The organism is Anaerotignum lactatifermentans DSM 14214 (genome assembly GCF_900142265.1).
GTDB classification, from domain to species: domain Bacteria; phylum Bacillota; class Clostridia; order Lachnospirales; family Anaerotignaceae; genus Anaerotignum; species Anaerotignum lactatifermentans.
On record NZ_FRAH01000029.1, the window covers coordinates 1 to 41,210 of the forward strand.

The 41,210-nt window shown below is 43.1% G+C and carries 41 protein-coding genes and 1 pseudogene; 32 read left to right on the forward strand and 10 right to left on the reverse strand.

The annotated features are described in order from the left end of the window. On the reverse strand, positions 1-177 hold a 177-nt coding region (locus BUB35_RS09060; RefSeq protein WP_143158967.1), incomplete at its 3' end, for a helix-turn-helix domain-containing protein. Between the two features lie 245 nt (positions 178-422). Here BUB35_RS09060 and def point away from each other — a divergent pair. The 11 genes from def (at position 423) to BUB35_RS09115 (ending at position 11,844) form a co-directional block, all read left to right on the forward strand. Continuing rightward, on the forward strand, positions 423-878 hold the full coding sequence (def, locus tag BUB35_RS09065; RefSeq protein ID WP_022255619.1) for a peptide deformylase: 456 nt from the start codon (positions 423-425) through the stop codon (positions 876-878). Between the two features lie 12 nt (positions 879-890). Continuing rightward, on the forward strand, positions 891-1,820 hold the full coding sequence (gene fmt, locus BUB35_RS09070) for a methionyl-tRNA formyltransferase (protein WP_072851052.1): 930 nt from the start codon (positions 891-893) through the stop codon (positions 1,818-1,820). A 43-nt stretch (positions 1,821-1,863) separates the two neighbouring features. Beyond that, a complete protein-coding gene (locus BUB35_RS09075) occupies positions 1,864-2,568 on the forward strand; it encodes a zinc metallopeptidase (RefSeq protein ID WP_072851054.1) in 705 nt (234 codons plus the stop codon). A 182-nt stretch (positions 2,569-2,750) separates the two neighbouring features. Continuing rightward, positions 2,751-4,097 (forward strand): 16S rRNA (cytosine(967)-C(5))-methyltransferase RsmB, encoded by a 1,347-nt coding sequence (rsmB, locus tag BUB35_RS09080; protein ID WP_072851056.1) that lies wholly within the window; start codon positions 2,751-2,753, stop codon positions 4,095-4,097. 2 nt (positions 4,098-4,099) lie between these two features. Further along, the gene (gene rlmN / locus BUB35_RS09085) at positions 4,100-5,134 is read left to right on the forward strand and encodes a dual-specificity RNA methyltransferase RlmN (protein ID WP_072851059.1); all 1,035 of its coding nucleotides are present in this window, start codon (positions 4,100-4,102) and stop codon (positions 5,132-5,134) included. Positions 5,135-5,182: 48 nt separating this feature from the next. Then, the gene (locus BUB35_RS09090) at positions 5,183-5,905 is read left to right on the forward strand and encodes a Stp1/IreP family PP2C-type Ser/Thr phosphatase (RefSeq protein ID WP_072851061.1); all 723 of its coding nucleotides are present in this window, start codon (positions 5,183-5,185) and stop codon (positions 5,903-5,905) included. 13 nt (positions 5,906-5,918) lie between these two features. Then, the gene (locus tag BUB35_RS09095; RefSeq protein ID WP_072851063.1) at positions 5,919-8,339 is read left to right on the forward strand and encodes a protein kinase domain-containing protein; all 2,421 of its coding nucleotides are present in this window, start codon (positions 5,919-5,921) and stop codon (positions 8,337-8,339) included. Between the two features lie 16 nt (positions 8,340-8,355). Next, positions 8,356-9,231: a ribosome small subunit-dependent GTPase A gene (gene rsgA / locus BUB35_RS09100; protein WP_200777589.1), complete on the forward strand. Its 876-nt coding sequence runs from the start codon at positions 8,356-8,358 to the stop codon at positions 9,229-9,231. A 1-nt stretch (position 9,232) separates the two neighbouring features. Further along, entirely contained in the window at positions 9,233-9,904 is a 672-nt protein-coding gene (gene rpe, locus BUB35_RS09105; RefSeq protein WP_072851065.1) for a ribulose-phosphate 3-epimerase, read from the forward strand. After that, entirely contained in the window at positions 9,901-10,539 is a 639-nt protein-coding gene (locus tag BUB35_RS09110; protein WP_072851067.1) for a thiamine diphosphokinase, read from the forward strand. The genes rpe and BUB35_RS09110 overlap by 4 nt, the downstream gene beginning before the upstream one ends. Before the next feature lie 225 nt (positions 10,540-10,764). Then, positions 10,765-11,844, forward strand: coding sequence for a glycosyltransferase family 2 protein (locus tag BUB35_RS09115; protein ID WP_072851069.1), 1,080 nt, complete (start codon positions 10,765-10,767; stop codon positions 11,842-11,844). 54 nt (positions 11,845-11,898) lie between these two features. On the opposite strand, the gene asnA is transcribed toward BUB35_RS09115, so the two are convergent. Beyond that, positions 11,899-12,906 carry an aspartate--ammonia ligase gene (gene asnA / locus BUB35_RS09120; protein WP_072851071.1) on the reverse strand — a complete coding sequence of 336 codons (1,008 nt, stop codon included), beginning with the start codon at positions 12,904-12,906 and terminating at the stop codon, positions 11,899-11,901. A gap of 236 nt (positions 12,907-13,142) precedes the next feature. Between asnA and BUB35_RS09125 the strand changes: the two genes are divergently transcribed. From BUB35_RS09125 to BUB35_RS09150, 6 genes are all read left to right on the forward strand, one after another. After that, positions 13,143-13,517, forward strand: a complete 375-nt coding sequence (locus BUB35_RS09125) for a BlaI/MecI/CopY family transcriptional regulator (RefSeq protein ID WP_072851073.1) — start codon at positions 13,143-13,145, stop codon at positions 13,515-13,517. 2 nt (positions 13,518-13,519) lie between these two features. Further along, a complete protein-coding gene (locus tag BUB35_RS09130) occupies positions 13,520-16,048 on the forward strand; it encodes a M56 family metallopeptidase (RefSeq protein WP_072851075.1) in 2,529 nt (842 codons plus the stop codon). Between the two features lie 617 nt (positions 16,049-16,665). Continuing rightward, complete coding sequence (locus tag BUB35_RS09135; RefSeq protein ID WP_072851077.1) at positions 16,666-17,355, forward strand: hypothetical protein; 690 nt, start codon at positions 16,666-16,668, stop codon at positions 17,353-17,355. A gap of 220 nt (positions 17,356-17,575) precedes the next feature. Continuing rightward, positions 17,576-19,177 (forward strand): WG repeat-containing protein, encoded by a 1,602-nt coding sequence (locus tag BUB35_RS09140; protein WP_159432881.1) that lies wholly within the window; start codon positions 17,576-17,578, stop codon positions 19,175-19,177. A 20-nt stretch (positions 19,178-19,197) separates the two neighbouring features. Next, complete coding sequence (locus tag BUB35_RS09145) at positions 19,198-20,787, forward strand: WG repeat-containing protein (RefSeq protein WP_072851082.1); 1,590 nt, start codon at positions 19,198-19,200, stop codon at positions 20,785-20,787. A 249-nt stretch (positions 20,788-21,036) separates the two neighbouring features. Further along, positions 21,037-21,687 carry a GntR family transcriptional regulator gene (locus tag BUB35_RS09150; protein WP_072851084.1) on the forward strand — a complete coding sequence of 217 codons (651 nt, stop codon included), beginning with the start codon at positions 21,037-21,039 and terminating at the stop codon, positions 21,685-21,687. 68 nt (positions 21,688-21,755) lie between these two features. Here the strand turns inward: BUB35_RS09150 and BUB35_RS20105 are convergent. The 7 genes and pseudogenes from BUB35_RS20105 to garR all read right to left on the reverse strand — a co-directional run bounded on the left by BUB35_RS20105 (position 21,756) and on the right by garR (position 29,129). Next, positions 21,756-23,156: pseudogene (locus BUB35_RS20105) on the reverse strand (GntP family permease). A 30-nt stretch (positions 23,157-23,186) separates the two neighbouring features. Further along, positions 23,187-24,188: a 4-hydroxythreonine-4-phosphate dehydrogenase PdxA gene (gene pdxA / locus BUB35_RS09160; RefSeq protein WP_072851087.1), complete on the reverse strand. Its 1,002-nt coding sequence runs from the start codon at positions 24,186-24,188 to the stop codon at positions 23,187-23,189. Between the two features lie 31 nt (positions 24,189-24,219). Then, positions 24,220-25,524: a four-carbon acid sugar kinase family protein gene (locus BUB35_RS09165; RefSeq protein WP_072851089.1), complete on the reverse strand. Its 1,305-nt coding sequence runs from the start codon at positions 25,522-25,524 to the stop codon at positions 24,220-24,222. 51 nt (positions 25,525-25,575) lie between these two features. Continuing rightward, complete coding sequence (locus tag BUB35_RS09170; RefSeq protein WP_072851091.1) at positions 25,576-26,169, reverse strand: class II aldolase/adducin family protein; 594 nt, start codon at positions 26,167-26,169, stop codon at positions 25,576-25,578. 4 nt (positions 26,170-26,173) lie between these two features. Continuing rightward, positions 26,174-27,433, reverse strand: coding sequence for a 3-oxo-tetronate kinase (gene otnK, locus BUB35_RS09175; RefSeq protein WP_072851093.1), 1,260 nt, complete (start codon positions 27,431-27,433; stop codon positions 26,174-26,176). A gap of 1 nt (position 27,434) precedes the next feature. Beyond that, on the reverse strand, positions 27,435-28,226 hold the full coding sequence (locus BUB35_RS09180; RefSeq protein ID WP_072851095.1) for a sugar phosphate isomerase/epimerase family protein: 792 nt from the start codon (positions 28,224-28,226) through the stop codon (positions 27,435-27,437). A 12-nt stretch (positions 28,227-28,238) separates the two neighbouring features. Then, the gene (gene garR / locus BUB35_RS09185) at positions 28,239-29,129 is read right to left on the reverse strand and encodes a 2-hydroxy-3-oxopropionate reductase (protein ID WP_072851097.1); all 891 of its coding nucleotides are present in this window, start codon (positions 29,127-29,129) and stop codon (positions 28,239-28,241) included. 440 nt (positions 29,130-29,569) lie between these two features. On the opposite strand from garR, the gene BUB35_RS09190 reads away from it, so the two are divergent. From BUB35_RS09190 to BUB35_RS09240, 13 genes are all read left to right on the forward strand, one after another. Then, the gene (locus BUB35_RS09190) at positions 29,570-29,839 is read left to right on the forward strand and encodes an alpha/beta-type small acid-soluble spore protein (protein ID WP_072851099.1); all 270 of its coding nucleotides are present in this window, start codon (positions 29,570-29,572) and stop codon (positions 29,837-29,839) included. Between the two features lie 61 nt (positions 29,840-29,900). Continuing rightward, on the forward strand, positions 29,901-30,695 hold the full coding sequence (locus tag BUB35_RS09195; protein WP_072851101.1) for a ParA family protein: 795 nt from the start codon (positions 29,901-29,903) through the stop codon (positions 30,693-30,695). A 43-nt stretch (positions 30,696-30,738) separates the two neighbouring features. Then, entirely contained in the window at positions 30,739-31,587 is an 849-nt protein-coding gene (locus BUB35_RS09200) for a ParB/RepB/Spo0J family partition protein (protein ID WP_084730637.1), read from the forward strand. After that, the gene (locus BUB35_RS09205) at positions 31,565-32,527 is read left to right on the forward strand and encodes a replication initiator protein A (protein WP_072851105.1); all 963 of its coding nucleotides are present in this window, start codon (positions 31,565-31,567) and stop codon (positions 32,525-32,527) included. The genes BUB35_RS09200 and BUB35_RS09205 overlap by 23 nt, the downstream gene beginning before the upstream one ends. A gap of 159 nt (positions 32,528-32,686) precedes the next feature. Then, complete coding sequence (locus BUB35_RS09210; protein ID WP_072851107.1) at positions 32,687-33,205, forward strand: hypothetical protein; 519 nt, start codon at positions 32,687-32,689, stop codon at positions 33,203-33,205. A gap of 280 nt (positions 33,206-33,485) precedes the next feature. Next, on the forward strand, positions 33,486-33,677 hold the full coding sequence (locus BUB35_RS20270) for a hypothetical protein (protein ID WP_072851109.1): 192 nt from the start codon (positions 33,486-33,488) through the stop codon (positions 33,675-33,677). An 84-nt stretch (positions 33,678-33,761) separates the two neighbouring features. Next, positions 33,762-33,980, forward strand: a complete 219-nt coding sequence (locus tag BUB35_RS19600) for a hypothetical protein (RefSeq protein WP_072851111.1) — start codon at positions 33,762-33,764, stop codon at positions 33,978-33,980. Positions 33,981-34,025: 45 nt separating this feature from the next. Beyond that, positions 34,026-34,220: a hypothetical protein gene (locus BUB35_RS19605; protein ID WP_072851112.1), complete on the forward strand. Its 195-nt coding sequence runs from the start codon at positions 34,026-34,028 to the stop codon at positions 34,218-34,220. A gap of 198 nt (positions 34,221-34,418) precedes the next feature. Further along, entirely contained in the window at positions 34,419-35,474 is a 1,056-nt protein-coding gene (locus BUB35_RS19610; RefSeq protein ID WP_242949227.1) for a ScoMcrA-related endonuclease, read from the forward strand. A gap of 102 nt (positions 35,475-35,576) precedes the next feature. After that, positions 35,577-36,488 (forward strand): AAA family ATPase, encoded by a 912-nt coding sequence (locus BUB35_RS19615; RefSeq protein ID WP_242949228.1) that lies wholly within the window; start codon positions 35,577-35,579, stop codon positions 36,486-36,488. Next, a complete protein-coding gene (locus tag BUB35_RS19620; RefSeq protein ID WP_242949229.1) occupies positions 36,463-36,870 on the forward strand; it encodes a hypothetical protein in 408 nt (135 codons plus the stop codon). The genes BUB35_RS19615 and BUB35_RS19620 overlap by 26 nt, the downstream gene beginning before the upstream one ends. 8 nt (positions 36,871-36,878) lie before the next feature. Further along, positions 36,879-37,811: an McrC family protein gene (locus tag BUB35_RS09235; RefSeq protein WP_242949230.1), complete on the forward strand. Its 933-nt coding sequence runs from the start codon at positions 36,879-36,881 to the stop codon at positions 37,809-37,811. A 283-nt stretch (positions 37,812-38,094) separates the two neighbouring features. Next, on the forward strand, positions 38,095-38,382 hold the full coding sequence (locus tag BUB35_RS09240; protein WP_072851120.1) for a hypothetical protein: 288 nt from the start codon (positions 38,095-38,097) through the stop codon (positions 38,380-38,382). 132 nt (positions 38,383-38,514) lie between these two features. On the opposite strand, the gene BUB35_RS20110 is transcribed toward BUB35_RS09240, so the two are convergent. Further along, on the reverse strand, positions 38,515-38,760 hold the full coding sequence (locus tag BUB35_RS20110) for an integrase core domain-containing protein (RefSeq protein WP_084730638.1): 246 nt from the start codon (positions 38,758-38,760) through the stop codon (positions 38,515-38,517). A gap of 1,202 nt (positions 38,761-39,962) precedes the next feature. On the opposite strand from BUB35_RS20110, the gene BUB35_RS09255 reads away from it, so the two are divergent. Next, positions 39,963-40,622, forward strand: a complete 660-nt coding sequence (locus tag BUB35_RS09255; RefSeq protein WP_072851114.1) for a hypothetical protein — start codon at positions 39,963-39,965, stop codon at positions 40,620-40,622. A gap of 315 nt (positions 40,623-40,937) precedes the next feature. After that, a complete protein-coding gene (locus tag BUB35_RS09260) occupies positions 40,938-41,192 on the forward strand; it encodes a hypothetical protein (RefSeq protein ID WP_072851116.1) in 255 nt (84 codons plus the stop codon). The last annotated feature ends 18 nt before the right edge of the window (positions 41,193-41,210 follow it).

The following is a 41,210-nucleotide window of genomic DNA, read 5'->3' on the forward strand; positions in this document are numbered from 1 at the left end:
ATGGGGACGTCTGGAACGGTCACGCAGGGAATCCCAAGAGCCATCATAGCGGTTTTTCCAGCGATAAATATACTGGCGGTTGGTCTTATATTTTACGGCCGCTTTGGTAACTCCATATCGTTCAGCGTATTTAATAAGTGATAGACGGTATCTCATATCTTGTGTTATACTTGCCATGCGAGGATGCTCCTTTATGTATTTTTGTTTTGTGGTGATTCAAATATAACACAAAGTGAGCCTATCCTCGCTTTTTAAATATTCAGTTGTAACACATGTATTGTAATCCTACAGCTTTCATCTTGCTTTCCTTGCGTGAAATCTTGTAACTTGGTAGGAAATATGATAAAATACTCTAATGCGAATCATTTCGCAGACAACAATCGAACATCGGTGGCGCAAGGCGCCTTTTAGGAGGATAAAAAATGGCAAAAAGACAAATCAGAATCAGTACAGATGAGGTTTTGCGTAAAATCTGCAAACCTGTCAAAGAAATCACACCCAATACATTGACACTGCTGGACGATATGGCAGAAACCATGTACGACGCAAACGGCGTTGGTCTGGCTGCGCCTCAGGTAGGCGTTTTGAAACGCATTGTTGTGATCGACATCGGCGATGGTCTGGTAGAACTGATCAACCCTGTCATCGTAGAAGCAACAGGTTCTCAGATCGACTATGAAGGCTGCCTGAGCGTTCCCGGCGCAAGCGCACGTGTGGATCGTCCCGCTTATGTGAAAGTGGAAGCTCTGAACCGTGACGGTGAAAAAATCATCGTGGAAGGGGAAGAATTGATGGCAGTTGCACTGTGTCATGAATTGGATCACCTGGATGGGATATTATATATTGATAAGGCTCTGCCCGACGAAGACGAAGCATAAGGAGGAATTGCCATGCGCGTAATTTTTATGGGGACTCCCGATTTTGCGGTGCCTTCTCTGGAAGCGCTGCTGACAAAGCATGAAGTGGTGCTGGTGGTGACACAGCCTGATAAGCCCAAGGGCAGAGGGAAAAAGATGGTGCCTACACCAGTGAAAGCATGTGCTTTGGAACATGGTATTCCTGTTTTGCAGCCAGAAAAAGTGAAAGAACCGGAATTTGTGGAACAGCTCCGTTCTTATGAACCGGATCTGATCGCTGTAACAGCTTTTGGACAGATTCTGTCTGAACCCATTCTGGAAATGCCTAAATACGGCTGTATCAATGTTCATGGTTCTCTGCTGCCTAAGTACCGCGGTGCGGCACCGATGCAGTGGTCTATCATTGACGGGGAAAAGGTGACAGGTATCACCACCATGTATATGGCAAAAGGTCTGGACAGCGGTGATATGCTGCTGAAAGCGGAAGTGGAAATCACAGATGAAGACACTTTTGCTACCATCCATGACAAAATGGCAGTGACAGGCGCAAACTTGCTGCTGGATACACTGGATCAGCTGGAAGCCGGTACGCTGGAACGGATTCCGCAGGATCATGATGCGGCAACATACGCACCTATGATTACAAAAGAAACCGGTCATATTGACTGGAGCAAAAACAGACAGGACATCATCAATCTCATTCGGGGATTGAATCCAGTTCCGGCGGCATATACCATTTATGAGGAAGAGGTTTTGAAGATTTTCGGCGCAGTAATTTCTGATGTGCAGTCCGATGACGCAGCCAATGGGGAAATTGTGGCTGTGGTGAAAAAAGGCTTTGTTGTCAAATGCGGTGACGGTTGTCTGCTTATTACAGAAGTGCAGGCACGCGGCGGCAAACGCATGATGACAGACGCATATCTGAGAGGACACGCAATGAAAGAGGGCATCCTTTTGCAGTAAGACTTTATGATTCTAGGAACTGAAAAAGGAGGAATCGCACCATATGTTTTTTTATGGATATAACATGGATTATGTTTTTTTATTGATCATTGCCGTTGTCTTGGCTGGTATGGCACAGGCAAAAGTATCGTCTACCTATAACAAGTATTCCCGTGTGCCTAACAGACGCGGGCTGACAGGGGAACAGGTAGCGGCACAGATGCTCATACAGGCTGATATTCACGATGTACGTATTGAACGCGTGGCTGGTCATCTGACAGACCATTATGACCCCAGAACAAAGACGCTGCGCCTTTCTTCCGGCGTATATGATGGCAGAAGCGTAGCGGCACTTGGCATTGCTGCCCATGAAACCGGGCACGCTATCCAGCATGACACAGGCTATGTGTTCCTGGTGCTGCGCAGCACATTGGTACCTTTGTCCAATCTGGGCTCCACACTGGCTTGGCCTTTGATTGTCATTGGTTTGCTTTTTGGGGGCAGTTCATCCAATATGTTCATCACATTGGGCATTCTGTTTTATGCCCTGGCAGTATTGTTTACCATTGTGACACTGCCTGTGGAATTTAACGCATCTTCCAGAGCGCTGCATATGCTGGAAGACCAGTATTTCCTGGATGCGGATGAAATGGGCGGCGCAAGAAAAGTGCTTTCTGCGGCAGCCATGACTTATGTAGCAGCGGCGGCTGTAGCAATTTTGCAGCTGCTTCGTTTGATTGCCATTTTTGGCGGCAGACGGGACGACTAATCACGAATGAGAAAAACGGATAAAATCCAAATCATCAGGGTTTTATCCGTTTTGTATTTTTTACGGGTTTTTCGGCGCAAACCGTGAAAAATGGCGAAAAATATTGATGTATGGCGAAAAATCCCGTATAATAATAAGTTGATAAACCAACGGAAAAAAGACAGAAGGGAATTTGAAATGAAATGATCCAAATCAATCCCAGAGAAGTAGCGGCGGAAGCCATGGTACAAATTTTGGCGGAAGGCGCATATAATAATACGGCGCTGCGGCGTCTGCTGCGGCAAAACGGAGCCATGTCCCAGCAGGACAGGGCTTTTGTGACAGAAATCGTCAATGGCACACTGCGGAATATTTACTATGTGGACTATGTCATTGACCAGTTTTCCAATACGAAATTAAGTAAAATCAAGCCTTGGCTGCTGGCGGTGCTGCGTACAGCGGTGTATCAGATGCTTTTCATGGATGTGCCTGATAATGCAGCCTGCAATGAAGCGGTGAAACTGGCAACGGCGAGAGGGTATCAATCCCTCAGCGGTTTTGTCAACGGCGTTCTTCGTGCCATCGGCAGAGGAAAAGAAGAAATCAAACTGCCGGAAAAAGGAACAGCGGAATATCTCAGTGTTGTGTATTCCCATCCCCTGTGGCTGGTGAAAATGTGGGTGGCATATTATGGCTACGAAAAGACAGAAGCGCTTTGTCAGGCAGATAATGAAGCACCTGATGTGACCATTCGGGTCAATACTTTGAAAACAGATGCGGAAACACTGGCAAAACAGCTGGAGGAAAAAGGTATCACTGTGCGGCAGGGAAGTCTGTGGAAAGATGCACTGCATTTGAGCAGAACAGCGGATTTGGGACGGCTGGCAGAATTTCAGGAAGGTCTGTTCCATGTGCAGGATGAAAGCTCTCAGACAGCAGTGGCTGTATTAGCCCCCCAGAAAGGCGAAAAGATTTTAGATCTTTGTGCGGCGCCTGGAGGAAAAACATTCACCATGGCGGAACGCATGGAAAACAGCGGCGAAATCCACGCCGGCGATATTTACGAACATAAAGCGGAACTCATTGCGGACGGTGCACAGCGTCTGGGCATTTCCATTGTGAAAACATCCGTCAGAGATGCTTCTGTGGAAGACGCTTCTGCCATTGGAGCTTATGACCGTGTGCTGGCAGATGTGCCTTGTTCCGGGTTGGGGCTTCTGCGGAAGAAACCGGACATCCGTTTGAAAAAAGACGGCAGTGAAATTGACGCACTGGTGGGCATCCAGCGTCAGATTCTGGAACAGGCGGCGAAATACGTCAAAGACGGTGGTGTGTTGGTTTACAGCACTTGTACTTTGAGCCGCAAAGAAAATGAAAAAAATGTGGAATGGTTTTTGCAGAACCATGAATCCTATAGATTAGAAGATTTGGGACAATATTTGCCGGAATCTCTGGCAGCGGAAGGTGAAAAAGGCTATATCACCCTTTTCCCTCAGTCCCATCATACAGACGGGTTTTTCATTGCCCGCCTGCGGAAGAAAGGAATGTAAGTATGGCAAAAACAGATGTGAAATCCATGACGCTGGAAGAATTGCAGCTGTTCATGGGGGAATTGGGTGAACCGAAATTCCGTGCCAAACAGATTTTTGACTGGCTCCATCAAAAACAGGTGGATACTTTTGCCGAAATGACGAATCTTTCTCAGAAACTGCGGGAAAGATTAGAACAGGAAGCAAAAATCGGCGGCGTGGAAATGGTGGAACGGCTCCTTTCCAAAGAAGATGGCACCAGAAAATACCTGTTTGCCTTGGAAAATGGCTCCATCATCGAAAGTGTTTTGATGCAGTATGATTATGGGAATACGGTCTGTGTTTCTACACAGGCAGGGTGCCGTATGGGCTGCAAATTCTGCGCTTCTACATTGGACGGCGTAGAAAGAAGCCTGACACCGGCGGAAATGCTTTCTCAGGTTTACACCATTCAGAAGGATTTGGGACAGCGGATTTCCGGCGTGGTGCTCATGGGCAGCGGCGAACCGCTGGATAACTATGACAACGTGCTGCGGTTCATTCATTTGCTGAACGACCCGGCAGGGCAGAATATGGGACAGCGTCATATCACACTTTCCACTTGCGGACTCATTGAAAAGATGTATCGTCTGGCAGAGGAAAACTTACAGATTACCTTGGCAGTTTCCCTCCATGCGCCTAACGACGAAATCCGCAGAGAAATCATGCCTGTGGCAAAGGCAAATCCCATGGAAAAACTCCTTGGAGCATGTGTGGATTACGCAAACCACACAAAACGGCGCATCACATTTGAATATGCCATGATTCAGGGGGTCAACGACAGTGATGCCTGTGCCAGAGAATTGGCAGACAAACTGCGCCATACCCTTTGTCATGTAAACCTGATTCCCATGAATCCAGTAAAAGAAAGAAACTTTACCAAGAGTTCTACAGACCGCGTGCAGCGTTTTGCGCACCTGCTTCAGGAACACGGAGTGGAAACTACCATCCGCAGAAGACTGGGCAGCGATATTGACGCGGCTTGTGGACAGCTGAGAAGAAAATATATGCAGAAATAAAAAATCAGACGGCTTTAGACGGGGAAAAAGCCTTAGGAGGTGGAAAACGTGAAGGCAGTCGGAATCAGCGACATCGGAAGATGCCGCAAAAATAACGAAGATGCTTATTATTTGGCGGAAGAAGATGCACCGCTGCAGCATTTGTATATCGTCGCAGACGGTATGGGGGGATGCAATGCCGGCGAAGTAGCAAGCAATGGTGCCATTGAAGCCTTTGTGGATTATGTGGCGGAACATAAAGAAATACAGGAAATTCCGGATTTGCTCACAGGTGCTTTTCAGGCAGCCAACAAATCCGTATTCGATCAGTCCAATTCCGCATTGGAATTTGCAGAAATGGGAACCACTATGGTTGCAGCTGTAGTGGATAACGGAAAAGCCTATGTAGCCCATGTTGGTGACAGCCGCGCGTATTTGATGCAGAAAGAGATTTTGAATCCTTTGACTACTGACCATTCTTATGTGATGGAACTGGTGAAACTGGGCACCATCACCAAAGAAGAAGCAGCAGTGCATCCAAAACGCAATATCATTACAAGGGCTGTCGGTATCAAAGACACAGTAGAAACGGATATGACCATCGTACCAGTGGAGAAAGGAGACCTGCTCCTGCTCTGCACAGACGGTCTTTCGGGCATGCTTTCTGATGAGGAGATGGCTCAGATGCTGCGGCAGAAAGAATCCGTGAAAAGGAAAGCTGAAAAATTAGTGGAAACAGCAAATCTGCGAGGCGGTTATGACAATATATCCCTCATTTTGATAGAAATTTAGGAGGTAACGACTGATGTTATTGAATCCGGGTTCTGTCCTTGGGGACAGATACGAAATCATAGAGAAAATCGGTTCAGGGGGCATGGCGGTGGTTTACCGCGGCAAAGACAAGAAACTGGATCGTTATGTGACCATCAAAGTTTTGCGGGAAGAATTTATTGGCGATGAAGAATTTATTGAACGTTTCCGTTCGGAAGCATGTTCTGCCGCAAGACTTTCTCACCCGAACATTGTCCGTGTGTATGATGTAGGCGAAGATGGAGATATCAACTATATCGTTATGGAATACATTCATGGGGATACGCTGAAAACAGCCATTCGAAAGAAAGCACCTTTCGATTCCCGTTCCACCATTAATGTAGCCATCCAGATCGCATCTGCCCTTTCTCAGGCACACAAAGCACATATCGTACATAGGGACATCAAACCCAAGAACATTCTGGTGGGAACAGACGGCGTAGTAAAGGTAACAGACTTCGGCATTGCCCGTGCTGCCCGTGCCGCAACCATGACAACCACAGCCAATGCAGCAGGTTCTGTACATTATTTTTCTCCAGAACAGGCAAGAGGCGGCTATGTGGATGAAAAGAGCGATATCTATTCTCTGGGTATCACTATGTTTGAAATGATTACCGGCGTACTGCCTTTTCAGGGCAACAATTCTGTTTCCATTGCACTGAAACATATCAATGAGGAACTGCCGGATATCCGTCAGTATAATCCAAACTGTACACCTTCCTTGGAAGGCATCATCAAAAAGGCAACCATGAAAAAAGCCGATGAACGTTATGCAAATATCGACCTTTTGCTGGCGGACCTTATGCGTGCCAGAACAGAAGTTGCCATGAATGCAGAACAGGAACACCGTGCAGAAGCGAAAGAAAGAAGCCATGCAGTGGCAGCTGGCACAGCAGGCGCAGCGGCGGGAGCGGCAGCTGGTATCCGTATGAGCAGACGTGCAGAAGCGGCAAAAGAGCTGCGGGAAGCGCAGGAAAGAGCAGAAGCAGAACGCGCTAGAATCCGCAAAATGGAAGACGAAGCAGTGACAGCAGAAAGTCCTCTGGTACATAGACGGGCAGAAAGTGGCTCTCATTTCCGTGAAAATATACCTGTGGAAAATCGTGCTGATGATGCTACACGAAAAGCAGACGAAAACGAAATCGATCTGATTCGCTTCAAAAAGAATGAAGAAGCGCCAGCGGCAGAAGAACCTCAGGTTGAAGGCGATGTAAATACACCGCTGGTAAGCTTTGAAAAATATGGCAAACGCCTGAAGATTTCCAAAGACGATAATTATGAAGGCGAATATATGGCAGTAGAAGAAGTGAAGAAAAGCAGACGTCCTGAACGGAAACGCCGCAATCCTCGGAAAGAAGAGGAGTACGACAACGAACGGGATCGTAAGGCAGAACGCCGTGTTATTGCAGCAGCTATTGTCACAGCCATTGTGCTCATTGTGATCATCAGCTCTGTTGGACTGCGTGTACTGGGCGGCTTCAAGGGCTTTGGCAGCGGTGAGAAAAATATTGAAACACCACAGTTCATTGGCATGACCTACGAAGAAGCGCAGGCAGAAGCAGAAAAACTTGGTCTGAAACTGGTAAAAGAGGGCGAGGACTACAGCAGTTATTATGATGAAGGTCTGATCTTCTGGCAGAATGTAGACCCTGAAACCATGGTAGCAGGCAATACGAAGATTGGTGTCAAAGTCAGCATTGGTTTGCAGGAACAAGAAATGCCCGATGTACTTCATAAGTCTGAAAACGATGCAAAAGAAGCCATCATTAAACTGGTAGGTACTTCACCTGATATCGTATATGAAGAAAGTGACGAAGTAAAACCTGGTCACGTTATTTCCCAGAATCCAGAAGAGGGAACAAAGATTAATGCTCATACCCATATCACACTGACTGTATGCAAGCCGGAAGAAGGCGGCGATGTAGTAGTGCCTGATGTACAGGGCGATACAGAAAACAGCGCGGTACAGAGTTTGACAGCCGTTGGTTTGACTGTCGGCAATATTTCCTATCTGGAAAGCAGTACGGTACCAGAAGGCAAGGTTATCACACAGACATTGACACCGAATTCCGAAGTACCTAGCGGCAGCGTGGTAAATCTGGTTGTCAGCAGCGGTGCACCAGCACAGGAAGAACCTGAGGAAGAAGAACCACCTAGAGAAGGCGGCAGCGGTCAGCCGGCTGATTCAAACAGCACCAGCACCCAGTACTTCACCATTACAGCACCAGAAGGCGCTGGTGATACGGTCCATGTCAAAGTTGTAAAAACTGACGCTGAAGGAACTACAACCGTTATTGATGAAACAAGAAATCTGTCTGACTTCCCCTTCAGTATTGCCGTAACAGGTACTGGCAGCGGTACTGTCACCGGTACAGTGGATGGACAGACAACATTGTCCGAAAACGTAACCTTCTGAGAATAAGGAGTAACATATGTTGGATGGAGTGATTTTGAAAGGAATCGGCGGATTCTATTATATTGATACGGTGCAGGGCGTATATGAATGCCGTGCCAGAGGGATTTTCCGTAAGGAAGGCATTCGTCCGACGGTTGGGGATTCCGTGCAGATTTCTGTGCTGGATGAAGCCAACAAAAAAGGAAGTCTGGATGTGATCCTCCCCAGAAGAAATGAGCTGATCCGTCCCAGAGTTTCCAATATTGATCAGGCGGTCATTGTCTTTGCGGCAAAAAGCCCCAATATGAATCTGGATCTGCTGGACAGGTTTTTGCTGCTGGCAGAAGAACAGGAACTGGATATTGTCATTGTCATCAATAAGATTGACAGAGATAAACAAAACAAATATGAGGATGCTGCTGCTCTTTACAGAGCGGCAGGCTATCCTGTCATCTGCACCAGTGCGGAAAAGGGCATCGGCATCGAGGAACTGCGAAAAGCATTAGAAAATAAGATTTCCGTATTCGCAGGTCCTTCCGGTGTAGGGAAAAGCAGCCTCATCAACGCCGCTTTCCCCGGTCTGGAGCTGAATACAGGGGAAATCAGTGAGAAAATACAGCGCGGTCGTCATACCACCCGTCATGCGGAACTGATTCGTATTACAGAACAGAGTTATATCGTGGATTCCCCCGGGTTCACCTCTCTGTTCCTGAACCATATCCCGTCAGATAAATTGCAGTATTATTTCCGGGAATTTCAGCCTTTTCTGCACAAATGCTATTACAATGGCTGTGTGCATATCAATGAGCCGGACTGCGCCATAAAGGAGCAGATCGGCGAAGCCATTGACAGCCGCAGATATGAAAGATACAAAATGCTTTATGAGGAACTGGAAAACGAAAGGAGAAACTAAAATGGCTATTTATTTGTCCCCTTCTATGCTGTCCATTGATTTCACAAAGGTAGGCGAACAGCTGGCAATTGTGGAACAGGCAGGGGTGCCTTATATCCATCTGGATGTAATGGATGGTGTGTTTGTACCCAATATTTCTTTTGGGATTCCCGTCATCAAGGGGATTCGCAAAGCCAGCAACATGGTTTTTGACGCCCATCTGATGATTGTAGATCCGGAGCGTTATGTGGAACAGTTCCGTGACGCTGGCGCTGATATCATCAATTTCCATGTGGAAGCCACCAAAGACCCTGCGGGCTGCATTGCGAAGATCAAAGAAAGCGGTGCAAAAGTAGGTATCACCATCAAGCCCAAAACACCAGTGGAAACCATCAAACCTTACTTGAAAGATGTGGATATGGCGCTGGTCATGACCGTAGAACCCGGTTTTGGCGGTCAGAAATTCATGGCAGATCAGGTGCCTAAGATTGCTCAGCTGGCAGCATGGAAAAAAGAAATGGGTCTTTCCTATGACATTGAAGTTGATGGCGGCATCACACTGGATAACGTCAGAGAAGTGCTGGATGCAGGCGCCAATGTCATCGTGGCAGGCTCCGCTGTGTTTGGCAAAGAAGACATTGCCGGCGCAGCAAAAGGTTTTATGGAAATTTTCAAGGAGTATGAGGCAAAATGAAAGCAGTATTGTTTGCAGGGGCAGCCATAACGGATTACAGTTTTTGTGAGAAGTATTTGCAGGATGCAGATTGCATCATCTGTTGTGACGGCGGCATGCACCATGCAAAAGCCCTTGGGATTACACCGGATTACATCGTGGGGGATTTTGATTCTGTGCGACCGGAAGTGCTGGAAGAATACCGGAATATGGGCATTTCCATTCGTCAGTTTCCTACCCACAAAAATGAAACAGATATGCAGCTTGGCATGCTTCTGGCGTTAGAGCTGGGAGCAACGGAATTGGTGCTCATTGGAGGGATTGGCGACCGTTTCGACCATACCCTTGCCAATGCTCATCTGCTGTTGTATCTGTTGAAAAAAGGCGTTCGTGGCATTCTGGTCAATGAGAAAAACCGTGTGGAACTCATTGATCAAGAAGTCACCCTTCATGGACAAGCAGGGGATTTGGTTTCTACCATTCCTTTGAGTATGCTGGTGGAATGTGTGACACTGGAAGGTCTGGAATATCCGCTGGTAGATTATGATCTGGCACTGGATGATAAACTGGTGGCTGTCAGCAACGTCATGATAGGCACTGAAGCAAAAGTGAAAATCCGAAAAGGGTATCTGTTTGTCATGCAGACAAGAGATTAAAGAAGAAAGAGGGAACGGCAAAAGCAGATTCCTCTTAAGAAAACATACAGATAAAATCTAGTAAAAATAAGAAAGCTGAAAGCCTTTGTATTGTAAGGATTTCAGCTTTCTTTGTTTTCTTATGAAGAAGCCCCTAATCCGTACCTACTTTTTTTGTTGGTGATACAGGCAAATTTGCTGTCCTAATGGCATAACATGAATCAGGTTGGTTTGTGGAGGGATTGGATGGCAACCATTAGCCTATGTATGATTGTAAAAGATGAAGAATTGACCTTGGAACGCTGTCTGCAATGCGCAAAAGGTTTTGCCGATGAAATCGTGGTGGTGGATACGGGTTCTGTGGACAGGACAAAGGAAATTGCGGAGAAATATGCGGATGTGGTCTGTGATTTCCAGTGGTGTGCCGACTTTGCGGCAGCCAGAAATTTTTCTTTTTCCAAAGCCACAAAGGATTATTGTATGTGGCTGGATGCCGATGATGTGGTACCGGAGTCAGAACAGAAAAAAATCGTGGCACTGAAAGAAAAATTGGAGAAAACGAAAGCAGATGTGGTGATGATGCCTTACGATGTGGCTTTTGACGCAGGGGGAAAGCCGACGTTTTCTTATTTCCGGGAACGGATTGTAAAGAACACGGGACGTCCTTTATGGGAAGGACGGGTACATGAAGTCATTACGCCTTACGGAAATATCCTCCATGAGGATATCCACGTGGAACATCGAAAGGAAAAAGCCTATGACACAGACCGAAATTTGCTGATTTATGAAAAGATGCGAGCAGAAGGCTGTGTATTCAGCCCTAGAGAGCAGTTTTATTACGCCAGAGAATTATATTACCATGGACGATATGGAGAAGCCATAGACGAATTTCGTGTATTCATGGGCAGGGAAGGGGCATGGCTGGAAAACAAGCTGGAAGCCTGTCGGCAGATGGCAGTTTGCTATGGTCAGCTGCAAAAACCACAGGAGCAGTTGGAAGCTCTGTTTTATAGCTTTACCTTGGATTTGCCCCGGGCGGAAACCTGCTGTGATCTGGGACGGTATTATTTTGATAGACAGGCATGGAGAGAAGCCGCTTTCTGGTATGAAACAGCTTTGCGAGTGGAAAAGCGAAAAAATGGCGGCGGTTTTATCCGGGAGGACTGTTATGGGTATCTACCTTGCATCCAGCTCTGTGTCTGCTATGACCGTTTGGGACGACGGGAAAAAGCTGTTTCCTATAACGAAATGGCAGCAGTATTCAAGCCGGAGGACAGGGCTGTGGCCTATAATCGAGCGTATTTTGCAAATGTATCCAAAGCATAAAAAATGGCACTGCCTTTTTGCGGCAGTGCCATTTTTTTTACATAAAGATTTGCCTTACAGCAGTGTTACGCCTGCTGCGCTGCAAACGTCGATGGTTTCCTGATCCCAGATAGAGGACTGCACTTCGCCGATGTGGGCTTTGCCCAACAGCAGCATGCACAGACGGGACTGACCGATACCGCCGCCGATGGTGCAGGGCAGTTTGCCTTCCAGCAGCATTTTGTGATATGTCAAGGCGCGTCTGTCGTCACAGCCAGCTTTTGTCAGCTGTCTGTCCAGAGATGCAGCGTCTACGCGGATACCCATAGAGGAAATTTCCAGTGCGTTGTCCAAAATGGGGTTGTAGAACAGCAGGTCGCCATTGAGCTGCCAGTCGTCATAGTCAGGTGCACGACCATCGTGGCGTTCGCCGGAACGAAGAACGTCACCAATCTGCATGATGAATACAGTTTTGTATTCTTTTACAATGGCATTTTCTCTTTCCTTTGGTGTCAGGTCAGGATATTTGTCTTCCAGTTCCTGAGAAGTGATGAAAGTAACTTCTCTGCACAGTTCTGTTTTGATGCGAGGATATTTTTTCTTCAGCACTTCCAATGTGTCGCAGATGCAGATCACAATACCCTGTACAGTGAATTTGAGTTCCTGAATGTTGCGTTTTTCCGGTGTGATGACTTTTTCCCAATCCCACTGGTCAACATAAATAGAATGGAGATTATCCAGGGTTTCATCACGACGAATGGCATTCATATTGGTATACAGACCTTTGCCGGGACGGAAGTCGTAGCGGTAAAGAGCCATTCTTTTCCATTTTGCCAGAGAGTGTACTACTTCAGCAGTTACGCCAGTAGCAGGCACTTCAAAGCTTACGGGACGTTCTACGCCGTTCAGATTATCGTTCAGTCCTGTGGAAGGATCAACGAACAAAGGCGCGGATACCCGTTTCAGATTCAGTGTCTGAGACAGATGTTCTTCAAAAGTCTGGTGAATCAGACCGATTGCGTTTTGTGTTTCATATAAAGTAAGTACAGACTGATAGCCTGCGGGAATATATGTTTTACTCATGAAAACCCCTCATTTCTCCTGTGATATTTCATACCTATTCAGCATATCATAAACGGCGGATTTGTCAAGGGATGGGGCGTCCTTTGCGGAAAAATCTCCCCTTTGAGCTGCTGTAAAACGGAAAAAGGAATATGGAAAATAGGTTTTTCTGAGGAAAAAAGGACTTGACAGTTAATTCCTACACTTGTATGATATAGTAAAACATACAAGTGTAGGAATTGAAAGGAGGGAGCCTTATGCAAAAGCTTCCCGATACGGAACTGGAGATCATGCAGGTGATTTGGAAGGAAAACAGAGTGCTTTCCACTTCGGAAATCAAAGAAAAACTGGAAATGAACCGCCCATGGAATGTGTCAGCCCTTCAGACACTTTTGAATCGGCTCATTGAACGTGGATTTCTTTCCAGCCATAAAGAGGGAAAAAACAGATATTACGAAATCACTGTGAAAGAGGAGGACTATCTGGCTTTTGAAAACAGCATGTTTTTGCGGAAAGTCAATGCCAACTCTTTGACAAAACTGGTAGCGTCTTTGTACCGCAGCCACACCATTTCCGATGCGGATTTAGATGACTTGGCGAAGTTTATCGAGGAGAAAACAGGAGGTGCATGAGTATGTTATGGGAAACCATGATACAATGGGCACCTGTGGTGCTGCGCAGATGTTTTGATGCCGTCTGGCAGGTGACGCTGCCTTGGATGATCACCATTTTGCTCCTGATGTTGCTGCGTCCTTTTCTCCTGCGACGATATAGCGTGAAGTGCTACTTGAATTGTATGAGAATCATGATGGGGCTTCTGATTATGTCCATGACTGCATACAGCGGCAACGCTTACTGGCAGATTCCGGGACCGGATACGTTGTTTTCTCATGAAATGCAGGAAAGCCAAATGGAGGAAGAAAGTTTGCCTGTCGTTTCTACAGAGGAAAATTTTGCCAAACAGCAGGAAACTTCCGTAATGCAGACACAAAACCAGCAACAGACAACAGAAACACCTGTGCCAACAGCAAAGCCGGAGAAACAGACATTACCAGAGCTGTATCAAATCTGGGCGGTGGGGATGGTATTGTTCCTGTTGTTTCATCTGGTGCAGTATGGGCGTATGCAATGGTATCTCCACAAAGGTAGAGAAAAGATTACTGACCCGGCACTGCTGGAGAGTTACCAGCAGCTCCATAAAGAAATGCCGATTTTGGTTCGAAAGCCACGGATTTATTGCCATCGAGGTCTGCCCAGCTCCATTTGTGTAGGGTTGTTCCGCAAGACCATATATGTGGATACCCAGGACAGGGATCTGGAAGAAATGAAGTGGGTGCTGCGTCATGAGCTGTACCACTGTGATAATGGGGATATGTTGGGCAGATGGGTTTTTCTGGTGACACAGTCAATGCACTGGTTTAATCCCCTCATGTATTGGCTCATTGACCAGCTGGAATGGAGTACAGAACTGGAATGTGACGCAAAAGTGGTGGAAGGAGCGGATTTGCAGGCACGCAAGGCGTATAGCATGGCAATTTTGAACAGTATTCGAGAAGGAAATCGGAAAAGAGCCAGATTGTCCACGGCTTTTGTGGAAAATCGAAAAACACTGGAAAAAAGATTGGAGGCGATTGTGGATATGCAGCAAAAGAAACCAGGACGAATCATGTCTTTTTTGATCACCGGAATGGTGATATTCTGTTTTACCTTTGTAGGATGTACGCCTGTGGAATCGCAGCAGACCACAGAAGCCGTGCAGACGGATTTGACACGAGAATTGTATGATGCCAGAACGCCTTACATCGGCAGTGCTTCCGATGTAGGAAAAATACTGGGGCTGCTGCCATTGCCAAATGGGCTGACAACGCATGAAGAAGGCATGGAACTGTTTACAGACGAAGGAAGTCCTTTTGGTGCCAAACAGCATTTGATGTTCACAGAAGCCACTACAGAAGCGGAAAAACAGGCTTTGCTTTCCAATACAGATCAGCTGGAGCGAAATGCGTATCTGTTCTTAGCATTGGTGGATAATGCGGATTTTCTGGAATATAAGATACACGATACCCCTACAACGGAAAGTGTGACATTCCGTTTCGATAGACAGATGGCGGAAAAATATTATGGTGATATAGACCTCCGTTCTTTTACGTCAGATTTTGATACATTTGCCGCTTTTGTGGAAGAACTGAATATCCTTTTTGACTGCCCCTTTACAGAAACGTTGGAAACAGCAGGTCGTGAAAACTGGGTGGAAAATTATCAGACAGCCATGGAGCTGGTACAGAACATCAGCGCAGAAATGCCTTTGCAGGGGGATTTTGCAGCATGGGCAGACCAGATGCGGCAGTCAGAAGCGTTTGCACAGCTTGTGGCATTGGGAGATGATGCGTTGATTTATTGCCTGATGCAGATGCCCGGTGGTACAGATACAGAAAGTTATGTGACCATGCTGGCGGCGGATGAATTGGCTTACGGCAGCAGAAGAGATGGCGCAAGCTTTGACGAAACGCCGGAAGAATGGTATCAGGTTTACTGTGCACTGGATTCTCAGTATGCAGTGCATTTCTATAAAGGTTTGGAACAGGAGTATGCAGATATGCCCGAAGCGGAATATCTGTCTTTATCCAAAGAAGCAGCCCGTTCCCGAGTAACATCTAAAGAAACGGCAGTGCAGGCAGTATACAAAGCCCTCTCTGATTATATGGAAGAAGATAAATTGAACGGACATGAATTGGTGGTCTTTGCGCCATTGGTCTTGGATGTGGCAGAAACAGAGGACACGCTGCAAGTATGCTGTGTGGTAGGCGATGACAGATACCGCATGAATCGCGTAGGAAATCAGGGGTATTGCCTGCTCAATGAAGGCGGTTCCCGGGTGCCTGCCCGTTTGGATTTTGTGAAGGAACAGGGAGAATGGAAGCTGGAAGAAATCCATTGGGCAAAAGATGGCAGCGGATATGCTCTTTCTATCGAAGAACTAGCGCCCAATGAAGAAGTCGCACAGAAAATGATTGATTTCGACAGCGACGATATGACGCGCCTGCTTTATGACAATTTGATTCAGTACATGAATGTGACAGATACCTCTTACATGGTTTATGATATGGGGTATAAAACAGAAGATTTACAGCAGGAACTGCGGCAGTTTTTACAGCTGGCATAAAAAAGTTTTCGCTAAGTAGTTTTTTTCTTGATTTCTGAAGGGAAATTGGGACGGTTGTTTTCAAAAGAAACGAAATCTAGTATAAAAATAATAGCCGGAATCGTCTGTTTGCAAGGATTCCGGCTATCTTTCTGCAAGGTATGTCTTTCTTCTATATTGCAAATGATGCCATAAAAAAGATAGCCCAGAGGAATGCTTTTGTTTAGTGGATGCTTTTCTATAAAGTGTGCTTTATCGCTGTAGCCTGGCATCTTTTAGGGAGAAAACAGAAAAAAGGGGATTAGGGGTATCTTCATAAGAAAACAAAGAAAGCTAAAAGCCTTATCATGACAAAGGATTTTAGCTTTCTTATTTTTTATTAAGATTTTTTGTTATGTTTTTTATGAAGTCAGCCGCCGCAATTCCCCTTAAGAAATCAAGGAAAAGAAAAATCAATGTTTTTTTAAGGGGAAGTTGCTTTATTACTTTTTTTTTAAGATATACAAAATAAATTGTATGCTATATACAAAAAATGAAATCTATTGTAGAATATAGAAAACTTAAATTGGAAAGAGGCTGGAAAACACAGCAGAAAAGTGTAGTATTTTGAAAAGGCATAGATGAAAAGGGGGATATTTATGGACGAAAGATATGATGAAAAGAATCAGGGGACTTGGGCAAACGATGCGCAAATGCCAGATATCCTAAAAGACGGAAATATTCTGGCAAAGGAAACCGCAAAAAAAGAGCAGGCGGAAGTTCTGGGGAAATGGCTGTGGATATTGTTCTGGCTGATCATTCCCAGTGCCATTGCAGGTATTTTGAGCAATGAAAATCTCGTTGGCAAGGAATCAGGTGTTTATATTTTTGGAACCCTCTTGTCCATGGTTGTAGGGATTTTGTACGGCGTGATTCTGCTGCCTATGAGAGGTGTAGAAGAAAAATATCGTATAGCTGGTATCTTCAGCATTTTAGCTGCGGTGTTATCCATGGGTTTGGAAGTGATTCAGGTGGAAAGTCCGTTGATGGTTCTTGTCATTGGATTGCCTACGCTGATTTTGGGTTTGATCGCAAAATATTATGAATTCCATAGCCATGCGGCAGTGCTGCGGGAATTTGATCTGGAGTTTTCTCAAAAGTGGCTGACATTGTGGAAATGGTATTGTGTGATTATTGCGGGAATGATTGTGAGTACGTTAGTTGTCTTAATTTCTTTCTTGCTGGCAGCGCTCCTCATTTTGGCATTTACCATCGGTACCGCTGTCATTGCCATCGTGCAGCTGGTTTATCTGTATAAGATGGCAAAACTTTTCCGACAGTATGCTTAAACAAAAAGAATGTCGTTTAGAGGCGTCTTCATAAAGAAACATAGAAAGCTGAAATTCTTTATAAATAAAAGAATTTCAGCTTTTTTGTTGCAAATAGATAACAAATATTACACGAATGTATCAAAAAATGTACAGATTTCTTAAAACAGCAGACAAAAAATGGGTTTCTGCTATACTGAGTTTAGAAGCAAACGGAAAGGAACAGAAAAGGGGGGCATATATGAAAAAGGGAATTTGTATTTTGCTGAGCAGTGCCTTGCTTATGGGAACGGTGCCTGTGTATGGAAATGATGTGGAACAGGTGACACATACTTATCGGGCAGAAGTTGGCACGAAGAATTTCTATAAGGATGATGTCTTGCAGACTTTGGACACGGAAATCTATTTGAAAGATGGCTATATGATGCTGCCGGTGCGGACATTTTTTACAGCGGTGGATGAAAACGCCCAAATTATATGGGACAGAGAGAAACAGGTGGCAACGGTATGGATGGGGCAATATCCTATCCGATTGGATGTGCCGCAAAACGAGATAGCTGCGGCGAGTGTAAATATAAACGTATCCGGCAAACTGGAAGTGAAAGAGGGGCGTTTGTTTGTACCCCTGCGAAACTGGCAGGAAATCCTGAAACGATGCAACTATGAAATGGATGAGGACAGCATTGTCTGGGACAGTGAAAAAGGCGAAGCCATTGTGAAAGTTAGTGAATATGTCATCAACAGAGAACAGGAGTTGGTAAAGACAGAAATCACGGGAAAAGGTGAGACCCCTGTTTATCTGGTGGAGCCTACAGAAGCATATGATTTTATCTGGAATGCAGGTGACGGTTATTTCATTGCGGAAAACTACAGTGATGAAAATGACCAGAAGATTTTTGACAGTACTGGCAAGGTGCTTGCCACATTTGCACCCGGAACAGCGCATCATGTTGGATATTTGGGAGAAAACCGTTTCTGTGTTTATGAGTATGAAGGGAAAGAACGCCCGGCATATGTAGTAGATGCCAAAGGAAACAAGTTGTTTTCCGCAGACTATGACCAGATTTGGTCCTATGCCGAAGGATTGGCATTGGTTCGGGAAAAAACGGAAAATGGCTACCGGTATGGATACATAGATACAGAAGGAAATTTGCAGATTCCCATGAAATATGGTTCGGCAAGATCTTTTTCAGAAGGACTGGCACCAGTATCCATGAGTGAATCTGGCATTGGGCAGTATGGCTTCATTGACACAAAAGGGAATGTGGTCATTGAACCGAAATACCGCTCTGCAGATCCTTTCCGGGAAGGTTTGGCACATGTGCAGGCGATTTCCGGGGAAGGGTTTATCAACCATCAGGGAGAAGAAGTGGTTCCGCCTCAGTATGGTTTTGTCAGTAATTTCCAAAACGGTACCGCTTTTGCCGTTACAAAAGATCAGAAGCAGATTCTTGTCATTGATAAAACTGGGAAAGAAGTCAGAAAGTTATTGGAATCTACAGATGCATTATCCTATTTCTATTTCCCGGAAAGTGATTTGATGGAAGTAGATTATCCGCAGGGGTACCAAGGTACTGGGCGATACTATGACAAAAACGAAGAAATTTCCAGAGAAACCTATGAACTTCGGTCTGGTTTTTCAGAAGGGCTTTCTGCTGTCCTTGATAAAGAAACAGGAAAATATGGTTATGCAGATGAACAAGGGAATGTGGTCGTTTCTCCGCTGTTTGATGAGGCGGAAAGATTCTCGAATGGATATGCAGTGGTGAAACAGATGATTCCAAATGAAAATGGCACAAGAAACGTAAAAGTAGGGGTTATCAAAAATCCTTTGATGAAATGATACATAAGGGGGAATTTTACATGAAAAAAGGGTTTTGTATTTTGTTGAGCAGCGCTTTGCTTTTGACAGGGACAGTACCGACATGGGCAAAAGAGGAACGCTTATTACAGGAGCCTCATGTGTATCGTGGGATAGTTGGTACGACAAATTTTTATAGGGACGATGTCTTGCAGTCTTCGGATGCGGAAATCTATCTGAAAGACGGCTATGTGATGCTGCCAGTGCGGACATTTTTTACATCCATCTATCCTGACGCACAAATCTATTGGAATAGTGTAGACCAGCAGGCAGGGGTGATTCTGGGCGAAAGTTCCATATTTTTGTATGTGAAAGAAAATAAGATCGTTGTCAATCGCGAAGAACAGCCTGTGGTGGGAAAAATGGAGGTGAAAAACGGTCGGTTGTTTATTCCTCTACGGAACTGGCTTACCATATTGAATCAATACGGATACCAGTTGACAGATGCAGACTTTCATTGGAACAGCGCAAAACAGGAAGTGGCTGTAACTGTTCCGGAAAATCAGATTATTTATGAAGAAAATCTAAAAACACCTGTCATTTCCGGCGAAGGACAGGCACCGGTCTATGCGGTGGCGTTGACGGATACCTATGATGAAATAGTAAATTTGGGGGATGGATATTTCTTTGGAATCAATGATATGAAAGACCATTTCAAACGTACTTATGATATTTTGGACAGCAGCGGAAAAGTAAAAAGCCATTTTGCGCCGGGAGAAATCTTTGAAATGAGATATCTGGGAGAAGGAATGTTCTGTGTATACACAGAGAAATGGGAACAGGAATACGTTATGGATGAAAATGGGCAGAAACAGTTCGATGTGGTTTATGATTCCATAAATGATTTTCAGGAAGGACTGGCATGTGTAAGGGATGAAAAGGACGGTCAGACAGTGGAAGGCTATGTTGATGCAAACGGAACGTTGCAGATTCCTCTGCAATTTGCAAGTGGCGGATACTTTTCTGAAGAACGGGCAGTGGTTCGCGATTTGGAAACAAGGAAATATGGTGTGATCGACAAGAAAGGAAACTATGTTGCGGAGCCCAAGTACAAGTCTTGTAAAAGTTTTCAGGATGGTATGGCTTTAGTACAGACAGAACAGGGATATGGCTATATCAATCTTCAAGGGGAAGAAGTCATTGCACCCCAGTATGTATGGGCATCCAATTTCAGTGATGGCACAGCTTTTGTACAGGAAGAAGAAAATGGTCCGGTATGGCTCATCAATACAAAAGGTGAAAAAGTTAGGAAAATTGCAGATCAGTCAGGAGAGTTTTATGGTAATTGTGCGGATTGTTTGCATATATCCCAGTTTGTGATGCTGCCTTCTGGTGAAGGAGATAGAGTTGATCGTTATTATGATAAGAACGGGGAAGTTTCCATGGAACAGGACAAACTGCTTAGAGATCTTTCTGAAGGGATGTCACATGTACTGGATGAAAAGACACAAAAATATGGCTATGTAGACGAAACTGGGAAAATGGTCATTTCTCCTGTATTTGATGAAGCGGAAAGATTCCAAGATGGATATGCGGTGGTAAAAGTGCAGGATCAATGTGGTATTGTGAAAAATCCGCTTTTGCAGAAATGATGCTGCATCACAATAAGTTATATTTTTGACAATAAATGCAGATAAAAAAAGGTATGGTTTTACATCCATACCTTTTTTATTTCCATCAAAACCTTATTTTATAGGGATTTTTCCCTAGATAAAAGGGGATTGTTTCGTTGATTCGAAAGAAAAACTATGGTAAAATAATATCAAAAATATTTGATTTATTGGTATATCATTCTATGATATGCGGCACAAAGGAAAGAAAACATTGGGGAGAGAGTGACTATGGATCAGAAAAAGGCGCTGCATGTGCTGGCGTATGAACACATCAAAAACATGGTATTGGAAGGCAAAATGGAGTATGGTGAAATCTATTCGGAAACCAAGATTGCCAAGGAAATTGGGATTTCCCGTACACCTGTCAGAGATGCCATACAGTATCTTTCTCAGGAAAAATACATTGATATTTTGCCAAACAAGGGATTTTGCCTGCATAAAATGGGCATACAGGACTTTGTGGATACCAATCAGATTCGTACAGCCATTGAGGGATACTGCGGAAGAGAAATTGCCCAGAAGGCGCATTTGGAAGAAACAAAGGAAACTTTTGACCTGCTGGAATCTTTTTTGAAACAGCAAAAGGAAGCGTTGGAACAGGAGTCAGTGACGGCTTTTTTTGAAGCGGATATGCAGTTCCATATTCAATTGGTCAGCCATATTGCCAATCGGGAACTGAACAATCTTTTTGGCACTTATATGTATCGTATGCGTAATCTGGCGCTGCATTCGCTGCATGTGCCGGGACGTATGGAAAAGATATATCAGGAGCATTTGGAGATTTTTGAAAACATGAAACAGGGCAATATGATCCAGACTTATGAAAGCATTGTGTATCATATGGAAAGCCCCAGAAATATCAGTATAGACGAAGATTAAAAAAGCAGGTATTCCCAAAAGGGAATACCTGCTTTTTATATAGAAGAGATGTTTTAATCAAAAAATCATTACATGAAGAAACTCAGTACCAGTACCTCAATGACACCTACAACCCATGCAATGGTGGAGGTTACAGACCATGTGATCAACTGGTCTTTTGCTTCTTTGACACCCAGTGTACGGTTTACAACCCAGAAATAACTATCGTTGAAGTAACCGAAGAACAGGGAGCCTACGCAGCAGGCGATGCTGCCCAGCAGAGGGCTGACACCGGAAGCGACGATGATAGGAGCAGAGATACTTGCGCTGTTGTCATTGCAACTGTACCGGAGCCCTGAATGAAACGCATCAGTATGGAGATGATCAGAGGCAGGATGATGATGGGGATAGCCGTCTGAGACAGACCTTCCGCAATGTAAGTGCCCAGACCGGAGTCTTTGATGATCTGACCCAGGGCACCGCCGCCAGTAACCAGCATGATGATACCAGCAGACATCATACCTTTTTCCATTTCAGACAGTGCTGTGTGACGATCCAGATTTCTGCCCAGACCGAAAATAGCAACCAAAAGACCCAGACCAACGGCTACGATGGGCTGACCCAGGAAGATCAGGATTTCCATGGGACCTGTTGTTTTGCCCAAAGCAGAAGCGATGGTGTTGATCAGAATCAGTACAATGGGAACGATCAGGGGCAGGAAGGACTGCAGTGTGCTAGGCAGACCTTCTTCTTCCATTTTGAATGTGTCTTCATATGTAGGTTCCTGATAAGGCATAGATACAAATTCGTCGTCTTCATTGGGAATCTGATAGTATTTTTTTGCTCAGGTACAATCTAGCATAAGCAATACATGCGATTGCCATGGGGATTGCCAACACGATGGTCATCAGAATGAATTTACCAACGTCAACGCCAAAGATACCGCATACGCCCAGAGGACCGGGAGTAGGAGGAACCAGAGAGTGGGTAATTACCAGACCAGCTGCCAGTGCAACACCCAGCCCGATGACAGATTTTTTCGTTGCTTTGGAAATCGCTTTTGCGATGGGGGAAAGTACCACAAACCCAGAGTCACAGAAGATGGGGATGGATACCAGGAAGCCTGTCAGAGCCAGGGCTTCTTCTTCTCTCTTTTTGCCAAAGAGTTTCAGGAAGGTGAATGCCATTCGCTTGGCAGCCCCCGTTACTTCAAATATCTGCCCCATCATGACACCGAAGCCGATGATGATACCAATGCTGCCCAGTGTACCGCCAAAGCCAGTGGTGATGGAATTGATGATGCCAAATGTTTTTCCGTCGTCTAATGTGATGTTTGTCAAAGGCATGCCGCCGACAACACCAACGATGATGGTAGAGATGATCAGTGCCAAAAATGCCTGTACTTTTGTTTTCAGTACCAAGAAAATCAGTACGATAATACCAATGGCAAGACCTAATAACATTCTGTCGCCGCTTAATCCGCCGATCATTGTCATAACCTCCCTTAAATAAATACGTGATTATTTGGTGAAATAAGGTGCATATTTTGCTGCCAGCAGAATGGCTTCGATCATGCTGACTGCGCTTACTTTCCCAGTGCCGGCAATATCAAAGGCTGTGCCGTGGTCTACGGAAGTACGCAGGATGGGCATGCCGTTTGTGATGGCAATGGTTTTTTCGAAGTCCAGAGTTTTGGTGGCGATATGTCCCTGGTCGTGGTAGAGGGATAATACGCTGTTGTATTTGCCGATGGCAGCCTGATGGAATACGGAGTCTGCGCCAATGGGACCTACAACAGGGTAGCCTTCTGCCTGCAATTCTTCTACGGCAGGGATGATTTCGTTCACTTCTTCCCAACCGAACAGACCATGTTCCCCGCTGTGAGGGTTCAGACCGGCAATAGCCATGGTGCCATCCTGTACGCCCAGTTTCCGCAGAGCTTCCAGGCAGCGTTTTACATAGTCTTTGATTCTGTCTTTTTTGATCATGTCCAGCATATCCCGCAGGGAAACGTGTCTGGTCAGGAAGAAAACACGCATGCCGTTTGTTTCAAACATGGTCAAAGGATCTTCTGTGTTTGTCAGTGCGCCGAAAATTTCAGTGTGACCGATGAAGTTGATGTTTCCGGCTCTCAGAGATTCTTTGTTGATGGGTGTTGTAGCAACGGCATCCACTCTGCCAGCATTGGCAAGGGCAATGGATTTTTCAATATAAGCAAAGGCCGCCTGACCGCACATGCTGTTGACTTTGCCATATTCGAATTTTGTCATATCTACGTTATCCAGATCAATGAGGTTCAGAACGCTGGGGCGGAAATCGCCGTCTTCGGGTTCTGTGATCACATGAACGGTAATATCTGCGCCAGTGATTTCGATGGCTTTGTCGATGATTTTTTTATCGCCAATGACAACACATTCAGCGGCATCGAAAACTTCCTGGGATGCAATAGATTTTACGACAATTTCGGGACCAACGCCCGCAGGATCTCCAAGAGGGATCGCAATTCTAGGTTTTTTATTCATGGAAATTCCTCTCTTTCCGTTTGTTTTTTCTTTAAATGTAAAGTTTTTCTTTCAGATAGGTAATGCAGCGGTTGATGGCATCCCGTTCACCCTGACTGCCGCCTTTTGTGATGATATGGATGCCTGCGAATGGACCTGTCAGGAACTGACCATAGGCTGCCAGAGGTAGTACTTCGTCAGACAGGGATAATCCGGCGGTCTGGAATCTTTTGCAGACAGCTACGGTCACATCGCCGCCGCTGGTATACAGACCTTTATATTCCGGCTGTGCTTGGAAGATGCCATAAGCGATTTCCGCGAAAGCGGAGTTGATTTTATCGGTCACATCATCCATGGAGCAATGATATTTTTCCATATAAGGCTGGAAATCAATGCGGTTTTCGGGATAGATGCCGTCACCGGTTACGGTAGAAACGGTATTAAGGTGACTGACTTCCAGAATTTCATGGATTACCCGCTGAATTTCTGCGCTGCGCTGTTCTTTGCTTTCCAAAAGTTCTCTTGTTTTCACAAAGACGTTATGGATGAGCTGAGACAGCCACAGTTCTTCCATCTGTGCTTTTGTATTGGGATTCACGCTGCCGACAACAGCCAGAATCCGGTTTTTCTCTTTTTTCTGAGTGGGTGTGATGAGTTTTCTGGATAATGTTGCGGTGAAAACGCCGGGGTCAACAGCGACGATTTTCAGCTTGCTGGTGATGGTAGCATCGGCAATCAAATCCAGATCTTCCTGGGTGACACAGTCAACCACCAGAATCCGGCAGCCTTCTGCTACGTGAGCTTTCATCATATCTGCCAGATAATGTTTGCCATGCATCAGGTCTTTCATGAGAATGGATGCTGTTTTGTATTTGCTTTGCTCCTGAAACAGCACTGCCGGTTCCGAAACTTTGACAGGTGTTTTCGGGTCAATGGCAATATCTGTTTTATGCAGAGGCAGACCATTGACCAGCATATAGCCGCCGACAACGATTCTGCCGGAAGCAGGGAAGCAGGGCGCAACAATGGCGATATAATCCTCTCCCAGACAATCCAGCATGGCATCGGTTTCACTGCCCAGATTGCCCCGTAATGTGCTGTCGATGCGGTTGGAGTATACTTTGACAGCATCGTCTTTCAGGAGGCTGCAAATATTGTATACCCGTTCATAGGCAACTTCCGGAGCAACACCGCGGCTGTCGGTGGGATAGATCACGCAGTCACAGTCTTCCAATGCCTGCAAATCCATGCTTTCTGTATTCATGACCGTATAGGCCTGATAATTCATTTTTTTTAAAAGAACGCCGGTGGCATTTCCGCCGGTTAAGTCATCTGCGATTACAACACATTGTGGCATGGGAATCTTCTTTCCTTGACATGATTTCTGTCAGTTGGTTTCTTTTGTATGTCAGATTTTGCGGAAAGAAAGGGGACCTTGCTTGGATTCGATTTCCCAAGCCATTCTTGCGCTTTCTTCCAGTTCTTCCAGGCAATAGAAGGCATCCAGCAGATTTTTGCCCCCTACAATAGGTCCGTGGTTTTCCAGCAAGAATCCGTCACTGCCGGAAACACACTGGCGGAAAGCGGAAAACAGTTCTTCAGAGCCGGGCTTTCCGTAGGGAACCAGTCCCACTGTACCTAATTTCATTTTCAGGTAAGGGGTGTACTGGGGGATGCAGTCTGTGCGGTTTTCATGTACGGCACAAGACCAAAGGGTTGCGTAAAAGCTGTGTGTATGAATGACAGCCTGGATGTCCTCGCTTTTTTCATACATCATTTTGTGCAGCGGAAATTCCTTGCTGGGCTTTGGACCGGAAATCCATTCTCCATCCAAAGTAAGTACGGAGAAATCTTCTTCTTTCAAAGTACCAAAGCAGGTTCCGCTGCCGGTGATATAAATACGATCCTTCTCTTTAAAGCTCATGTTTGCAGAGGAGCCGGTGGCTTTTCCCCTTTCAAACAAGCTGTGTGCAATCCATACTGCGGTTTTCAGATTTTCCATTTGTTCACTTCCTTGTCATTTGTAATGCACGGGCAAAGAAATCTGTCTGACCAAAGTTGCCGGATTTGAGAACAATACGGATGTTTTCATTGGACAGTGGTGCCATGATCGGCACACCCGGCGCGATGCTTTCCCCAATTTCAAAGCAATGATAGCCCAATTTTTTCGCAACGGCACTGGAGGTTTCCCCACCAGCGACGATGATTCTTGTATATCCGTTTGCAACGGCACGTTCCGCAACGGCAGCAGTCAGACCTTCCAGCAGAGCAGCAATTTTGTCTTTGCCGACTTTCTGGATTTCTGCCACGTTTTCTGCCTGATCGGAGCTGTAGAGCAGCACTTCTTCGTCAGCGTGTGTTTTTACAAAATCCCATACAGTGTCTACGGTTTCTGTACCAGACAATACAGCCATGGGATCGATTTTATAAGAAGCATATCCTTTTGTCTGGAAATCTGCGATCTGTTCCAGTGTGGCTTTGGAGCAGCTGCCAGCCAAAACGATGCCTTTGCCGTCTACACTGTTTTCCATGCTGTCTTTGGCAGTCTGTGCCTGCTGATATTTTGCAGCCAGAGGTACCAGAATACCGCTGCCGCCTGTCAGAACAGTCAGGTCACCGAAAACTTCAGCGATTTTGGTGCCGTTTTCGTCGTTGACATAGTCGGGTACGATGTAGAAATGTTCTTTATCTTTGCCGAACTCATCCACAACAGCCAGAATTTCTTCTTTGCTTTTTGCCAGCAGTTCGGTGTTTACATTCAATGTCTGATATTTTCCCTGAGGGTCCATGAGTTTTGCGATTTCGGATTCCCACATGGGTGTCAGGGGATGGTTTTTCATGTGTGTTTCGCTCAGAGGCACACCGTCTACATAAAGGATACCGTTTTCCACAGTCCGTTTATTGACGGGAAGAGCGGGGCACAAAATGGTGTATTTTTCACCGAAAGCTTCCAGCATGGCATCCACTACAGGACCGATATTCCCTTCTTTTGTGGAGTCAAATGTGGAGCAGTATTTGAAATACAAATGCTGTGCGCCTTGTTCTTTCAGCCAGGTAAAAGCAGCCATGCTATCTGCTACAGCACTTTTTGTTTCCTGTGTTCTGCTTTTCAGAGCAATGACAACTGCCTGACAGGGCGGAATTTCCCCATCGGGTTTTCCGTTGAACAAAATGGTTTTCATACCTTTGCTCATAAGGAAAGAGGCAGCGTCGCTGGCGCCTGTGAAGTCATCGGCAACACAGCCGATTAAAATATCCTGTTTCATATCATCCCTCCTGTTCGATTTCTGCGACAATCTTTTTCAGCAGGTGAATAGAGCGTTCTGCGCCTTCCCGGACGTCGCCGTCAAAGGCTTCTGTGCAGATAGTACCCTGATAACCGCTGCGGATGACAGGTGTCAGCAGTTTTTTGTAATAGTCATAAAGGGCATCGGAAGGATATCTGCGTTCTGCGCCCACACGTTCCGCAATGTGGATGTGATGCACATAGGGCAGAGCATATTCCAGTTCCTGAATGTCTTCCTGTTCCATAGCCATATGGTAAATGTCGAATACGATTTTCAAATTGGGGCGGTTAATTTTTTTCACCAAATCTGCGCCTTCCCGAATTCTCAGACCAAATGCGCTTTCGGTATGATTCAGAGATTCATACATGACGATGATGCCATAAGGTGCTGCCACATCTGCAAACATGGTCATGAACGCTTCTGTTTCTTTCCATGCTTTTTCCAGATCATCGCCTTCCTGAAATTTTCTGGATTTGGGGGAGCCGATGCCGATGGCAGAAATATGTAATTGGCTGCCGCGTTTACAGAGAAGTTCTGCATAAGCTTTGGCTTTTTCCAGATCATAACCTTCCCCGGTGATAACGATGTCCGGTGTCAGTGCTGCATTGAAGCCGCAGCATTTGACACTGCCGTTTTCCAGAATGGTTTTCAGTGCATTGAATTCATCGTCTGTCATCTGGGAAATCTGGTTGCCGGGCAGTTCGATGTAATCGAAGCCCAGAGCCTGTAAAATGCTGTAATTGTCAATGGTGGTGCCACATCCGTATTTCATGACAGGACCTCCTTAAGCGTTGACTTTTTTCACTTCTACGCCTGCCAGTTTTTCGAAGTACTGAACGATGCCTGCATGGTCTTCATCAAAGTGACCTGTTACTTTCAGGTACTGCATGATTTCGAAGAGCTGGCTGGTCAGAGGCATGGGTACGTCGATGGAATGCGCAGTTGCCATAACGTTTTTGATGTCTTTGTGGTTGATGGAGATTTTGCCGCCGGGTTTGAAGTTGCGTTCGATCATCATGGGCACTTTTGCGTCCAGAATAACGCTGCCAGCCAGACCGCCGCGGATTGCCTGATATACTTTTTCAGGGTCAGCGCCTGCTTTGCTGCACAGTACAAATGCTTCGGAAACAGCTGCGATGGTCAGGTTTACGATAACCTGATTTGTCAGTTTGGTAACGGAACCGCTGCCGCTTTTGCCGATGAGCAGTGCGGAAGCGCCCATGGCGTCAAAATAGGGCTTCAGTTTTTCGAAGTCTGCTTCGTTGCCGCCTGCCATAAATGCCAGTGTACCGTCGATTGCTTTGGGTTCGCCGCCGCTGACAGGAGAGTCTACAAAGCCAATCTGCATTGCTGCCAGTTTTTCTGCGCATGTGCAGGATTCTGTAGGTGTTACAGAGCTCATGTCACATACAACAGTGCCGGGTTTCAAATAGCCTGCCAGACCGTTTTCGCCAAAGAGTACATCCTGAACGATGGCGCCGTTAGGCAGAATCATCAGAACGATGTCACATTCTTTCCCGATGGTTTCGTAATCGCCTTCTTTTGCGTCGCCAGCAACCAGTTCTGCAACGGCATCTTTGTTCAGGTCGTTTACATACAGTTCACATCCGGCTTTCAATAAGTTTTTCGCCATGGGTTTGCCCATGATGCCAAGTCCGATAAATCCAGCTTTCATAATCGCATCTCTCCTTTGTTTGTTTTGCGTTTGTTTTATCATAGAATCAAGTCGTTTTTATATACTCATTATGTTGCATACCGGTATACCGGTCAATGACGTTTTGTAATTTCTACATAATACATATAGAAAAAGGAAAATTTTTGTTCATTATTTTCTTTGTGTGTTTTGTGGGAGGAATTTCTTTGTGATGTGTCCATCCTGTGAGGTTATGATAAGGGGTGGACAATTGTCTGTATTATATGAACTGGACAAAAAACGGCTGGGTATTTTGTCATTGGTTTGAAAGCATATAAAAGATACAAAACGGCTGCGCAAGATTTTCTTTGAAAATTTATACAATTTTTGTACCAATATGTACCTGACATAATAAAATGCGTCCGTGTCATACTAACATTGCAACACCAAACAAACAGTTTTTTTGAAGGAGGTTTTTAACCATGAGCAACACATCTTCTACAAGCAACAAAGTAAACGTACCTGAGGCAAGAGCCGCTTTGGAACAGTTCAAATACGAAGTGGCAAACGAAATCGGCGTGCCTCTGAAAAAAGGTTATAACGGCGACCTGACATCCGCGCAGAACGGCTATGTAGGCGGCTATATGGTAAAAGACATATATCCCGAACAACACAGAAAGTTTTTAAGGAATTTAAGGAGTTGTCAGGGGCATAACTTTGCAGTTACATATTTTTATACCATTTCTATATAACAAGGTCTGGTTTTGCATACCGAAACTGCAGTGTGCTCCCGTAGAAGAAGGGAGAATGAAAATGAGTAAAGTGACTGCCATTGTCAATCAGAAAGGTGGCGTAGGAAAAACAACAACTTGTGGAAATCTTGGCATCAGTCTGGCAAGAGAAGGAAAAAAAGTGCTTCTCATTGATGCTGATCCGCAGGGGAGCCTGACAGTCAGTATGGGTTATCCGCAGCCGGATCAACTGGAAACTTCGCTGGCTACCATCCTTGGGAAAATCATTCAGGATGAGGAAATCGATCTACAGGAGGGAATCCTTCATCATGGGGAGGACGTAGACATCCTTCCGGGAAATATTGAACTTTCTGGCTTGGAAATTTCATTGGTGAATGTCATGAGCAGAGAGCGGATACTGAAGCAGTATGTAGATATGGTAAAAGATGCTTATGATTATATTTTGATCGATTGCATGCCTTCTTTGAGTACAATAACCATCAATGTACTTTCTTGTGCTGATAGTGTCATCATACCTGTGCAGGCAGCATATTTGCCAGTAAAAGGATTAGAACAGCTCATCAAAACCATTGGGAAAGTGAAACGACATCTCAATACGAAAATAGAGATTGCAGGTATTTTGCTCACTATGGTAGACCAGAGAACAAATTATGCAAAAGATATCATAGCCATGCTAAAAGAAGCCTACGGCAGAAAAATCAGGATTTTTGAAAGTATGATTCCAATGTCGGTAAGAGCACAGGAGGCTTCTACAAGGGGCGTAAGCATCTTTTGCTATGATTCTAAAGGAAAAGTTGCAAAGGCATATCAAATGCTGACAAAGGAGGTGCTGGAAAGTGAAGAACGGTTTGGATAAAATCAAGTTGACCAGCTATGATGATTTGTTTGGTTCGGATACCATGGAGCAAAAAGGAAAAAGTGTCATAGAGATACATATTTCAGATTTACATGAATTTCCAGACCACCCTTTTCGATTTGAGATGGATGCAGAGATGCAGGAACTGGTAGAAAGTGTAAAAAGATATGGCGTTTTGGAACCAATTTTGGTTCGACAAAGAGAACAAGGTGGATATGTGATCATATCCGGACACAAAAGAACAGCAGCCTGCAAAGAAATCGGACAAAATGTCATTCCGGCAGTTGTGACAGATTGCAATGATGATGAAGCAACTATACTGATGGTAGATTCTAATATCTATCGCAGAAATATACTGCCTAGTCAGAAAGCAAAAGCCTATCAGATGAAGTATGAAGCGTTGAAACATCAGGGGATACAAGGCGGTTTACATACATTGGAGCAGATGGGAGAAGCTTTTGGAGAAAGTGGAAAAACGGTACAAAGGTATGTCTGGCTTGCCAGATTGAATGATGACTTATTGGAAATGCTGGATCGGAAAAAAATAGGTATTGTTCCTGGTATTGCGTTATCCTTTTTGAAGAAAGAAGAACAAGAGTGGGTAACAGATATCCTGCTGGAAGAAAAAATAAAATTGCAGACCAAAGAGGCAGAACAATGTAAAGAACAGTCACAAAAAGGGTTGTTGACGCAGAATGGCGTAAAGGAAATACTATGCTGCAAGAAAGTCAAAATAGATAAACCATTTATGTTAAACGCGAACAGAATTAAGGGATATTTTCCAGATTCCTACAGTGAAGAAGTTATGGAAGAAATTATCTGTCAGCTTTTGGAGCAATGGAAACAGCAGCGAGCAGGAGGTGGTGAGGGTGGAGAAAGAGAATCAGTTTAATTATTATTATGGTATAGAGGCAGAACAATTTGCTTTTTTCCGTATACCGAAAGCACTGATACAGGAAGCTAGATTCAAAGGATTGTCAACGGATGCAAAACTGCTGTATGGTCTTATGCTGGATAGAATGTCCTTATCCATGAAAAATGGATGGCTGGATGATCAAAATCGTGTATATATCATTTATACTTTGGAGAATGTCATGGCTGATCTGCAATGCGGAAAAGATAAAGGCGTTAAAATTCTGGCGGAATTGGATACTGTAAAGGGCATTGGCTTGATTGAAAGAAAAAAAAGAGGCTTGGGAAAACCAGCCATCATATATGTAAAAAACTTTATTACTTCAAAGCCTGCATTGTCTGCTTTAGAGGGACCAACTGCGGAAAACCAGAAGTCCAAAGATGAAAATAACAGAATGCCAGAAGTCGGAAAAACAGAAGTGATTAGTACGAAAAAACAGAACTCTGAAAGTCAGGAAACCAGAAGTCTGGACTTCGGAGAAAAAGATAGTATTTATACGGAGTTAAGTGAAATTTATAAGAGTCAGAATAATCCCATCAATCCATCAAAGGTTGATGGGATTATCTGCTTTATGGAAAAAATAAAGGAGAATATTGATTATGCTTATTATATGGAGCATGGCAATGTAAGAGAAAAGGAATTGGTAGAAGAACTGTATCAGCTTATTTGCGATATTGTGTGCGTAGAAAGGGAATATGTAACCATTGGAGGTGTACCATACCCTTATGCACTGGTGAAGGAAAAGTTTTTGAAAATCCGACAACCTCATATCGAGTATGTACTGGAAAGCATGAAAAAAATGACTGCGAAGATTGGCAATATTAGAGCTTATTTATTGACTACGCTTTATTATGCACCGACAACGATCAATTTTTACTATCAACAGGAAATGCAGAAGGATTTATATGGAAATGATTGATTGTTACCTTTGGACATAATGTCCAAAAGCTAAAGATATATAAATTTAGATGACAAAGGGAACTTCTGGACATTATGTCCAGAAGTTGGGGCAGAGTGGTCGGAAGTTGAAATGTGACTTTAGGACATAATGTCCAGAAGTAAAGGGAGTGAAAATGGTATGAAACAGAAAGAAAAAGAGGACGCAACAGTATATCATAATACAGAATTGCTGTTGAAACAGTATAGAGATGTTGTTTGGAGTTTGGAAGTTTCGGTAAATCGAATCAATCGAAATTTCTATCAGGAATATGGTAGGGATATCGAAGGTTTTCTGGAATTGACCTATGAAGCAGGACTTGACTTGAACGGTACAGAGATAGAATCGCAGACAAAAACCATTGCAAGAAGCAGAAATATGCTGCGTATGATTGACTGTTCTGTAGATTTGCTGAGAACAAAGCATAAAAATGGTGAACTGTACTATTGGATCTTGTATTATACATATCTCTCACCACAGGAAATGCAGAATATTGATGAAATCGTGGATAAACTTAGGGACTATATGAAGGATATTTCAAGAAGTACCTATTTCCGCAAGAAGAATGAAGCTGTCATGCAATTAGGGAGAGTTTTATGGGGATATACTTCCAGGGAGTGTATGGAATGTACTTGTTTTTTTGAAAAAACAAATAGATAAAATTCACTATAAAAGAGCAGAATTTTGTTATGCAAAAAGCTGCTATGATACTATATATCTATTTTAAGAGAATCATAATGTTAATGAGCAAATGATTTTATGTTAAAATAAATGTTATGTGATAACACTTTATGGAACGTAAAATAGAGAATACAATACTCAAATGGAAAAATAGCAGCAAAAGAATACCCTTGATTATTAAAGGTGTACGACAAATCGGAAAAATATATACTGCTCTTATAAGCAGCAAAAATACTATAAGAATACGGTTTACTTTAATATGGGAGACTCTCAAGAGCTTGTAAGTATATTTGAGAAAGATTTTGATATAGAACGTATTATTACAGAACTGTCTATTAGGAGTGGAGAAAGCATTTTCAAAAACGAAACTTTTATTATATTTGATGAAATACAGGCATGTGAAAGAGCGTTTCTTTCATTGAAGTATTTTTTCGAAAAAGCACCTGAATAACACGTTATTACAGCAGGAAGATTATTAGAAATAGCTTTAAACAGAGAAAAATACTCTTTTCCTGCTGGCAAGGTGGATATGGTTATGATGTATCCTGTGGATTTTGAAGAATTTCTATGGGCTTTAAATCAGCGTGATTTGGCTGATACAATATTTAAAATATATATGATGGATACAAGAATTTTGTGCTCCAAGTTTTCCATACCGGCAAAAATGATTCTAACTGAAACAAATGCCTTTGATGGCTTTAAGGGGGCATTAACTGAAAGTTATGTTGCTGCTGCGTTGAAAACAAATGGGTAGGATCTTTATTACTGGGAAGCAATTGGAAAAGCAGAACTGGATTTTGTGATTCAGTCTGCGGAAGGCGATATCATACCTGTGGAGGTAAAAGTAGCTGATAATGTAAGGGCAAAAAGTCTTGGTGTATTCATAAAAAAATATGGTATTCAAAAAGCAATCAGAATATCATCCATGAATTTTGGTTTCGAGAATAATATAAAGAGTGTCCCTTTATATGCGGCATTTGCTATCAACGAATGAAGATAAAAAGTTTTTGTACTACAGTGCAAAAACTTTTTATATTTTAATCGTTTTTGTATCGTAATACAAAATCTTGTCGTATGTGCTTTATGTCATTATAATGGAGATAAGTTAACGTTCACTTTTGGACATCATGTCCAGAAGTTCCTTTCAGAAAAAACAAATCAGGATTTTGCAAGGGGATAAGGGGGCAGGACTATGGCTTTTCCAAACATAAATCGCCAGCATATTCTAGATGCTTTGCGATATATCGATGAGAACGGGATATCGTCTCACAATCAAAGTATGAAATATGATTTAATTACGGATGATGGTAAGAAGTACCCAACGAAATATGTGGTTGCTGTGGCAGATCATCTGGCAAATGGCACAGAAATCTCAACAGAGGGGGTTCATGGAACAGATGCAAGATCGTTTTTGAAGAAACATGGATTTTGCATTGAGGCGAAACAGGAAAGATACGAGTTGATCGTTACGGCAAATGATGTTTCCTCTACGGATGAGAGATTTACTATGGACGATTTGACTATGGGGGATCACTACAAACCGCTGGATGTATTTTTTCAAAAAGCTAACGGTGAGATCATCAAACGCAATTATAGAAAGGGAGAAAAAAGAAACTCCAATCAGACCATGCCCCGTTTGGCTTGCCAGATTTTTGAAAAACAAATCGTGGCTTTATCTGTAGAAGAAAAAGAAAATTTTCCAATCTGCCAATATAAACCGACCCATGGGGTGTTTCGTGGTATTTATGACAGCCTAGAAGGTTTTCGTAAACAAAAGAAGACCTTGGAATATTTGACTTATCACTATGATAATGGCAGAAAGCTCATATTTTACTGTTGGAATATTTTTTCTACACTTCTCTTTGTACAGGAATGTTTGAAACGGTTTGGGGCGGAAGTGGACCGATTTGTTCTTTCCTACCGTGAAAAAGAGACGGGTGAGATAAATCCGCCACCGCCGCCACCACTTGAAACAGAAAAATACAGAAATCCATATTCCGAAATGCTCATGGAGTCGAAAAACATCATCTTCCGTGGGGCACCGGGCACTGGAAAGTCTTACCTTGCCAGAGAAATTGCTACTGATATCATCAGCAATGGTTATTTCGATGACTATACACAGCTTTCTGGTGAACAAAGGAAACAGGTGGAGTTTGTACAGTTTCATCCGAGCTATGATTATTCCGATTTTGTAGAGGGATTGCGTCCCCAGATTCATGAAGATGGAACAATGGGATTTGCTTTGTAGGATGGTATTTTCAAAAAATTTATCCAGCGCGCCAGAAAGAATTATGAGGACTCCCAAAAATCCAAAGAAACCATAGAAAAAGAAATTTCTGCTCAGGATGCCATGGAAAATTTCTTTTCGAGTGTGGAACTGGGCGTGGATTCGTTTGAAACCATCAATGGCAGTAAGTTTTTCATCACCAGTGTGGATGAAAGGTGCATCTATTTGTCTATTCCAGGAAATGTAACGGACAGGCTCGTTTTAAATACAGATGAAATCAGAAAAATGCTGGAGTCCGGTGAGGACTTTCAAAAGGTAAAGGATATTGCGAGCTTTTTTGGAAAACAGTTTGCTTCGCAGGCATATTCCTATGATTTTGCTATTTATAAAGCAATTAAGGAAACCAAAAATAAGACATCCAGAAAAATGGCAGAACAGGAAACGTTGAAAAAGTATATTTTTATCATTGACGAAATCAATCGAGGTGAAATTTCTAAAATATTTGGAGAATTGTTCTTTGCCATCGATCCAGGATATCGTGGTCGTGCTGGGGAAGTTTCTACACAGTATGCAAATCTGCACATGAACCCAGAAGAAAAGTTCTACGTTCCAGATAATGTATATATTATCGGTACTATGAATGATATTGATAGGTCTGTGGATAGCTTTGACTTTGCTATGCGGCGTAGATTTCGTTTTATCGAACTGAAGGCGGAGAACTGTCTGGAAATGCTGTCTGCTTTGGAAAATGAAGCGTTGGAAGAAGAAGCCATTCAGCGAATGACTGCGTTGAATCAGGAAATTGTAAATGTGGAAGAACTGAATGAGAATTATCAGATTGGTCCTGCCTATTTCCTGAAATTGAAACATCTGACGTTTGACCAGCTTTGGACGGACTATCTGCAGCCTCTTTTGCAGGATTATATCCAGGGGATGTATGACGAGAGGGCAATTATGAAACGCTTTGAACAGGCATACGGTTACAAAAAGAAGGACGGCGAGGATATTGATGCAGCAGTTACGCATGAAGGATAATACACAGCGCAGAAAAGAAGACTTCGCCCCAATTCCACTACTTACAGAGAAAATCGCCAATAAGACATTGAAACAGCTGGAACAGGAGGGGGTTTTTATTTTTCCTTCCTGTGTTGCGGAAGCGGAAGACATCACTGAAGATCAGATGGTTTTGCAGCGTATCAATGATTGTTTTCGTTCCGGTAATGTTATGGGTTTTCTTGGATATGGAAAAGAACGGTTGGTGTTAGAATCCCGTTTTTCAGTATCTGGTCAGGATGCTTTTCTTCAGTATTTGTTGGAGCGTGTGTTGGATTTTCCTAATGTTGTAAATCTGGATACAGATGCGGATCAGGAAAACAAACTGTTTCATTTGCTGTTGTTTTTTTTCCACAATATCTGAAAAAAGCCATGCGAAAAGGATTATACAAAACATATATCTGTAATCGGTATAATGACAGCCATGTGAAGGGCAGGCTGGATATAGCAAGACACATAAAAGAAAATACACCCTTTACAGGAAAAATTGCATACAGTCAAAGGGAGTATGCTTATGATAATATGCTGATGGAATTGGTGCGTCATACAATAGAATTTATCCGAAAAAAAGCTTTTGGCAAAAATCTGCTGGCGAAAGTTAAGGAAGAAGTGCGGATGGTCGTAGATGCAACACCACGGTATCAGCCCCACGAAAAACGAAAAGTCATTTCTGAGAATCAGCAGCATAGGATTCAGCATGCATACTACTATGAATATCGGGCGCTGCAGCATCTTTGTCTGTTGATCTTACAACATGAAAAGCACCAGATTGGCAGCGGTTCCCGTCAGATTTATGGTATCCTGTTTGATGGTGCATGGTTATGGGAAGAATATATCCATACACTCATAGGAGATATGTTCTACCATCCCAAAAATAAAAGCAGGAAGGGCACCCAAAGATTGTTTGCAGGTAATGTAGGTTTGATTTATCCTGATTTTATCAGCAAAGACAGGGAAAACAGGGTGATTGCCGATGCGAAATACAAACCCATTGAAAATATTGGCAATCAGGATTATTTACAGCTGTTGGCTTATCTGTTTCGATTTGACGCAAAGCAAGGATATTATCTGTATCCAGAAGAGGCAGAAGGTGAGAATAAAACACTATGGCTCAATCAGGGTACTACATATGAGGATAATGTGGAGCCGAGAAAAGATGTTATGGTGGTCAAGTGTGGGCTGAAAATTCCAGCAAATGAAGAGAATTATGAAGGGTTTGTGAGACAAATTGGGCTTTATGAACAGGAATTTTGTCAGGTGCTTTTTTCTATAGAGCCAAAACCATATACGCATATGGAAAGATAGCTTCTGGACATTATGTCCAGAAGTATTTCTGAAATGAAATTGGCACTACTTTGACACTTAATTGATACTGCCCTGACATTTACACGATATTTCTTATATGATAAGATACCAATATGGAAGTCTATCCAAACAACAAAATATATTTTTTATTCAAAGGTATTTGATTGTAAAAATCAGATGCCTTTTTTATATTCCATTTACAGGAGGTCAAAACATGAAAAAAGAGAAGAAGAAAAGATTTTCCATTGCTCAGGCAGGCTATCTACTTTTTTGCAGTAGTACCATGATGCTTTATATGGCGGAGCCTGTTTTTGCGGCAACTGTATGGGAAAAGGCTACGGAAATCATGAAAGATGTATATGGTCAAATCGTAGCCATATCCACCATAGCAGCGGTAGTAACGGCTGCGATAGCGCTTTTGATGATGAACTTTTCCAGAAGTGGCAGGACAGTGGACGAGTTCAGAGCCTGGTTAAAGCGTATCATCATTACATGGGCAATCATCAATGGTCTTGGGTTTATCATGGCTTATATCACACCATTTTTTGAAGGCGGTCAATGGAAGGCATAAGCAAAGACTAACTATTAAAAGTCAAGTCTCAAATAAAAGTTTTTGAATGAAATGCAGAAATGCACTTCAGATATATTTGTGGACTATAGTCAATAAAATAGACATGATTTTAAATATTTTTGGGGGGAACGGCTAGATTCCTTGCCGATCCCAGAATGTTGCTTCCATTTTATCTGGCGTCAAGTAGCCTAAAGAACTATGCGGTCTGCGAGAGTTATAGAAGCCTTCGATATATTGGAAGGCAGAGTGGTATAGATCACGATAGGTACGAAAATTACGCCTGTTGGTTTCTTCTTTTTTGAGATATTTGAAGAAACTTTCGCAGCAGGCGTTATCAAAAGGATATCCCTTTTTCGAGAAGGACTGGACAACATTCAGTTATCAAGCAGTTTTCGAAATGCAAATGCTGTGCACTGTGATCCTCTATCAGAGTGAAACATCAGTCCAGCTGGACAATTTCTGGAATGATATGCTTTCTGAAAGGTCTGGATGACCAGATTCGCATTGGGTTTGGATGATATATTCTAGGAGATAATTTTTCTGGAAAAAAGAACCATAATGATACAAAGGTAATACCACTTACCTCCGGCTTTGAGATATGTAAAATCACTTGTCCAGACTAAGTTGGGAGCTTTTTGATGAAAGTCTTGATGCAGGTAATCAGCATAACAACCAGACGACTCTTTTGGGCGAGAAATGGATTTTGGTTTTATTTTGGACATAGGTGGAAGGTGCATGGAACGTATCAGGTGGTACACTCGACCGACGCTGATGTAAATGCCATAGTCACGACCTAAGATATATGTGATTTTATAAGCACCGATGCGTTTATTGTAGTCAGAGTAAGTGAATCATTTGTTTGATGTTCTGATTCTCAATGGTTCTGGAAGAAGGCAGAGATTAAAAATGTTTGTAATAAGTGCTGCGGTTTACGTTGAGTACACGACAGAGGGTTTTGATATTGTGCTGGAATCGAAGCTTATGAATTGCTTCTAATTGTTGTTTGAGTGTGGCGTTAAGATGTTTAGGATGAGGTATTCTTCTTCGAGCTATGCATTTCTTTTCTGGAGTTCCTGAATCTGTTTAGCAGTCAGAATTTCATCATTAGATGTTACAACAGTGGAGTATTGCTTGAGCCATCTGGAAAGAGCAGTTTGAGAAACACCATACTCTTTGATCAGAGAAGCTTGTATTTTACCATTATGATAGAGCTTAACAAGAGTTCATTTGAAGTCCTCATTATAATAATTTTTTTTAGCCATAAAGATACCTCCTTTTGGTGTCTAGTATTATGGTACATCTATTTATAAATCATGTCCACTTATTTAATATAGATCCAAATTATTACTATCAGCAGAAAGTGCAGAAAGATATGTACGGAAAGGGCTAGGCATAACTTCTGGACATAATGTCCAAAAGCATAGGAAATATGAAAAGTAAAAAGAATAAAGATATATTTGTACTATAATTAATACAATTTACGTTGACACAATAAAACAATATATTACAATATAATTAAATATAATACAAAGTGATATTCTAAAAAGTGCAGAGTGTTTGTATAAAGGAGGAGTAAACGTATGAAAAAAATAAAATACTATGTTTTTCTCTTGGTAATTGCTTTCATATTTAATTCATGTAATTATGCTGAAAATGCTCAGAGTATTCCTATGGACAGTATTTCAAAGTATTATGATTATTTCGAAAATAATTATTATATATCTCTATTAATGAATAATCAGAATGAAGGAGAAGATTTTTCAGAAGAACAAATGATTGCTTTTGCGATAAGCCATTATTCGTCAACGAATGAGGATTATGATATGCAAAATGGTGTTCCAATCAATAGTATAGATGATATTGTAAGACAATACTTTAATAAGGAAGTATCAAATTATGAAAATAATTTGACGGTACTTTTAGATAATGGAAATGTGGCATCAAGGGGATTTTCTCCTTATCCTTATTCTTATATTTTAAAAGAAATAACAAAAAATAAAGATGGAAGTAAAACAGCAATTTTTTATGCTGTTGATAAAACAATAATGGAAAATATGACGGAAAAAGAATATAAAGAAAAGTTGTTTGCTGGTGATTTCCGGGATTTTGGAACAGTTGAACTTGTAGAATTCCAGTTTGTTGAAAAAATTGATGTGGATGGAGATTATTATCTTCAATTTTTGTCCTCCCAAATGCTTGGACAAGAAACAGGTCAAAGGGATGTTTTTCATATCGTTTAGTAATTGCTTGAGACTGGTATATGGTTTTCTGTTTTTTAGAGATATCTATATTAAAGAGTAGTAAAAGAAATTATTTATATTAAAATAATTGGGAATGCCCTATGAAAAGTAAAAAAAGATAATTGGAAAATCTATTATATCTATTAAGATAGGATAAACAAAAAACAGGTAATTTATTAAGTAATCAAATTAGATATTTTAAAGGCATCTGGTTGCGAATGAACAGGTCCAGTAAAAACGGACAATGACAAAAAGCCCCCTTATGTAGGATAATAGAACTACATAAGGGGGTCTCGCTATGTCCGGAAAAAAGGAATGAAAAAGTATCCAGCGGGGATACGAGAGGAAGTTGTATCACGAATCAGAGCAGGAGAAAGTCAGCGTGCTTTAAGTCAAGAGTATGGGATTAGTCGATGGGCAATTCACTGCTGGCTAAAAGAATCTGTCCTTCCAAAGACACGAGGGCGCAAACCTGCAAAAACACTGGCAGAATACAAGTATGAGAACAAACGACTAAAGATGGAAAATGAGCTATTGCGGGATTTTCTGCACTCCACAGAAAGGAAGTGAGACCAAGGGCAAAATATT

Bases quoted from the DNA above. Each gene is read 5' to 3' on its own strand.
- BUB35_RS09135 (WP_072851077.1), top strand. From the start codon at position 16,666: ATGGACGAAAGATATGATGAAAAGAATCAGGGGACTTGGGCAAACGAT.
- BUB35_RS09170 (WP_072851091.1), bottom strand. From the start codon at position 26,169: ATGGAAAATCTGAAAACCGCAGTATGGATTGCACACAGCTTGTTTGAA.
- rlmN (WP_072851059.1), top strand. From the start codon at position 4,100: ATGGCAAAAACAGATGTGAAATCCATGACGCTGGAAGAATTGCAGCTG.
- rsmB (WP_072851056.1), top strand. From the start codon at position 2,751: ATGATCCAAATCAATCCCAGAGAAGTAGCGGCGGAAGCCATGGTACAA.
- rsgA (WP_200777589.1), top strand. From the start codon at position 8,356: ATGTTGGATGGAGTGATTTTGAAAGGAATCGGCGGATTCTATTATATT.
- def (WP_022255619.1), top strand. From the start codon at position 423: ATGGCAAAAAGACAAATCAGAATCAGTACAGATGAGGTTTTGCGTAAA.
- BUB35_RS09115 (WP_072851069.1), top strand. From the start codon at position 10,765: ATGGCAACCATTAGCCTATGTATGATTGTAAAAGATGAAGAATTGACC.
- pdxA (WP_072851087.1), bottom strand. From the start codon at position 24,188: ATGAATAAAAAACCTAGAATTGCGATCCCTCTTGGAGATCCTGCGGGC.
- BUB35_RS19610 (WP_242949227.1), top strand. From the start codon at position 34,419: ATGGCTTTTCCAAACATAAATCGCCAGCATATTCTAGATGCTTTGCGA.
- BUB35_RS19600 (WP_072851111.1), top strand. From the start codon at position 33,762: ATGATGTATCCTGTGGATTTTGAAGAATTTCTATGGGCTTTAAATCAG.
- BUB35_RS09125 (WP_072851073.1), top strand. From the start codon at position 13,143: ATGCAAAAGCTTCCCGATACGGAACTGGAGATCATGCAGGTGATTTGG.
- BUB35_RS09075 (WP_072851054.1), top strand. From the start codon at position 1,864: ATGTTTTTTTATGGATATAACATGGATTATGTTTTTTTATTGATCATT.
- fmt (WP_072851052.1), top strand. From the start codon at position 891: ATGCGCGTAATTTTTATGGGGACTCCCGATTTTGCGGTGCCTTCTCTG.
- BUB35_RS09150 (WP_072851084.1), top strand. From the start codon at position 21,037: ATGGATCAGAAAAAGGCGCTGCATGTGCTGGCGTATGAACACATCAAA.
- BUB35_RS19615 (WP_242949228.1), top strand. From the start codon at position 35,577: ATGGAAAATTTCTTTTCGAGTGTGGAACTGGGCGTGGATTCGTTTGAA.
- BUB35_RS09210 (WP_072851107.1), top strand. From the start codon at position 32,687: ATGAAACAGAAAGAAAAAGAGGACGCAACAGTATATCATAATACAGAA.
- BUB35_RS09180 (WP_072851095.1), bottom strand. From the start codon at position 28,226: ATGAAATACGGATGTGGCACCACCATTGACAATTACAGCATTTTACAG.
- BUB35_RS09110 (WP_072851067.1), top strand. From the start codon at position 9,901: ATGAAAGCAGTATTGTTTGCAGGGGCAGCCATAACGGATTACAGTTTT.
- otnK (WP_072851093.1), bottom strand. From the start codon at position 27,433: ATGAAACAGGATATTTTAATCGGCTGTGTTGCCGATGACTTCACAGGC.
- asnA (WP_072851071.1), bottom strand. From the start codon at position 12,906: ATGAGTAAAACATATATTCCCGCAGGCTATCAGTCTGTACTTACTTTA.
- BUB35_RS19620 (WP_242949229.1), top strand. From the start codon at position 36,463: ATGCAGCAGTTACGCATGAAGGATAATACACAGCGCAGAAAAGAAGAC.
- BUB35_RS09235 (WP_242949230.1), top strand. From the start codon at position 36,879: ATGCGAAAAGGATTATACAAAACATATATCTGTAATCGGTATAATGAC.
- BUB35_RS09200 (WP_084730637.1), top strand. From the start codon at position 30,739: ATGGAGCAAAAAGGAAAAAGTGTCATAGAGATACATATTTCAGATTTA.
- BUB35_RS09255 (WP_072851114.1), top strand. From the start codon at position 39,963: ATGAAAAAAATAAAATACTATGTTTTTCTCTTGGTAATTGCTTTCATA.
- BUB35_RS09165 (WP_072851089.1), bottom strand. From the start codon at position 25,524: ATGCCACAATGTGTTGTAATCGCAGATGACTTAACCGGCGGAAATGCC.
- BUB35_RS09190 (WP_072851099.1), top strand. From the start codon at position 29,570: ATGAGCAACACATCTTCTACAAGCAACAAAGTAAACGTACCTGAGGCA.
- BUB35_RS20270 (WP_072851109.1), top strand. From the start codon at position 33,486: ATGGGAGACTCTCAAGAGCTTGTAAGTATATTTGAGAAAGATTTTGAT.
- garR (WP_072851097.1), bottom strand. From the start codon at position 29,129: ATGAAAGCTGGATTTATCGGACTTGGCATCATGGGCAAACCCATGGCG.
- BUB35_RS09130 (WP_072851075.1), top strand. From the start codon at position 13,520: ATGTTATGGGAAACCATGATACAATGGGCACCTGTGGTGCTGCGCAGA.
- BUB35_RS09095 (WP_072851063.1), top strand. From the start codon at position 5,919: ATGTTATTGAATCCGGGTTCTGTCCTTGGGGACAGATACGAAATCATA.
- BUB35_RS09240 (WP_072851120.1), top strand. From the start codon at position 38,095: ATGATGCTTTATATGGCGGAGCCTGTTTTTGCGGCAACTGTATGGGAA.
- BUB35_RS09145 (WP_072851082.1), top strand. From the start codon at position 19,198: ATGAAAAAAGGGTTTTGTATTTTGTTGAGCAGCGCTTTGCTTTTGACA.
- BUB35_RS09260 (WP_072851116.1), top strand. From the start codon at position 40,938: ATGAAAAAGTATCCAGCGGGGATACGAGAGGAAGTTGTATCACGAATC.
- rpe (WP_072851065.1), top strand. From the start codon at position 9,233: ATGGCTATTTATTTGTCCCCTTCTATGCTGTCCATTGATTTCACAAAG.
- BUB35_RS09140 (WP_159432881.1), top strand. From the start codon at position 17,576: ATGAAAAAGGGAATTTGTATTTTGCTGAGCAGTGCCTTGCTTATGGGA.
- BUB35_RS09195 (WP_072851101.1), top strand. From the start codon at position 29,901: ATGAGTAAAGTGACTGCCATTGTCAATCAGAAAGGTGGCGTAGGAAAA.